Source organism: Pseudomonas sp. PI1, from assembly GCF_000812405.1.
Lineage (GTDB): Bacteria > Pseudomonadota > Gammaproteobacteria > Pseudomonadales > Pseudomonadaceae > Pseudomonas > Pseudomonas citronellolis.
The window spans coordinates 1-42,492 of record NZ_JWMC01000037.1 but is presented as its reverse complement, the minus strand read 5'-3'; the positions used below and the strand labels follow the sequence as shown (position 1 = coordinate 42,492).

At 68.1% G+C, this 42,492-nt stretch carries 35 protein-coding genes and 2 pseudogenes; 18 read left to right on the top strand and 19 right to left on the bottom strand.

What is annotated here, in order from left to right; genetic code table 11:
- The 4 genes from RN02_RS12920 to RN02_RS12905 all read right to left on the bottom strand — a co-directional run.
- The coding region (locus RN02_RS12920) for a PepSY-associated TM helix domain-containing protein (protein WP_043314864.1) at positions 1 to 1,307 on the bottom strand (1,307 nt) is incomplete at its 3' end.
- Between the two features lie 8 nt (positions 1,308 to 1,315).
- Positions 1,316 to 3,628 (bottom strand): TonB-dependent receptor, encoded by a 2,313-nt coding sequence (locus tag RN02_RS12915; protein WP_043314863.1) that lies wholly within the window; start codon positions 3,626 to 3,628, stop codon positions 1,316 to 1,318.
- A 97-nt stretch (positions 3,629 to 3,725) separates the two neighbouring features.
- Positions 3,726 to 4,130, bottom strand: coding sequence for a DUF2946 domain-containing protein (locus tag RN02_RS12910; protein WP_152623756.1), 405 nt, complete (start codon positions 4,128 to 4,130; stop codon positions 3,726 to 3,728).
- Positions 4,131 to 4,571: 441 nt separating this feature from the next.
- The gene (locus RN02_RS12905) at positions 4,572 to 5,039 is read right to left on the bottom strand and encodes a MarR family winged helix-turn-helix transcriptional regulator (protein WP_043314861.1); all 468 of its coding nucleotides are present in this window, start codon (positions 5,037 to 5,039) and stop codon (positions 4,572 to 4,574) included.
- Positions 5,040 to 5,224: 185 nt separating this feature from the next.
- On the opposite strand from RN02_RS12905, the gene RN02_RS12900 reads away from it, so the two are divergent.
- Positions 5,225 to 6,751 carry a DHA2 family efflux MFS transporter permease subunit gene (locus RN02_RS12900; RefSeq protein ID WP_043314860.1) on the top strand — a complete coding sequence of 509 codons (1,527 nt, stop codon included), beginning with the start codon at positions 5,225 to 5,227 and terminating at the stop codon, positions 6,749 to 6,751.
- On the opposite strand, the gene RN02_RS33955 is transcribed toward RN02_RS12900, so the two are convergent.
- Entirely contained in the window at positions 6,748 to 6,912 is a 165-nt protein-coding gene (locus RN02_RS33955; protein ID WP_160329412.1) for a hypothetical protein, read from the bottom strand. The genes RN02_RS12900 and RN02_RS33955 overlap by 4 nt on opposite strands.
- 331 nt (positions 6,913 to 7,243) lie before the next feature.
- Here RN02_RS33955 and otsB point away from each other — a divergent pair, with 331 nt between their 5' ends.
- Genes otsB through otsA form a run of 3 tightly spaced genes read left to right on the top strand, consistent with a single transcriptional unit; the run spans position 7,244 to position 11,252 of the window.
- The gene (gene otsB, locus RN02_RS12895) at positions 7,244 to 8,065 is read left to right on the top strand and encodes a trehalose-phosphatase (RefSeq protein ID WP_052267728.1); all 822 of its coding nucleotides are present in this window, start codon (positions 7,244 to 7,246) and stop codon (positions 8,063 to 8,065) included.
- On the top strand, positions 8,062 to 9,855 hold the full coding sequence (locus RN02_RS12890) for a glycoside hydrolase family 15 protein (RefSeq protein ID WP_043314859.1): 1,794 nt from the start codon (positions 8,062 to 8,064) through the stop codon (positions 9,853 to 9,855). Before otsB ends, RN02_RS12890 begins: the two co-directional genes overlap by 4 nt.
- Positions 9,840 to 11,252: an alpha,alpha-trehalose-phosphate synthase (UDP-forming) gene (gene otsA, locus RN02_RS12885; protein ID WP_009620325.1), complete on the top strand. Its 1,413-nt coding sequence runs from the start codon at positions 9,840 to 9,842 to the stop codon at positions 11,250 to 11,252. Before RN02_RS12890 ends, otsA begins: the two co-directional genes overlap by 16 nt.
- A 397-nt stretch (positions 11,253 to 11,649) precedes the next feature.
- Here the strand turns inward: otsA and iadA are convergent, their stop codons facing one another.
- From iadA to RN02_RS12855, 6 genes are all read right to left on the bottom strand, one after another.
- The gene (iadA, locus tag RN02_RS12880) at positions 11,650 to 12,855 is read right to left on the bottom strand and encodes a beta-aspartyl-peptidase (protein WP_043314858.1); all 1,206 of its coding nucleotides are present in this window, start codon (positions 12,853 to 12,855) and stop codon (positions 11,650 to 11,652) included.
- Positions 12,852 to 13,556, bottom strand: a complete 705-nt coding sequence (locus RN02_RS12875) for a creatininase family protein (protein WP_043314857.1) — start codon at positions 13,554 to 13,556, stop codon at positions 12,852 to 12,854. Before RN02_RS12875 ends, iadA begins: the two co-directional genes overlap by 4 nt.
- Positions 13,538 to 15,076, bottom strand: coding sequence for a sodium:solute symporter family protein (locus RN02_RS12870; protein WP_043314856.1), 1,539 nt, complete (start codon positions 15,074 to 15,076; stop codon positions 13,538 to 13,540). Before RN02_RS12870 ends, RN02_RS12875 begins: the two co-directional genes overlap by 19 nt.
- Positions 15,069 to 15,332, bottom strand: a complete 264-nt coding sequence (locus tag RN02_RS12865; protein ID WP_009620334.1) for a hypothetical protein — start codon at positions 15,330 to 15,332, stop codon at positions 15,069 to 15,071. Before RN02_RS12865 ends, RN02_RS12870 begins: the two co-directional genes overlap by 8 nt.
- 76 nt (positions 15,333 to 15,408) lie before the next feature.
- Positions 15,409 to 16,284, bottom strand: coding sequence for a MurR/RpiR family transcriptional regulator (locus RN02_RS12860; RefSeq protein ID WP_082033792.1), 876 nt, complete (start codon positions 16,282 to 16,284; stop codon positions 15,409 to 15,411).
- Positions 16,285 to 16,472: 188 nt separating this feature from the next.
- Positions 16,473 to 17,288 (bottom strand): helix-turn-helix domain-containing protein, encoded by an 816-nt coding sequence (locus RN02_RS12855; RefSeq protein ID WP_043314855.1) that lies wholly within the window; start codon positions 17,286 to 17,288, stop codon positions 16,473 to 16,475.
- Positions 17,289 to 17,469: 181 nt separating this feature from the next.
- Here RN02_RS12855 and RN02_RS12850 point away from each other — a divergent pair, with 181 nt between their 5' ends.
- Together RN02_RS12850 and RN02_RS12845 are read left to right on the top strand one after the other, a co-directional pair.
- Entirely contained in the window at positions 17,470 to 18,912 is a 1,443-nt protein-coding gene (locus tag RN02_RS12850; RefSeq protein WP_009620340.1) for an alanine/glycine:cation symporter family protein, read from the top strand.
- 60 nt (positions 18,913 to 18,972) lie between these two features.
- Positions 18,973 to 19,965, top strand: coding sequence for an asparaginase (locus tag RN02_RS12845; protein WP_043314854.1), 993 nt, complete (start codon positions 18,973 to 18,975; stop codon positions 19,963 to 19,965).
- Positions 19,966 to 20,501: 536 nt separating this feature from the next.
- Here the strand turns inward: RN02_RS12845 and RN02_RS12840 are convergent.
- The 3 genes and pseudogenes from RN02_RS12840 to RN02_RS12830 all read right to left on the bottom strand — a co-directional run.
- Positions 20,502 to 20,792, bottom strand: coding sequence for a LasR-specific antiactivator QslA (locus RN02_RS12840; protein WP_009620344.1), 291 nt, complete (start codon positions 20,790 to 20,792; stop codon positions 20,502 to 20,504).
- Between the two features lie 377 nt (positions 20,793 to 21,169).
- On the bottom strand, positions 21,170 to 21,637 hold the full coding sequence (locus RN02_RS12835; RefSeq protein ID WP_043314853.1) for a GNAT family N-acetyltransferase: 468 nt from the start codon (positions 21,635 to 21,637) through the stop codon (positions 21,170 to 21,172).
- A gap of 98 nt (positions 21,638 to 21,735) precedes the next feature.
- Positions 21,736 to 22,050: pseudogene (locus RN02_RS12830) on the bottom strand (O-methyltransferase); the annotation flags it as partial.
- A gap of 593 nt (positions 22,051 to 22,643) precedes the next feature.
- Between RN02_RS12830 and RN02_RS32315 the strand changes: the two are divergent.
- Positions 22,644 to 22,826, top strand: a pseudogene (locus RN02_RS32315) (colicin E3/pyocin S6 family cytotoxin); the annotation flags it as partial.
- Positions 22,823 to 23,053 (top strand): DUF7683 domain-containing protein, encoded by a 231-nt coding sequence (locus RN02_RS12820; protein ID WP_043314850.1) that lies wholly within the window; start codon positions 22,823 to 22,825, stop codon positions 23,051 to 23,053. The pseudogene RN02_RS32315 and the gene RN02_RS12820, both read left to right, overlap by 4 nt.
- 163 nt (positions 23,054 to 23,216) lie before the next feature.
- On the opposite strand, the gene RN02_RS12815 is transcribed toward RN02_RS12820, so the two are convergent.
- Positions 23,217 to 24,710 carry an aldehyde dehydrogenase family protein gene (locus RN02_RS12815; protein ID WP_043314849.1) on the bottom strand — a complete coding sequence of 498 codons (1,494 nt, stop codon included), beginning with the start codon at positions 24,708 to 24,710 and terminating at the stop codon, positions 23,217 to 23,219.
- Positions 24,711 to 24,919: 209 nt separating this feature from the next.
- Positions 24,920 to 26,596 (bottom strand): MFS transporter, encoded by a 1,677-nt coding sequence (locus RN02_RS12810; protein WP_043314848.1) that lies wholly within the window; start codon positions 26,594 to 26,596, stop codon positions 24,920 to 24,922.
- Positions 26,597 to 26,973: 377 nt separating this feature from the next.
- Here RN02_RS12810 and ccsA point away from each other — a divergent pair, with 377 nt between their 5' ends.
- From ccsA to peaD, 5 genes are all read left to right on the top strand, one after another.
- Positions 26,974 to 29,154 (top strand): cytochrome c biogenesis protein CcsA, encoded by a 2,181-nt coding sequence (gene ccsA / locus RN02_RS12805; RefSeq protein ID WP_082033790.1) that lies wholly within the window; start codon positions 26,974 to 26,976, stop codon positions 29,152 to 29,154.
- A 250-nt stretch (positions 29,155 to 29,404) separates the two neighbouring features.
- Complete coding sequence (gene peaA, locus RN02_RS12800; RefSeq protein ID WP_442965425.1) at positions 29,405 to 30,922, top strand: quinohemoprotein amine dehydrogenase subunit alpha; 1,518 nt, start codon at positions 29,405 to 29,407, stop codon at positions 30,920 to 30,922.
- 76 nt (positions 30,923 to 30,998) lie between these two features.
- Complete coding sequence (peaB, locus tag RN02_RS12795) at positions 30,999 to 32,429, top strand: quinohemoprotein amine dehydrogenase maturation protein (protein WP_043314846.1); 1,431 nt, start codon at positions 30,999 to 31,001, stop codon at positions 32,427 to 32,429.
- Position 32,430: 1 nt separating this feature from the next.
- Positions 32,431 to 32,754: a quinohemoprotein amine dehydrogenase subunit gamma gene (gene qhpC, locus RN02_RS12790; protein WP_009620363.1), complete on the top strand. Its 324-nt coding sequence runs from the start codon at positions 32,431 to 32,433 to the stop codon at positions 32,752 to 32,754.
- Between the two features lie 29 nt (positions 32,755 to 32,783).
- Entirely contained in the window at positions 32,784 to 33,905 is a 1,122-nt protein-coding gene (gene peaD / locus RN02_RS12785; protein WP_043272641.1) for a quinohemoprotein amine dehydrogenase subunit beta, read from the top strand.
- A 45-nt stretch (positions 33,906 to 33,950) separates the two neighbouring features.
- Here the strand turns inward: peaD and RN02_RS33950 are convergent, their stop codons facing one another.
- The gene (locus tag RN02_RS33950; protein WP_009620367.1) at positions 33,951 to 34,112 is read right to left on the bottom strand and encodes a PSPA7_2676 family Cys-rich small protein; all 162 of its coding nucleotides are present in this window, start codon (positions 34,110 to 34,112) and stop codon (positions 33,951 to 33,953) included.
- 304 nt (positions 34,113 to 34,416) lie between these two features.
- On the opposite strand from RN02_RS33950, the gene RN02_RS12780 reads away from it, so the two are divergent.
- Positions 34,417 to 35,211: an SDR family NAD(P)-dependent oxidoreductase gene (locus tag RN02_RS12780; protein WP_043314845.1), complete on the top strand. Its 795-nt coding sequence runs from the start codon at positions 34,417 to 34,419 to the stop codon at positions 35,209 to 35,211.
- 342 nt (positions 35,212 to 35,553) lie between these two features.
- Here RN02_RS12780 and RN02_RS12775 read toward each other — a convergent pair whose 3' ends face one another.
- Positions 35,554 to 36,120, bottom strand: coding sequence for a TetR/AcrR family transcriptional regulator (locus RN02_RS12775; RefSeq protein WP_043314844.1), 567 nt, complete (start codon positions 36,118 to 36,120; stop codon positions 35,554 to 35,556).
- Between the two features lie 73 nt (positions 36,121 to 36,193).
- A complete protein-coding gene (locus RN02_RS12770) occupies positions 36,194 to 37,111 on the bottom strand; it encodes a LysR family transcriptional regulator (protein ID WP_009620382.1) in 918 nt (305 codons plus the stop codon).
- Positions 37,112 to 37,404: 293 nt separating this feature from the next.
- Here RN02_RS12770 and RN02_RS12765 point away from each other — a divergent pair, with 293 nt between their 5' ends.
- The 4 genes from RN02_RS12765 (at position 37,405) to RN02_RS12750 (ending at position 42,202) form a co-directional block, all read left to right on the top strand.
- Positions 37,405 to 38,424, top strand: a complete 1,020-nt coding sequence (locus RN02_RS12765) for a zinc-dependent alcohol dehydrogenase family protein (protein ID WP_043314843.1) — start codon at positions 37,405 to 37,407, stop codon at positions 38,422 to 38,424.
- Between the two features lie 563 nt (positions 38,425 to 38,987).
- On the top strand, positions 38,988 to 39,446 hold the full coding sequence (locus RN02_RS12760; protein ID WP_043272645.1) for a (2Fe-2S)-binding protein: 459 nt from the start codon (positions 38,988 to 38,990) through the stop codon (positions 39,444 to 39,446).
- An 11-nt stretch (positions 39,447 to 39,457) separates the two neighbouring features.
- Positions 39,458 to 41,716, top strand: a complete 2,259-nt coding sequence (locus RN02_RS12755; RefSeq protein ID WP_043314842.1) for a xanthine dehydrogenase family protein molybdopterin-binding subunit — start codon at positions 39,458 to 39,460, stop codon at positions 41,714 to 41,716.
- A gap of 150 nt (positions 41,717 to 41,866) precedes the next feature.
- A complete protein-coding gene (locus tag RN02_RS12750; protein ID WP_009620390.1) occupies positions 41,867 to 42,202 on the top strand; it encodes a ribonuclease E inhibitor RraB in 336 nt (111 codons plus the stop codon).
- Positions 42,203 to 42,492 lie beyond the last annotated feature (290 nt).

Genomic DNA, 42,492 nt, shown 5'->3' with positions numbered 1-42,492 from the left:
TCCAGCAGCCAGACCAGCAGCAGCGAGGCGCCCAGCAGCGGCAGGTACAGCCCCAGCAGCACCAGCACGGCGAGGGCCAGCGCCGGGTAGCGCGCACCCGCCATGGCCGCCGGCGCGCCCAGCACGCCTTGCGGGCGGCGCCGCCACCACAGCACCAGGGCGCTGAGCGCCAGGCAGATCAAGCCCAGGGTGGTAAACAGCCCGAGCGCCTGGTTGGCCACGCCGAACAGCTGGCCCTCGTGAGCCGCCACGCCATAGCCGATCACGCGGTCGAGCAGCGGCCGCTGGGCGAAGTCCACGCGCTTGAGCACTGCGCCGGTCTGCCGGTCCAGCACCAGGTTGACGCGCTGCGGGCGGTTGGCCGCGTCCGAACGCGCGGTCCACTGCGGGGCCATGGCCGAGGGCGGCGCCAGCAGCACGGGGTAGGGCAGGTCCAGCGCCTGCACGGTCGGCAGCATTCGGTCCAGCGCGGTGTAGTCCGGCGTCGGCGGCGGCATGTCGGGCATGGCGTGGTGCATGCCCGGCATGTTCGCGTGCTCGTCCGCCGGGGCGGCGTTCTGCGCGCGGCGCTGGGCCATCTCCTCGGCGCGGCCGGTGGTCCAGTCCTGCTGCACCGTCTGCTTCGCCGCCCACTGGCGGACCTCCTTGAGCGCGCCGCCCCAGAAGGTCGCCCAGGGCAGGCCGCTCAGGATCAGCAGCAGGGCGAACAGCGACACCCAGAACCCGGTCACCCCATGCAGGTCGCGCCAGAACAGCCGGCCGCGCTGACCCAGGCGCGGGTAGAGCACCCCGCCCAGGCGCGTGCCGCGCGGCCACCAGAGGTACAGGCCGGTCACCAGCAACAGCACCGTCCAGCAGGCCGCCAGTTCCACCAGGTAGGAGCCGGTGCTACCCATCAACAGCTCGCCGTGCAGGTGGAACAGCTGGCGACTGAAGCGCTGGTCCTCGACGACCTGGTGCAGTACCTGGGCGCTGGTTGGGTCGACATAGACGCGGCGCAGGTCCTCGCCGTTGCCGACCAGGACCTGCGCGGCGTCGCGCGGGCCATCCGGCAACTGGTAGGCATTCAGCCGCGCGCCGGGCACCGCGGCCAGGGCTGCGCGCACCTGTTCGCTGACCGGCAGCCGCGCGGCGGCCGCGTCCACCTGGTTGTAGGGGCTGTCGAGAAGGGCGTCGATCTGCGGGCGGAACAGGTAGATGGAACCGGTGAGCGACAGGGCGAGGACGAACGGGATGCAGAACAGCCCGGCGTAGAAGTGCCAGCGCCAGATCAGGCGGTACAGAGCGGCGCGGTTGGCTGGTTTCATGGCGGGCCTCAGTAGTCGTAGCTAAGGCCGAGGAAGGCCGTGCGCTGCGGGTAGGGGTGGCTGACGTAGTACTTCTCGTTGCCCAGGTTGTCGATCCTGGCGGAGGCGGTCAGGTGCTCGTCGATGCGGTAGCTGGCCTTGACGTCGAACACGCTGTAGCGGCTGATGCCGCCGTAGGTGTCGTGGTTGTCGTCGGTGTTCAGCAGGATGCCGTAGGAGGCGCTGGCGTAGCGGTAGCCCAGGGCGTAGGTCAGCCGCGCATCCTGGTGATATACCGCGGACAGGCGCGCCCGCCAGCGCGGGATGCGCGGGTAGTCGTTGCCTTCGGCGGCCGGGGTCAGGGCGTCTTCGAGGATTCGCGCCTGGGTCCAGGTCAGGCTGGCGGACAGGTCCAGGCCCGGCAGGCCGACGTCCTTCGCATCCAGCGCGCTCTCGATGCCGCGCAGGCGGGCGCGGTCGATATTGTCGATGCGGGTGACGTTGGGGCTGACGCTGGTGTCGGTCTGCGAGAACAGCGCGTCGTGGCGTTCCTCCTGGAACAGCGAGACGCGCAGCAGGTAGCGGTCCCAGCCGTACTGGGTGGTCCAGTCGAAGGAGCGCACGTCCTCGGGCTTGAGGTCCGGGTTGTTCTGCACCAGCTGGGTGCCGCTGCTGATCTGCTGGAACAGCTCGCCCACGGTCGGGTAGCGCACCGCGCGGCCGTAGGAGAAGCGCGTCTGCAGGGCGTCGGTGATGTCGAAGGCCAGCGCCGCCTTGGGCGAGATGTCGTTGCGCTGCTGGTCGTCGTAGTGGACCTGCTGCGGGGTGGTGGTGACGTCGCGGTTGAAGCCGTCGAAGGCTTCCCAGTGTTCGGCGCGGGCGCCCAGGGTCAAGGTCCAGCGCGGGGCGAACTTCCAGGCGTCCTGCAGGTACAGCGCCTGGGTACGCGTCTCGCCGCCGGAGGCCGCGACCTTGGCGCCGTTGCCGGCGGATTTCCAGTCGTCCAGCTGGTAGGTGCGCTGCTTCAGCAGGTAGTCGTCGATGTGGTAGCCGAAGCTGACCTCGTGGCTGTCGGGGCGCCAGATGCCGCGCAGCTCGCCGGTCTGCCAGCCGGTGCCGTCCTGCACCTGGCGGGTGCCGGCCTGGCTCTGGCCGTAGTTGGAGGCGGTGCGGGTGGAGGAGTCGAGGTAGCGGTAGTCGCTGGCCGAGGCCTGCCAGTCGAAGAGGCCGCCGCTGTGGCTGGCGAACGACAGGCCGTTGAGCAGGTGCAGCTCGTCGGTGCGGCTGGGGTTGAGGCCGGAGACCTTATAGGAGTGGCCGTCGATATTGACTGTGCCGTTGTACAGGGTGCGCCCGCTGGCGTCCTTCAGGTAGCTGTCGACGCCGGTGTGGGAGTCGTTGGACCACAGGCCCAGGGTGTAGACCGCGGTGATGTCGTCGTTCAGGTCCCAGCCCAGCTTGAGCTTGCCCTGGTCCTGCAGGCTGTGGTCGATGGAGTAGCCGCCGAACACCAGGCGCTGTTTGCCGTTCTGGTCGCTGTCCGCGTGGGCGCCGCCGGCCGTGGGCGCGCCGGCCACCGGCGCCTTGCTCGACAGGCCGGCGGTGGCGTAGCTCATCGGCTGGCCCTGGCTGTGCAGGTGGTCGTAGGACACCCACACCGACAGCGGCCCGCGGCGGTCGCCGGCGGCCAGGCTGATATTGCCGGTGCCATAGTCGTCGTGGCTGCCGTAGAGGTCGAAGTCCTGCCGCGAGCCGGTGACCGAGGCGTGGAACTCCGGGCGCGTGGGCATGCGTGTTTCCAGTGTCACCACGCCGCCCAGGGAGTTGCCCGGGTAGAGCGCGCTGAACGGGCCGTAGAGCACGTCGACGCGGGCGATTTCGGCGGGCGTCACCAGGCCCCAGCGCGGCGGGAAGGCGTAGCTGTTGCCGAGCAGGTTGGAGAGCAGCAGGTCGTCGGCGTAGACCAGCGACTGCGCGCTGGAAATGGTGCCGGTGGTGCGGGTGGCGAGGATGCCGTTGCGGTCGCCGATGAAGCGCTCGCGCACCTCGATGCTGGGCAGGTACTTCAGGGCCTGGGCGGAAGTGACCAGGTTGGTGCTCTCGCGCAGCTGTTCGGCCGTGCGGCTCTCGACCACGGCGGGGGCGCTGGCCAGGGACGCGGGCAGCGGTTGCTGGCCTTCGGCGCTGACCACCACGTCGGCCAGGCGGGCAGGGGCGTCGCCGTCGGCGGCGGTTTCGGCGTGGACCGGCAGCAACAGGCTGCCGGCCAGGCCGCAGAGCAGGGTGCGGGCGGCCGGGGGCTTCAGTGCGTAGGCAACGCGCCGGCGCAGGGATGTGGACATCCGGATGATCCTTGTTCAGGACGACGGGAGCGCGGCCAGGCATGCGCGCAGGGGCACGCACGCCGGGGGCGCGGGTTCGGGGTGTCGTGGAACGGGATCAGGCCAGGGGCGGGCCGCGCGGACGAACGTCCAGCAGGTGCAGGAAGGGCGGGAGGGGCAGCGTCGGCGGCGGCGCCTGGGCATTGACCGGCCCCAGCGCCGGGGCCATGGCGATGGCCCAGAGCAGCGCCGGGCTGTCGAGCAACAGGGTGCAGTAGCCGCAGGCCGGGTCGAGGCTGTTGTGGACCATGCCGCCGTGGTCGCCGGCCGGGGCATGCTGCATGGCCCCGTGGTCCATGGGCATCTGCCCCATGTCATGGGCGGAACACCAGGCGCCCTGCGGCGGCGGGGAATGCTCGACGGCCTCGAGGGTGCGCGAGAAGGTCGGGGCGAACAGCAGCAGCCCGAGGGCCATGACGGCCAGCCAGGTGGCGAGGCGGTACTGTGCTGAGTGACGGCGCAAGATGGAACGTCCCGATCGGTGGGGCCGGGGTCTGGGGGCGCTATGCTGCCATGCCGGGGGTGGGGGCTTCAATGTGGGGGACTGAGAATGAGGGGGCCGTTCGGAGCGGGCGGCGAATCTGGCGTAATCGTCATGCCCGCGAACGCAGGAACGCAGGGCGGACGGAGTCCGCTCGGTTCCTGGGAAGCACGGGCGTAGGAGCAACTGTCTTGCCCACTGCGCCGGGGTGCTTTTCGTAGGATGGGTATCGCTTCGCTCAACCCATCCTACGGACGTTGTGTTTACCGGAGGATGTAGGAGCGGACTCCGTCTGCGATTGGACTCACTGGCCCCGCCGAACTATCCGGTGGCACGGCCAACGGCGGATAACCGCGAACGGTTATGCGCCCTACGTTCCTGTGTTCGTAGGAATGGCGAGGTGAAGTTACCAGGGCCCGCAGCCTAGGCATCCCCCGGCTTCTGCTGGGCGTAGGCGCGGGCCTTTTCCTCCATCAGCCGCAGCACCCGGGTGGCGGTCTCGACGTCTTCCCGGGGAATGCTGCCGAGCACTTCGGCGCGCAAGTCGTTGAGGGCCTTCTCCAGGCGCTCGGCCAATTCCCGTCCCGCATCCTGCAAATGGATGGCGCGCAACCGCCGGTTGCCCGGCACCATGCGCCGTTCCAGCAGGCCGGCGGCTTCTGCCTGGTCGAGCGTGCGCACCAGCGCCGCCGGGTGCACGCCGATGCAGTCGGCCAGCACGTTCTGCAGCACCCCGTCGCCCATGCGCGAGACCAGCAGCACCGGCGTGGCCACCGCCAGCGACAGGCCGCTCTCGGCCAGCACCAGGCTGGCGGCCTGCTGCCAGGCGCGGCGCGCCGGTTGCAGCGAGCCGGTGAGGGCGAACAGGTGATCCTGGGGCGGGCTGGGCATGGGGCGGTCCGTTGCGGGTGGATTTCGCGCCGATGATACGGGCCCGGGCGGCGAGTACCAAACCCGCCTCGGCTTATCTGTGCAAAGTCAATAATTGCATTGACAGCAATTTGTCGCCGGTTCCAGAATTCGCCCAGGCCGGCGGCAGCACCGGCACCTCACGACCCACCCCAGGTTCGCCTTCCATGAGCACCGAATTCCGCCCGCCGAGCCTCGCCCTCACTACCTTCGGCCTGGCCCTGGCCATCTTCATGCAGGTGCTGGACACCACCATCGCCAACGTGGCGCTGCCGACCATCGCCGGCAACCTGGGGGTGAGCGCCAACCAGGGCACCTGGGTGATCACCTCGTTCGCCGTCAGCCAGGCCATCTCCCTGCCGCTAACCGGCTTCCTCTCCCGGCGCTTCGGCGAGGTGCCGCTGTTCATCGGCTGCTCGCTGCTGTTCGTGGTCGCCTCCTTCCTCTGCGGCGTGTCCCAGGACATGGGCATGCTCATCCTGTTCCGCGCGCTGCAGGGCGCCGTGGCCGGGCCCATGTACCCGATCACCCAGAGCCTGATGATCAGCATCTACCCGCCGCACAAGCGCGGCACCGCCCTGGCGCTGCTGTCCATGGTGGCGGTGGTGGCGCCCATCACCGGGCCGATCCTCGGCGGCTGGATCACCGACAACTATTCCTGGCCGTGGATCTTCTTCATCAACCTGCCCATCGGCGCCTTCGCCGTGTTCGTGGTCAGCCGGCAGATGCGCGGCCGCCCGGAACGCCTGCAGCGCACCCGCATCGACTACGTCGGCCTGGCGACCCTGGTGGTCGGCGTCGGCGCGTTGCAGATCCTGCTGGACAAGGGCAACGACGAGGACTGGTTTTCCTCGCCCTTCATCATCGCCTGCGCGGTGGTGGCGGCCATCGCCCTGGCGGCCTTCCTCATCTGGGAGCTGACCGAGGACGAGCCGGTGGTGGACCTGCGGCTGTTCCGCCACCACAACTTCCGTTACGGCACCCTGGCGCTGGTGCTGTCGTTCTCGGCCTACTTCGCCATCAACCTGCTGCTGCCCCAGTGGCTGCAGCGCAACCTCGGCTACACCGCCACCTGGGCGGGCCTGGCGGCGGCGCCGCTGGGCATCGCTCCCTTGCTGCTGAGCCTGCTGGTGGGGCGCTACGCGGCCAACTTCGATCTGCGCCTGGTGGCCTCGGTGGCCTTCGTCGCCATGGGCGCCACCTGCTTCCTGCGCTCGGACTTCACCCTGGACATCGACTTCCGCCACGTCGCCCTGATGCAGGCGCTGATGGGCGTGGGTGTGGCGCTGTTCTTCATGCCCACCACGGTGATCCTGCTGTCGGACCTGGAGGCCCACGAGATAGCCGCCGGCTCCGGGCTGTCGACCTTCCTGCGGACCCTCGCCGGCAGCTTCTCGGCCTCGCTCACCACCTTCCTCTGGGACCGCCGCGCGGTGCTGCACCACGCCCAGCTCAGCGAGAGCATCACCACGTTCGACAGCGGCACGCGCAACAGCCTGGAACTGCTGGGCCAGGGCGATCCGCAGCTGGGCGCCAGCCTGCTGAACCAGATGATCACCCAGCAGGCCTACCAGATCAGCTTCAACGAGCTGTTCCACGCCCTGGGCTGGATCTTCCTGATACTGATGAGCGTGATCTGGCTGACGCGCCCGCCGTTCAGCGGCAAGGCGCGGGTGGCGGTGGCGGACCACTAGGGCCGCCGTGCCCGCGCGGGGCACGGCGGGCCGTTCAGTCTCCGGACTTGGGCGGCGTTCAACCGGTCGCCGTGGGCCTCCAGGGTGGCCAGCGCCGCTTCCAGGCGCGCCACCGGCCAGCCCAGTTCGGCGCGGGCGGCGGCGTTGATCAGGGCATCCATCGGTCGGCTCCCGCAGTCTAGCCAGCGCACCGCTTGTGGGCATTCACACTGCGGCCGGCGAGTGGCGGCTTGCCCATGAGCGGTACACGACGAACGGCGCCAGCCCCGGCAGAGCGGGCGTCGTGGCGGCGCGGGCGGCAGCCGGGCAGGGCGCCAAGGCATGGACCTTGCTGAACTTGCCGGGCCCCTGGAAGGTCCGTCCCAGGGCGGGAGGATGCAGCCGGCGCAGTGGCCGCCCGGTGGATTTTCCCGTGTTAGTCTTTTGGATTCTCATTCGCTTCGTCGTCCGCAGCGGCTCTTCGCGGGCGGCCCGAAACGTGGAGATCGGCCCATGTCCCACCCGATCGATTCAGGTCTGGCCGACGCGGCCATTGCTGCTTACGGTGATGCCTCGGCCAGGGCCCTGCTCGATGACTGGTTGAGCGAGCGCGACGCACCCTGCGCGCTCTTTCTCGATGTCGACGGTACCCTCCTGGATATCGTCGAGACCCCCGATGCGGTGCGCGTTCCCGACGACCTGCGCGCCGCCCTGCAAAGCCTGCACCGCCAACTGGACGGTGCCCTGGCGCTGGTCAGCGGACGCCCGCTGGCGCAGCTAGATGACCTGTTCGCCCCCCTGCGCCTGCCGGCCAGCGGTGGCCACGGCGCGCAGTGGCGCCTGGCTGGCGGGCAGCCCCTGCAACAGTTGCCGGCGGCCCATCTTGGCGCGCCGCAGCGCGACCAGCTGCTGGCCCTGGCCCGGCGCCACCCCGGTGTGCTGGCCGAGGACAAGGGCAGCAGCCTGGCCCTGCATTACCGTGCCGTGCCCGAGGCCGGCCCGGCCCTGGCGGCGGCCCTGGAGCGCCTGCTGCGCGGCCCCGAGGGCGCCGGGCTGCGGCTGCTGCCGGGGAAGATGGTGTTCGAGGTGCTGGCCCATGCCAGCGACAAGGCCCAGGCCATCCGCCGCTTCCTCGGCGAGCCGCCCTTCGCCGGGCGCCGGCCGCTGTTCATCGGCGACGACCACACCGACGAGCCGGCCCTGGCGCTGATGCCGCTTTTGCACGGCCTGGGCCTTTCGGTCGGGCGCCTGGCGCCCGGCGCGCGGGCCGCCTTCGACCACCCGCGCGCGGTGCGCGAGACACTCATTCAGGCCACGAGGAGAACACAGGCATGAGCAAGCACAACGGCGCGCTGGACCTGGGGCTGATCGGCAACTGCCGCGTCGCCGCCCTGGTGAACCGGCAGGCGCGCCTGGTGTGGTGGTGCTACCCGAACTTCGACGGCGACCCGGCCTTCTCCCGGCTGCTGGCCGGCGACGAGGAGAAGGGCTTCTGCGACGTGCTGCTCGACGGCATGGTCAGCAGCCACTCGGAATACCAGCCCAACACCGCGATCATCCGTACCACCCTCACCGACGCCGCGGGCAACGCCGTGCGCATCACCGACTTCGCCCCGCGCTTCCTGCAGTACGGCCGCTACTTCCGCCCGGCGCAGCTGTGCCGCCTGGTGGAGCCGGTGCAGGGGCTGCCGCGGGTGACCCTGCGCATGCGCCCGACGCACCACTACGGCAAGCCGTGCGAGGCGGTGGCCGGCTCCAGCCACATCCGCTACCTGGGCGGCGACCAGGCGCTGCGCCTGACCACCGATGCGCCGCTGTCCTACGTCATGCAGGAAACGCCCTTCGCCCTCAAGCACCCGGTGAGCCTGGTGATGGGCGTCGACGAACCGCTGGACGAATCCCCCGAGCAGGTGGTGCGCAGCTTCCTCGAACGCACCCGCGCCGGCTGGTACGAGTGGGTGCGCTCGCTGGCCATCCCCTTCGAATGGCAGGACGTGGTGATCCGCGCGGCCATCACCCTGAAGCTGTGCAGCTTCGAGGAGACCGGGGCGATCATCGCCGCGGTGACCACCTCGGTGCCCGAGGCGCCGGGCACCCAGCGCAACTGGGACTACCGCTACTGCTGGCTGCGCGACGCCTACTTCGTGGTGCTGGCGCTGAACCGCCTGGGCGCCACCAAGACCATGGAGCGCTACGTCGACTTCATCACCACGGTGGCGGTGGAGGGCGCCGAGCTGCGCCCGCTGTACGGCGTGGTCCCGGCCATGGACCTGACCGAGCGCATCGAGCCGGACCTGGCCGGCTTCCTCGGCCACGCCCCGGTGCGCGTCGGCAACCAGGCGGTGGAGCAGGTGCAGCACGACGTATTCGGCTCGGTGGTGCTGGCGGTGCTGCAGAGCTTCGTCGACCAGCGCCTGCCGCACCCCGGCGACGAAGGCATGCTGCGCCTGCTGGAAAGCCTGGCCGAGCGCGCCGCGCGCAACGCCTTCGTGCCCGACGCGGGCATCTGGGAATACCGCGGCCGGCAGCGCGTGCACACCCATTCGGCGATACTCTGCTGGGCCGCCTGCGACCGCGTGGCGCGCATCGCCGCGCGCCTGGGCCACGGCGAGTCGGCGGCGCGCTGGCGCAAGGAGGCCACGCGCATCCGCGAGGGCATCCTGCGCGAGGCCTGGAGCGAGCGGCGGCAGTCCTTCACCGGCAGCTTCGGCGTCGACGACCTCGACGCCAGCGTGCTGCTGATGCACGAGCTGGGGCTGATCGAGGCCGACGACCCGCGCTTCGTCGCCACCGTCGACTGCATCGGCCGCGAACTGAACGTCAACGGCCACCTGCTGCGCTACGCCGCCGCCGACGACTTCGGGGTGCCGGAGACCGCCTTCCTGGTGGTCAAGTTCTGGTACCTGGACGCCCTGGCCGCCATCGGCCGGCGCGACCAGGCCCGCGAGCTGTACGCCGAGCTGCTGGCCGCGCGCAACAGCTTCGGCCTGCTGTCCGAGGACCTGCATCCGCACACCGGCGAGATGTGGGGCAACATTCCGCAGACCTACTCCATGGCCGGCTTGATCAACACCGCCATGCGTCTGTCCATGAGCTGGGAGGAGGGCCTATGTCGCGGCTTGTAGTGATTTCCAACCGGGTGGGCATGCCCGATGCCGAGGGCCGGCCCGCGCCGGGCGGCCTGGCCGTGGCGGTGGCGGCCACCCTGCGCGAGCGCGAGGGGCTGTGGTTCGGCTGGAGCGGCCAGGTGGCGGAGGTGCCGGCCGAGCCGACCACCCTGCAGAACGACAACATCACCTACATGGTCACCGACCTGCCGCCGCAGGACTTCCAGGAGTACTACAACGGTTTCGCCAACCGCGTGCTCTGGCCGATCCTGCACTACCGGGTGGACCTGGCCGAGTTCACCGAGGCCGACTTCGGCGGCTACCTGCGCGTCAACGAGTTCTTCGCCGAGCGCCTGAGCCCGCTGCTGCAGCCGGACGACGTACTGTGGGTCCACGATTACCACCTGATCCCCCTGGCCGTGGCGCTGCGCGAGCGCGGCCACCGCAACCGCATCGGCTTCTTCCTGCACATCCCCATGCCGCCGCCGGACCTGCTCACCGCGCTGCCGCACCACGAGGAGCTGGTGCGTGCGCTCACCGAATACAACCTGATCGGCTTCCAGACCGAGAACGACGCCGACAACTTCGCCCGCTACCTGACCCGCGTGGTGGGCGCGGCCACCCCCGATTCGCGGCGCTTCAGCCTGGGCCACCAGCACTTCCGCGTCGGCGTGTTCCCGGTGGGGGTGGACGTCGAGGGCTTCCGCCGCCTGGCCGAGGAGGCCGAACACGGCCCGCTGGCTGCCAAGCTGGAGGAGAGCCTGGTGGGTCGGGCGCTGATGGTCGGGGTGGACCGCCTGGACTACTCCAAAGGCATCACCAACCGCCTGGACGCCTACGAGCGCTTCCTGGAGAAATACCCCGAGCGGCAAGGCAAGGTGACCTGCCTGCAGATCGCCCCCGGCAGCCGCCAGGAAATCCCCGAGTACGCCGAGATCGACGCCGCGGTGAGCGCCCGCGTGGGGCACATCAACGGCCGTTTCGCCGCGGTGTCCTGGGTGCCGCTGCGCTTCGTCAGCCGCAACCTGGGCCGCGAGGACATCGCCCTGGTCATGCGCCGCGCGCGCATCGGCCTGGTCACGCCGCTGCGCGACGGCATGAACCTGGTGGCCAAGGAATTCGTCGCAGCGCAAGACCCGGCCGACCCCGGCGTGCTGATCCTCTCGCAGTTCGCCGGCGCCGCCGCCGAGCTGGGCGCCGCGCTCATCGTCAACCCCCACGACCGCGATGCCCTGGCCGATGCCATCGAGCGCGCCCTGGAGATGCCGCTGGAAGAACGCCAGGCGCGCCACCAGGAGATGTATTCGGTGCTGGAGGCCAACCACATCCGCTACTGGGGCCACGGCTTCATCGAGGCCCTGACGCGCCCGGGCGTGCCGCTGAACTGGCTGTCCAGCCGCGGGGCCAACCGCTGAGGGGGATGGTGCAGGTTGCACCGATATGCTCTTCGTAGGAGCAACTGTCTTGCGCCGAGGTGCTCTTCGTAGGATGGGTTGAGCTTGCGAAACCCATGCGGTTGCGGTGATGGGTATCGCTTCGCTCAACACCATCCTACGAAAAGCCGTGCTGTGGTGGCATAGGGTTCAAGAGCGCCCTCTCCCCAGCCCTCGGCTGCGCGCCCCGCCCTGAAGGGAGAGGGGGCTAGTCCGTGCCGAGAAAGGATTTGGTGTCAGCCGGCTACTCGGTGCAAGCCGGCTAACGCGGAAATATCAGCGCACGCCGGACAGTCCCCTCTCCCTTCAGGGAGAGGGTTAGGGAGAGGGGACGAAGCCGAGTCCAGCACCATTACCTCCCATCTGGCCCCCAAAAAACTCACTCCCCCTCAAACGTCCCCCACAGACAAGCCCTGCCACCAAGCACCACCTGCCGCCCCCGCGCAAAGGCCTGCACCAACTCCAACCGCTCATCCAGCAACAGGATGTCCGCCTCCAACCCCACAGCCAGGCGCCCCTTGCGCCCCTGGAGGCGCAGCAGGTCGGCCACGTTGCTGGTGAACGGCCGCAGTGCCTGCTCCAGCGGTAGTCGCTCGCGCAGGACCAGATCACGCAACTCGTTCATCAGGCTCTTGCAGCCTGCCAGGGCCAGGCCGGTCAGGCGGCCATCGCTATCGAACACCGGCTGGCTGCCGTTGGCGTCCGAGCTGATGGTCAGCCGCTGCAGCGCGACGCCCGCGCTCAGCGCCTGGATCACCGCGCGGCTGGACTTCAGCGCCTGCTTGGCGCCCAGTTCGGGGTTGATGCCGCTGGTGAGGTCGATGTTGCCGCCGTCCAGGGCGAAGCGGATGGCCGCCTCGTAGAGCGCGGCCGTGCGGTTGACGTGGGTCGGCAGCAGTTGGCCGATGGGGACGTCGCTGTGTTCGAGGATGCCGTACAGCGGCTCCAGCGCCCGGCGGCCGTTGCCCAGGTGGAACACGCTGATGCCCGCCTTGCCGCCCAGCAGGCCGCCGAGCCGGGCTTCGGCGGCGATGCGCGCCAGTTCGCCGATGCCCGGCGCGGACGAGCGATGGTCGGAGATGGCCGTCTTCACCCCGATGATGGGATCGATGAAGGCGATGTCGCGCTGGATGCTGCCGGTGATGGTGGGCGTCGGGACGCCGTAGGCGCCCGTCAGCATGAAGGCTGTGATGCCCTCGATGGTCAGCGCGCGGGCCTTGGCCAGCAGCGATTCGGGGTGGCGGGTGATGGCGTCGGTGCCGAGCAGGCCGACCACGGTGGTGATGCCGCCCTCCAGCAGGCTGGACAGGCGCACCTCCGGCGTGCGGCTGTGGGGCCCGGCTTCGCCGCCGCCGCCGATCAGGTGCAGGTGCTGGTCGATGAGGCCGGGGCAGAGCGTCAGGCCCCGCGCATCGACCTCCTGGCAGCCCGGCAGGTTGGGCGCTTCCAGGTGCTCGGCGATCGCCAGGATGCGTTCGCCGCCGATCAGCAGGTCGCGCCGGCCGAGCTTCTCGGGGGCGTAGAGTTCGCCGCCGCGCAGCAGCAGGAACGCCGGCGGCGCGGGGGCCGCGTTGGTCATCGTCATTCGGCCCAGCCGCCTTGCAGTTGTTCGCGGGTTTCCTCGACGCCGACCTGCCACAGCGCTTGCATCAGCGCGTCATCCTTGTGGTAGGCGCCGCCGTAGTTGCCGTCGCCGATGTAGGCGCGCACGGCCTGGGCGCCCAGTTGGCGCAGGCGGGCCAGGTCGACCATCGGCTTGCGTTCCTCGGGCGGGGTCTGGCCGGGGATGCGCGTCCAGGGGAAGTTCTCCATCCACGAGGCATGGGAGGCCAGCGCGTCTATCTCGCGGACCTTCGCCAGGGTGCGCGGCGTGCTCCACCAGTTGTGCAGCTTGACCCGCGCCTGCGGGTGCCGGCACAGCCACTGCTGGATTTCCGCCTGCACCGGGCAGTTGCCGCCATGGCCGTTGACCAGCAGGATGCGGCGGAAACCCTGCTGGTGCAGGCTGTCCAGCACGTCGACCAGCAGCGCGAAGTAGGTCGCCGGGCGCAGCGAGACGGTGCCGGGGAAGTCGCCGAAGTAGGGCGTCATGCCGTAGGGCAGGGCCGGGAACACCGGCAGCCCCAGGGGCTCGGCGGCCTCGATGGCTACCCGCTGGGCGAGGATCACGTCGGTCATCAGGCTGAGGTAGGCGTGCTGCTCGGTGCTGCCCAGCGGCAGCAGGACGCGGTCGTCCAACTGCACTTGGCGCTCCACCTGCATCCAGTTCATGTCGCCGATGAACATGGCTTGCTCCTGTCGTTGCGGGCGGTGGTGAAGTGCCGTTCCAGCACCTCGCGTTCGACGGCCGGGGTGGCCAGGCTGACGACCACGGCGACGGCCATGCCGAGCAGCCAGGCCGGCAGCAGCGGGTCGGTCCGCAAGCTCAGCCAGCCGTCCAGCCAGCCGTCCAGCCAGCCGGCCTTCAGCACGACGAAGCACAGCTCGCCGAGCAGCACGCCGGCCAGCGCGCCGGCGGCGGTGGCGCGCTTCCAGTACATGCCGAGGATCACGGCGATGACCCAGATGCCCAGGCCGCCGAAGGCGAAGCGCACGATCTCGAAGATGCTGGCGGGCTTGAGCACGCCGATGGCGATGCCGGCCAGGCCGATCAGCAGGGTGACCCAGTGCGACAGCCGGAGCACCCTGGCGTCGCTGGCCGCGGGGTTGATCAGCTTCTGGTAGAGGTCGCGGCTGATGCCGCCGGTGGCCACCACCATCAGCGCCGACACCGTCGACATGCCCGCCGAGACGATGCCGGCGATCATGACCGAGGCCAGGATCGGGTCCAGCGAGCGCTGCAGCAGCATCGGCACCACGAAGTCGGCGTCGCGGCCGACGAGGCCCGGCAGCGAGACGAAGGCGTTGACCCCGGCCCACTCGATCAGGGTGGCCGAGACCAGCATGCCCAGGGTGCCCAGCAGCACGCTCTTGAACAGCACGGCGTGGCTCTTCATGGCGTAGAACTTGGTGAACAGCGTCGGCTGGCCGATGGTGAAGAAGCTCCACATCAGGATCATGGTGACGTAGACGCTCCAGCCGTACTCGCCCTTGCTGCCGGGGTGGGCGAGGTGGCCGGGGCTGTCCGCCGCCAGCTGCGCGTTGATGGCCTCCAGGCCGCCGCCGGCGCGGACGGAGATGACGAAGGTGACCACCGCGGTGAGCACCATCAGGCTGCCCTGCAGCACGTCGGTGAGCATGGCGCCGCGCATGCCGCCGTACATGCAGTAGAGGATCACGATGCCGCCGGTCACCACCACGCCGACCCACTCCGGGTAGCCGGTGAAGGTCTTGACGATGATGCCGGCGCCCACCAGTTGCGCGCCGGTCATGGCGACCAGGAACACCACCATGGCGATGGCGTGGATGGCGCGCATCGGCGAGGACTGGTAGCGGTCGGCCAGGTAGTCGCTCATGGTCAGGTAGTGGTTGCGCCGGCCCAGCTCCATCAGCCGGCGGCCGACCAGCAGCGCGGGGATCAGCATGGAGAAGGCCACCCCGGGGATGGTGATGCTCATCCCGGCGAAACCGTTGCCGTAGGCGATGGCCGGCACGCCCATGAAGGTGCTCATGCTGTACTGGGTGGCGAAATAGGCGATGCCCGAGACGATGGCGCCGGCCTTGCCGCCCATCACCAGGAATTCCTTCATGTTGCGCGTCTGGCGCGCGGCGACGTAGCCGATGGCGGCGATGACCAGGAAATAGACGCCCATGGTCAGCAGGAAGGGGCCGGGCGTGGGCGTCAGCAGATGATCGATGTCAGACATGCGCGTCGGCTCCTTCCGGTTCCGCCTGGAAGCCGCGGTATTCCGGGCGCTTCAGGCATTGCACGGCGAACAGCGCGGTGAGTGCGATGACCACGCCGCCGTGGACGATCCAGCCGAAGAGAAACAGCGGCACGCCCCAGGGGCCGGCCACGTAGGTTTCGCTGTAGTACCAGGGCAGCGGCAGCATGATCAGCCCGTACATGAACATGAAGACGAGGAACCAGCCCCGCTCGAATCGGTTTTCCCAGACGCCCATCGTTACTGCTCCTGAATGCGAAGTGTGGTGAGGGGCCCGGCGAACGCGGGGCCCCGCATGTGCGTGCAAGGGCGGGCTACGGAGGCTCGTCCAGGTAGAGGTAGGGCAGCAGCCGTTCGGTCTGGGCGCTGATGGCTTCGAGCGAATCCCCGGTGTGCTGGGCCAATGCCGCGCCCAGGGCCTCGATGAGCGCGACCATGCCGGCGTTGGAGGCGTACAGCAGCGGGTGTTCCGCAACGGCGTAGAGCGCGGTGTCGGCCAGCGCGGCGATGGGCGAGGCCGGGCCGTCGGTGAGGGCCAGCACCTTGCAGCCGCGTTGGCGAGCCAGGCCGAGCAGCTCGACGATGCCGCGGGAATAGCGGGGCAGGGCGATGCCGATCACCAGGTCGCCTTCACGCAGTACGTTGATCCGCCGCAGGGCCGACTCGACGCCGCCCATGGCGGCGAGGTCCTTGACCCCGGCGCGGAACGGCTCCAGGCAGTTGGCGGCGAAGGCCGCGTGGATGGCGCTGACGCCGAGGCCGGCGACGTACACCTGGCTAGCGTTGGCGAGCAGCTCGACGGCGCGGCGCACCTGCTCGTTCTGCAGCAGCTCGTGGCTGCGGCGGATGTTGCCGGCGGCGCTGTCGAGGGATTCGCGCACGACGCCGGCGGCGCCGATGTCCCGCGCAAGGCCCAGGCGCAGCTTCTCCACCGGGGCGTAGGCGCTTTCGTAGAGCTTGCGCAGCGTGGCGCGGAAGGGCGGATAGCCGTCGCAGCCGCAACGGTGGGCGAAGCGGTTGATGGTGGCGACCGAGACGCCGGCGGCCCTGGCCAGCTCGTCGATGTTCATGGTGGAGACCGCCAGCGCGTTGTTCAGCACGAAGTCGGCCAGCTTGCGGAAGGCCGGGGAATAACCCGGGCGGGCGCGGGCGATGGCGCCGAGCAGCAAATGGGAGGGTTCATCGGACATGGCGGCGGGCCCCGCTGCGCTTGTGCCTGGAAAGCGCTGCTGTCTGGAAATCGACTTTTACTTTTCGTGTTGCCTGAAAATTAATTTACAGGCAGGCACTTATCGGCCTCGCTGAATAGTTGGGAGGGAATATTCCGAAGAACTTGTGCGACTGGATCAGGCCCGCGCCCGGAGCCTGATCGCGGCGGTCATTCGATTTCGAACAGGCCGTTGCGGATCGGCCCCACGCTCAGGCGCTCGCGCACGTCGTCGTCGATGCGCGGGTCGTCCGGGCGGTACAGCTTCACCTGGCGGTAGGCGTTGATCCGGTTGATCTCCGCGCCCAGGTATTCCCAGACCACCCGGGTGCACGCCGGGGTGCGCCGGTCGCCGCTGGAGACGCCGGTCTTCAGGCCGTTGAGGCGGGTAATGCGGCTCTTGAAGCTGGGGATGAGGATGGTCTGGCTCATCTCGTTGACGGTGAGCGATTCGTAGTCGATCAGGAACAGCCGGTCCTGCAGCTGGAAGGCCGCGCCCAGGTAGCGGCAGCGCACCCAGTCCTCGGCCTGCACGTCGGTGCTGCTGGAGCGTTCCTGGCGCTCCTGGCGCTCGAACAGGAAGTTGCCGTCCTCCTCCCACAGGTGCACCAGCGACAGCAGGATGGAGCCGGGCACCGACATGCAGTTGGAGTATTCGAAGTAGTAGCCGCAGTAGCGCGACAGGTTGCCGGCCTGTTCGCGCAGCGGTTCGAGCAGGCGCAGCAGCGGGTCGTTCGCCTGCGTGCCGGCCTGGCTTGCGCGGGCGCCGATCAGGCGGGCGAACTGCTCCGGCGGCAGGCCCAGCTCGTAGTCCTCGACGCCGAAGAAATCGCCGATGCGCTTGAGGTTGAACGGGGTGGGGCGGCTCTGCCCGCTAAGGTACTTGTTGAACTGCGCGCGGTTGATCTGCAACTGGCGGCAGACCTCGGAGATGGAGCGGTAATGGCTGCAGGCGAGCTTGAGGTTTTCGCCCAGGTGATCGGACATCGACGGTATTCCGGTGTGATGCGAGTGGCGCAAGCCTAGCATCAACTCGCGCCAGAGCGTAACAAGATGCGAAATTGTCACGTCCCCTCGTCTTGGCCAACCTTGCCCGCCAGCGCCAGGCCCAACCCGCGCGCCTGGCGCCTCTCTTCCAACCGAAGAACAAGAATCGAGGTCACACCCCATGCTCGAAGCGCTCAACGACTTCCTTTCCGGGAAGGTTCTCATCGTGCTCATCGTCGGACTCGGCAGCTACTTCACCCTGCGCTCCCGGTTCGTCCAGTTCCGCCATTTCGGCCACATGTTCGGCGTGTTCAAGGAGTCCATCCGCGGCCAGGCCGGCCAGCTGAGCTCGTTCCAGGCGCTGATGCTGAGCCTCGCCGGGCGCGTGGGCGCGGGCAACATCGCCGGCGTCGGCATCGCCGTGACCCTCGGCGGCCCGGGCGCGGTGTTCTGGATGTGGGTGACCGCGCTGGTGGGCATGTCCAGCAGCTTCTTCGAGTGCACCCTGGCCCAGGTCTACAAGCGCGCCGACGGCGACGGCCTGTACCGCGGCGGCCCGGCGTACTACATCCAGCACGGCCTGAAGCTCAAGGGCATGGCCGTGGTGTTCTCGGTGCTGCTGCTGGTGACCTACGGCTTCGCCTTCAACGGCCTGCAGTCCTACACCGTGACCCATTCGCTGCAGAACGCCTTCGGCTTCGCCCCGCAGCACACCGGCATCGCCCTGGCCGTGCTGCTGGCCATCGTCTTCATCGGCGGCATCAAGCGCATCGCCGCGGTGTCCGACCTGCTGGTGCCGGTCAAGACCCTGGCCTACATCGGCGTGACCCTGTACGTGATCGGCAGCCAGATCGAGCACGTGCCGGCCATGCTGGAAACCATCTTCAAGAGCGCCTTCGGCCTCGACCCGGCCTTCGGCGGCCTGCTCGGCAGCGCCATCGTCATGGGCGTGAAGCGCGGCGTGTTCGCCAACGAGGCCGGCCTGGGCAGCGCGCCCAACGTCGCCGCCGTGGCCGCCGTGCGCCACCCGGCGTCCCAGGGCGTGGTGCAGGCCTTCAGCGTGTTCCTCGACACCTTCGTCATCTGCACCTGCACCGCGCTGCTGATCCTGCTCTCGGGCTTCTACACCCCGGGCTTCGAAGGCGACGGCATCGTCCTCACGCAGAACTCCCTGGCCGCGGTGGTCGGCGACTGGGGCCGGCTGTTCGTCAGCGTCGCGCTGTCGCTGTTCGTCTTCACCTGCATCCTCTACAACTACTACCTGGGCGAGAACAGCCTGCAGTTCCTCAGCCGCAACCGCCTGGTGCTGATCGGCTACCGCGCCCTGGTGCTGGCGCTGATCGTCTGGGGCTCGGTACAGAACCTGTCCACCGTGTTCGCCTTCGCCGACATCACCATGACCTGCCTGGCCTTCGTCAACCTGCTGGCCCTGGCGCTGCTGTTCAAGGTTGGCCTGCGGGTGATGGGCGATTACGATGCACAGCGTCGCGCCGGCGTTCAGCAGCCGGTGTTCGACTCCGCCCAGTTCGCCGACCTCGACCTGGACCGCGAAGCCTGGCCGGCCAGCCAGCGCGCCGAGGCCGCCCGCGAAATCCCCGCCGGCCTGCCGCAGGCGCAGGGCTGACGGCCGCGCGGGCCGTCCCGGCAGTCGGCCCGCGCCACTACAAGAACGCAGGATCAGCCCATGCGCGCAGTCAAGAACCTCTTCGTCCTCTACACCGGCGGCACCATCGGCATGCTGCAGACCTCCGAAGGCCTGGCCCCGGCCAGCGGCTTCGAGGCGCGCATGCGCGAGTGGCTGGCCGGTAGTGGCCGGCAGCCGACCTTCGCCTGGGCCTTCCGGGAAATGCAGCCGCTGCTGGACAGCGCCAACATGCAGCAGGCGAACTGGCTGGCCATGCGCGACGCCATAGTCGACGCGGTGGAGCAGGGCGGCCATGACGGCGTGCTGGTGCTGCATGGCACCGATACCCTGGCCTATACCGCGGCGGCGCTGTCGTTTCTGCTGCTGGGGCTGGATGTGCCGGTGTTGCTGACCGGCTCCATGTTGCCCGCCGGTGCGCCGGGCAGCGATGCCTGGGCCAACCTTGGCGGCGCCCTGGACGTGCTGGAAGGTGGCCAGGCCAGTGGTGTGCAGCTCTACTTCGGCGGCGCGCTGCTGCACGGCGCGCGTGCCACCAAGCTGCATAGCGAAGCCTTCGACGCCTTTACCACGCTGCCGCGTCAGCGTGATGGCCAGCGTGCAGGGCAGGTGCCGCCAGTCCTGGATTATCGCCAGCCGCGTCAGCCGGTGAGGCTGGCTGTGCAGCCGTTGTTCCCCGGTCTGCAGGCCGAACAGTTGGAGGCTGTGCTGAATAGCGGCGTGCGGGGGCTGCTGCTGGAGTGCTATGGCAGTGGTACCGGGCCTTCTGACAATGAAGCCTTGCTTGCTGCGCTGGGCGCGGCCCGTAAGCGTGGGGTGCTGCTGGCTGCCATCAGTCAGTGTCCGGCGGGTAGTGTGGTGTTCGATATCTATGCGGCCGGCAGTCGCTTGCGCGACACCGGTTTGGTGTCTGGTGGTGGCATGACCCGCGAAGCGGCGCTGGGCAAGTTGTTTGCCCTGCTGGGGGCGGGGCTGGATGTGGAAGAGGCAGAGCGTTGGTTTGGCCTGGATCTGTGTGGGGAGTTGGCCAGTTAGTATGGGCCTGATGCCGTTTTTCTCCATGGGAGAAACGGCATTTTTCATAACGAACTCCCAGCCACGAGGTCCGAACTAGGCGTCCCCCACGAGCGCACATCCCTGTAGCCCGCGGGGCTCTCGCGACATCCATGTCGCATGACCTCCTGAGCGCGGGTTTCGCTCGGCCTTCTGAAGGGGCGTTTCGGTGCGCTCGGGTATTTCTCTGGAAGTCCCAAAGCCAGAGCAAGAGCAAGAGCGAGCTTGCTCGCGAACTGGCCGGTGATATCTGCGCACCGGTTCAACGCCGCCCCTCTCCCTAACCCTCGGCTGCGCGCCCCGCCCTGAAGGGAGAGGGAATCGTTGGGCAGACGTTGGTGCTCTGGAGTCAGCCGGCTAGCACAGAGATTGTCGGCTAAAGCCAGGCCTCTTCTCTGCACGGACGGCCCCCTCTCCCGCTTGCGGGAGAGGGTTGGGGAGAGGGCGCTCTTGAGGCCAGCACCAAAAGTCCCCGGCAACTCCTGTTCGCGAGCAAGCTCGCTCCTACGAAAAGCGCCTTACTCCGGCATTCGCCCCAGCCGCTGCTGCAGACGCGTCAGGAAGCCGATCTCGAAGGCCATTCGCCGCCAGTTGTCCATGTGCTCTATGCGCCCATGGACGAGGCGCGTCCACAGGTAGCCGTCGGCTTCGCCGGCCAGCCAGCTTTCGGCCAGGAGAATGCCTTGGTCGGCGGCTGGCTGCGTGGGAATCGGCCAGGTCAGCGTCAGGCCGGGCTGGCCGTCGGCGGCGGGGATTTCGACGGGATGGGTGTTGCTGGGGAGGACGATCAGGTTGTTGGAATTGGTCATGCTTGGCACTCCGGTGTGATGAGGAGAGCTGCCTCCAATGCTGTCAACCAATGGAGGCAGACCGCGCGGGGTTGACAGACCGGACACCGGAGCCGGCAGACCCGAGGGTCTCCCCGCGCGATCTGCCATGACGCTTGCGGAATTCTCCGCAGACACAGAGGGGCCTGCAAAAGCGTTCGCTGCTTTCGCATGCACCTCAAGGCGCAATCGCGCCGGTGTTCAGGCTGTCAAACCCGGTCGCGGATGAGCCGCGACCGGCGCAGCTTAGGAACCGGCCGGTAGCGCAACAAGGGCAGAAACACGCTGCAGGAGAGTATCGGATATTTCCCGCAACGGGCACCGATGCGGAAGAAGGGAGACGGCGTAGGAAGAAAGAACTACAGCCCCTGGCCCGCAATGGCCTTGCGCATGAACACCCGGGCAAACCCGTTCTCCGTGGCCCGGTGCGTTTCGCGGTAGCCCAGCTTCGTGTAAAGGGCGATGTTCTCGGTCATCAGCTGGTTGGTGTACAGCTCGATGGCCTGGAAGCCCTGGGCCCGCGCACGTTCCTCGCAGAACGCCAGCAACGCCTTGCCGATGCCCTGGCCCTTGAACGCCGGCGCCACCGCGATGTTCTCCAGCAGCAATGCCGGCCCCTGGGGGCGCAGCACCAGCACGCCGGCGACTTCGCCATTGCGGGTGCACACGAACGCATCGGCTTCGGCGATCACCTGCCGGTAGTCGTCGAGCATGGGCGCGGGCTTGCGGCCCATGCGCGGGATATAGGGGCTGTAGGCCTCGTCCACCAGCCGGGCGATGGCGGGTGCGTCGTCGGGAAGGGCCTTGCGGATTTCTGCTGCGTCCATTGTCTGTGCCTGGTCATGGCTGGCGGATAGGGCACTCTAGCGGATTCGCCGTTCCCCGGCTTCCCGCCGGCCATGGGCCAGCGGGGCGCAGCGGTCGCTCAGCCAAGCCGCAGGCTCAGCTCGACGTCTTCGGCGAAGGGCACCGACAGGTAGCCGTTGCCGATATCGCGTACCCGCGCCAGGTACGCCGGGCTGTGGTCGGCGTTGTCGGCGACGATCAGCGCGCCGGGCCGCAGGCGGCTTTCCACCAGGGCGAGGATTTCCGGGTAGAGCGCCTTGGCGCCGTCGAGCAGCAGCAGGTCGATGCGCTGCGGCAGGTCGCGCGCCAGTGTCTGCAGGGCGTCGCCCTCGCGGATCTCCACCAGGTCGGCCAGACCGGCGGCGTTCAGGTTGGCCTGGGCGCGCAGCGCTTCACCTCTGAAGGCTATTGGCTGAGGGTGCTCAGACCCGCTGGTCGTTGTGCTTGGCCCGCAGCAGGAGCGGAAGCAGCCCGACTAGCTGGACATCGAACCGGCAGGCGCCTAGGACGTGGATTCATGCCTGTTCTGACAGATAACAGCTCAAAAAACATGTATAGGGTGTCGGTAGTTTCCGAAGCAGTTCCTGTCTTCTAAAACGGCGCTCTCGCCGCTCTCATACTCCGGCCGCACTGATGCTTCCGGTCTGGAGAGCCCATGCGCCTCATCCCCAATACCGCCCCCGACGCGCAGTGTGCGGAGGACCCGTATTTTGCCCAGGGGTTGGTCAGCAATGCGTTGACCCAGGGGCGGCATATGTTGAAGGGGCTGGAAGCGCTCCAACGTACGTCCCATATCGTGCGCGACGCCGACATCGTCGAAGCGGTACGCCGTGGCGAATGGCTGCTGGTGGCGGATGAGGTGGCTTCGTCCAGCGCCAGCGGCCTGTTGCCGGGGAGTGAGTCCTCGCCGCCGCGAGCCTATATCTTCGAAGACCGCTGGCCGCTACCCAAGGTGCGCGAGGACCTGGTATTCGCCAAGTCCTGCCGCTTTCAGGTGGCGGCGGCAAGAGAAAGCGCTGGAAGGATGACGAGGGCTATATCTATGAGTGGGATTCTGCTCATGGCGCGGTTGAAAAATATGACAGGAGGGGAAGGCATCTGGGAGAGTTCAACCCTGTTACCGGCGAAAAGAACAAAGATGCTGATCCAGTGCGGAGAGTAGAGCCATGAGGTACTTCCTGGAGGCTTTCGATAATGAAACCGAGTTTCTGCTGTTCAAGATTGAAGTCTCGGAGTCTTATGCAGGCGACCTGGCGAAGATAATGGGTTGGACAGAGGTTCAACACGGAGTCGAAGGGTACGATCTCACTGAGCAGCAGTTGCTCGCCATTGAAGGGATTGTAGGAAGAACCCTGCGCGATCCTGGGTATACCTTTCAGTTGACTTGCAATGGGTGAGGCTGCTCGGAGTTCATGAGGACGCGGTGTATCGGCGTATAACCGCGAATGGTTATACGCCCTACGCGCCGCGGGCAAAAAAATCCCCCGACCACTCGCGCAGCCGGGGGATGAAAACGCCGGCGCAGGGGGTAACGCGCCGGACGCGGTAGGACCTTTTGCCTTACAGCCTGATCAGTACCGATTTCACCTCGGTGTAGTGCTCGATGGCGGCGGCGCCCATTTCGCGGCCCAGGCCGGACATCTTGTAGCCGCCGAAGGGCAGGGCCGGGTCCAGGGCGCTGTGGCAGTTGACCCAGACCGAGCCGGATTTGATCTTCGGGATCATCCGGTGCACCGCGCCCAGGTCGTTGGACCAGATGCTGGCGCCCAGGCCGTAGGGGCTATCGTTGGCCAGGCGGATGGCTTCGTCGAGGTCGTCGAAGGGCATGGCCACCAGCACCGGGCCGAAGATTTCTTCCTGCACCAGCGGGTTCTTCTGGTCCACGTCGACGATCACCGTCGGTTTCACGAAGTAGCCGGGGCCGAACTGTTCGCCGCCGCAGGCGATGGTGGCGCCTTTCTCGCGGCCCAGTTCGATGTAGTTGTGCACGCGCTGCTGCTGGCGGGCGGAGATCAGCGGGCCCATGTCCACGCTCGGGTCCAGGCCGTTGCCCAGCTTCATGCCGTTGGCGATGCCGGCGATGTCGGCCACCACGTTGTCGAAGTGCTTGCGCTGCACGTACAGCCGCGAGCCGGCGCAGCACACCTGGCCCTGGTTGAAGAAGATGGCCTGGGCGGCGCCGGCGGCGGCGCTGTTCAGGTCGGCGTCGGCGAGGACGATGGTCGGCGACTTGCCGCCCAGTTCCAGGGTCACGCGGGTCATGTTGTCCATGGCCGCCTTGCCGATTTCCTTGCCCACGGCGGTGGAGCCGGTGAAGGTCAGCTTGTCCACCTGCGGGTGGTGGGTGAGGGCGGCGCCGGCGTTGACGCCGGTGCCGGTGACCACGTTGAACACGCCCACCGGGTAGCCGGCCTCCAGGGCCAGCTCGGCCAGCTTCAGGGCGCTGAGCGGGGTTTCGTCGGCCGGCTTGAGCACCACGCTGCAGCCGGTGGCCAGCGCCGGGCCGAGCTTCCAGCAGGCCAGCAGCAGGGGGAAGTTCCAGGCGACGATGGCGCCGACCACGCCGACGGCCTCGCGGCGGATGAAGCCGTGGAAGTCGTCGTTGGGCATCAGCGGCATGGACACCTCGACGCTGGAGCCTTCGATCTTGGTGGCCCAGCCGGCCATGTAGCGCAGGAAGTCGATGCCCAGCTGCACGTCCATCACGCGCGCCACGGCGGCGCTCTTGCCGTTGTTCAGGCATTCCAGCTCGGCCAGCAGGTCGGCGTCGCGTTCCATCAGGTCGGCGAGCTTCCACAGCAGGTTCTGCCGCTCGCGCGGACGCATGCGGCTCCAGGGCGAATCGTCGAAGGCCTGGCGGGCGGCGCGCACGGCGCGGTCGACGTCGGCGGCGCTGGCGGAGGGCACCTGGCAGAGCACTTCGCCGGTGGCCGGATTGCGCAGGTCCATGAGGGCGCCATCGGCGGCACCGGTCCAATCGGCACCGATGAGCATCTTCGGCGCGCGCTGCAGGAAGGCGCGGGATTCGGGCTTGATGGGCAGGGAAGCGAGCATTGCGGTTGCCTCTTGTTGAGTTGTCCAGGCGGCTATCGCAACCGCTATGCCAAGCCGGTCAATTTAATTCAACCTATTGAATCAAAACGATTTAATCGAAAAAGAGCCGAGCAATTCCGCGCCCCGCTGTCGCAGCTTGCGACAGCCCTGAGACAGCCTCCAACGAAACAGCCCGCGCAGGGCGGGCTGTTTCGCGAGGCGGGCGCGGCTCAGGCGTGGTGGATTTCGCGGTCCTTGGTTTCCGGGAGGAAGAAGGTGCCGAGGATGGCCGTCATCACCGCGATGACGATGGGGTACCAGAGGCCGTAGTAGATGTCGCCAGTGGCCGCCACCATGGCGAAGGCCACGGTGGGCAGGAAGCCGCCGAACCAGCCGTTGCCGATGTGGTAGGGCAGCGACATGGAGGTGTAGCGGATGCGCGCTGGGAACAGCTCCACCAGCCAGGCGGCGATGGGGCCGTAGACCATGGTCACGTAGATCACCAGCACGGTCAGCAGCAACAGCACCGCCAGGTGGTTGGTCTTGGCCGGGTCGGCCTTCTCGGGGTAGCCGGCGTCCTTGAGCGCGGCGCTCATCTGCGCGGTGAAGGCTTCGGACTGCGCCTTGAAGTCCGTCGCGGGCAGGCTGCCGCCCTCGAAGCTGGCGATGACCTTGTCGCCGATGTGCACCTGGGCCACGGCGCCGGTTTCGGCCTTGACGTTCTCGTAGGGGATGGCCTTCTTCGCCAGCAGGCTCTTGGCCTGGTCGCAGGAGCTGGTGAATCTGGCCTTGCCCACCGGGTCGAACTGGAAGGCGCAGGCGGACGGGTCGGCGACCACGGTGACCGGGTTCTTCTCCTGGGCGGCGAACACCTCGGGGTTACCGAACTCGGTCAGGCCCTTGAAGATCGGGAAGTAGGTCAGGGCCGCGAGGATGCAGCCGGCCATGACGATCTTCTTGCGCCCGATGCGGTCGGACAGGCTGCCGAAGAACACGAAGAAGGGCGTGCCCAGCAGCAGGGAACCGGCGATCAGCAGGTTGGCGGTCTGCGCGTCTATCTTCAGCGTCTGCAGCAGGAAGAACAGCGCATAGAACTGCCCGGTGTACCAGACCACGGCCTGGCCGGCGGTGCCGCCGAGCAGCGCCATGATCACCACCTTGAGGTTGTCCCAGCGGGCGAAGGATTCGGTCAGCGGCGCCTTGGAGGCCTTGCCTTCTTCCTTCATGCGCTTGAACACCGGCGACTCGGAGAGTTGCAGGCGGATGTACACCGAGATGGCCAGCAGCAGGATGGAGAGCAGGAAGGGGATCCGCCAGCCCCAGTCCTCGAAGGCCTCGTTACCCAGGCCGGTGCGGCAGGCCATGATCACCAGCAGCGAGAGGAACAGGCCGAGGGTGGCGGTGGTCTGGATCCACGAGGTGAAGAAGCCGCGCTTGCCCTTGGGCGCGTGCTCGGCCACGTAGGTCGCCGCGCCGCCGTACTCGCCGCCCAGCGCCAGGCCCTGCAGCAGGCGCAGGCTGATGAGGATGATCGGCGCCGCCACGCCTATGCTGGCGTAGCTGGGCAGCATGCCCACCACGGCGGTGGAGATGCCCATGATGACGATGGTGATGAGGAAGGTGTACTTGCGCCCGACCAAATCGCCCAGGCGACCGAACACGATGGCGCCGAAGGGGCGCACCGCGAAGCCGGCGGCGAAGGCGAGCAGGGCGAAGATGAAGGCGGTGGTCTCGTTGACCCCGGCGAAGAAGTGCTTGGCGATGATCGCCGCGAGCGAGCCGTAGAGGTAGAAGTCGTACCACTCGAAGACGGTGCCGAGGGAGGAGGCGAAGATGACCTTGCGCTCCTCCCGGGTGATGCCGTTGTGGGGTGTGTTGCCCGCGGTCGGGCTGTAGGTCTGCGCCATGTTCTTCTCCGTCTTGTTCTTGTGATGGGCCGGAGTCCTTAACCACCGTTGCCGCACTCGGGCCATGGGGTTGATGCAGCGGAACACGGATAGTCGAAGCGAGACTGCAGACAGGCTTCAGGCTGGCCCGGCAAGGCGTGCGGGCCATCTAGAAGCATAAACGCCATCTTCCAGATATCCAGCCGCGGCGGATCGGCTAGAACTAAGGGAGCTGTCTCAGGCTGCAATGCCTGTCGCGAATTGCAACGCCGCGCCGCCCCCGGCTTTGCGCCAAGCAACTGTCGCGCAAGGTGTTTTCGGCGCTGGCACACAATATGTAGAGGCCCGGATGCGCAATCCCGCGGACACAAGCGGGAGACATTCCAAGGAGGCCCGATTTGAAGAGGACGTTCACTCCGTTGCCCGTGTTGCCCGGGTTTGGCGCCCTGGTCGCCACCTGCCTGCTGCTCTGGTTCCTGCCGTTGCTGGGCAATGCCTGGCTGTGGATCGCCGCCGTGCTCATCGTCCTCGGCGTCGCGCGGCCGCAGTGGCGTTCTATGGCCTGGCCGCTGGCCCTGGGGGCGCTGTGCGGCGCCTGCCTGGCGCTGGCCCTGCACCTGCTGGCCGACCATTTCCAGCTGCGCTACGCCTGGCTCTACAGCAGCGCCGGGCTGCCCGGCTACCTGAAGATGGCCAACCTCTGGGGCGGCGACGAGGGCACCGTGCTGCTGCTGGCGACCTTCTGCACGGGCATCGCTGCCGGCCAGGCGCGCCAGGCCGGCTGGGCCGGGCGCGGCATGGCGCTGGTGGCCGGCTGGTACGTGGCCACCGCGGCCTGGCTCGGGCCCTTTTCCGCGACGCCGGCGGACTGGCTGGCGGCGCAGCCCAGCCAGGGCATGAACGCCCACCTGCAGACCTTCTGGATGGCCTTCCACGCGCCCCTGGTGCTGGCCGCCTACGCCTGGGCCCTGGCGCCGGCCGGGGCGGCGCTGGATGCCCTGGGTGGCGGCGGCGAGGCCTACGCCGCCGTGGCCCTGCGCTACGGCCGGCGCGCCTGGCTGGTGCTCAGCGCCGGCATCGGCGCGGGCATGGCCTGGGCCATGGAGGACTTCACCTTCGGCCAGCTGTGGCACTGGGACCCGGTGCAGACCTCGGCCTTCGTGGTCTGGGCGCTGCTCGGCGCGGTGCTGCACGGCGCGCGGCGCTGGCGCCCGGACGGGGGAAACCGGCGCCTGCTGCCGCTGCTCAGCCTGCTGGCGGCGGCCATGGCCTGCGGCGCCCTGGCGGTGACGCGCAGCACGGTGCTGGCCAGCTCGCACCGCTACATAGGCACCACCTCCTGGCTGGCCCACCTGGGCCTGGCCGCGGCCCTGCTGGTGCTGGCCGGCTGGGCGACGCTACGGGCGCGGCGCACGGCGGGGCGCAAGACGCGCTCGGACTGGACCATGGACCTGGCCATCTACCTGTTCGCCGGCAGCGCGCTATTGGCCCTGGGCGCGCTGTTGCAGGCGCACCTCTATGAATGGCTGGGGCTGGAGCGGCCGAGCGACCTCAAGCCGTTCTTCGAGACGCTCACCGCCTGGGCCACCACCGACGAGATGAACGGCCTGCGCCGCGCCTTCGACCAGTGGGACGTGGACGGCTACGGCCTGGTGCGCTGGCTGCTGCCGCTCTTGGGGCTGCTCGGCCTGGTCGGCGGCTACAGCTTCCTGCGCCGTAGCGGCTGGCCGAAGCTGGCGCTGCTGGCGAGCCTGGCGATGGCCGTGGCCATGCTGCTGGTGGGTTGGCACGGCGGCTGGCTGAGCGCCGGCTACAGCGGCCAGGGCATGCTTTCGCAGAACATCGTGGTGGTGCTGCCCTGGCTGGATGCGGCGCTGCTGGGCGGGGCCTTCCTGCTGGCGTCCTGCGCCTTCTGGTGCGCGCTCGCCCTGTGGCGCAGCCGGCGCCTGGGCAACCTGCGCTACAGCGGCGGGGTGGCGCTGATCCACGGCGGCGCGGTGGTCGCCCTGGTCGGCGGGCTGGCGGCCACGGCGCTGAACACCTACCTGCAAGTGACCATTCCGCCCGGAGCCTCTTTCGAGCAGTGGCAGGCGCTGGCCAACGGCATGCAGTTGCGGGTGCTGCCCGACAGCACCCGGGCGGACCGCGCCGGCTACCACTCGGTGGCGCGGGTGGAGCTGCGCGAGGGCGGCCGCCAGCTGGAGGGCCATGCGCTGTTCCAGGACAGCCGCGGCAACCCGCCGGCCTACCAGGGCCCGGTGCGCCAGCTGTGCGAGATCCTCGACTACCACTACGCGCGCTTCGCCTCGGACCGCGGCTACGTGCTGCACCCCTTCATCATCCGCGGCTGGCTGGGCGACCTGCAGGTGTGGGTGCCGGCCTCGCCGCGGCTGATGGGGCAGAAGGGCGAGGCCATCGAGAGCCTGGTGGTGATCCGCAGCTACCCGCTGCTGTCCTTTGTCTGGCTGGGGCTGGCCTGCATGCTGCTCGGCGCCTTGCTGCTGCCCGGCGCGGGCGTATCGCGCAAGCGCGTCCATACTGCATCCCAGGCGCGCCTCGATGGCCTGTCTCAGAGTTAGACAGCAATCGCGAAATTAGACGCGCCAACTTGTCGCAGGGTGAGCCGGAATACCGTCGAAAGCCTGATTCGACGGGGCTTCCAGGGTAGTGGCACACAACCTGCTAAACAGCTGGAGAGCTAGACGGAACCAGCTGTTCGCCCAGCGGTGGGCACAGAACAATTTCAACAAGAAACACCGAGGAGGCCTGATCTTGAAGATGACACGACTTCGGCACTACCTGGGCGCCGGAGCCCTGGCCACGCTGGCCATGGCGCTACAGCAACCGGCCCATGCCGCCGATGGCCAGACCATCATCAACGCCAAGTGCATGGCGTGCCACACCCCTGAGGGCAACAATTCCCTGAGCCGCATCAGCCACCAGCGCAAGACGCCGGAGGGCTGGCTGATGAGCATCGCGCGGATGCAGGTGATGTACGGCCTGAAGATCAGCGATGAGGATCGCCGCGCGGTGGTCAAGTTTCTCGCCGACAAGCAGGGCCTGGCGCCCAGCGAGACCGACGGCGTGCGCTACGCCCTGGAGCGCCGGTTGAACACCGTCGAGCACTTCGATAGCAACTTCGAGCAGATGTGCGCCCGCTGCCACTCGGCCGCGCGCATCGCCCTGCAGCGCCGCCCGGCGGCGGAGTGGGAGAAGCTGGTGAACTTCCATCTGGGCCGCTGGCCGTCGCTGGAGTACCAGGCGCTGTCCCGCGACCGCGACTGGTTCGACCTGGCGAAGAAGGAGATGGTCCCCGAGCTGGCCAAGCGCTACCCGCTGGACAGCAAGGCCTGGAGCGACTGGCAGAAGAACCGGCCCAAGGCCGAGTCCCTGGCCGGCGAGTGGAGCTTCGCCGGGCACATGCCGGGCAAGGGCGACGTGGCCGGCACCATGAGCGTTTCCGGCGGCGCGGACGACCAGTTCAAGGTCAGCGTCAAGGGCCGGTACGCCGACGGAACGCCGTTCGACGGCGAGGGCAGCGCGGTGCTGTACAACGGCTACGAGTGGCGCGGCAACGTGAAGGTCGGCGACGTGACCCTGCGCCAGGTGTTCGCTGCGCTCAAGGGCCAGATGCAGGGCCGCATGTTCGACAAGGCCCATGACGAGCGCGGCCTGGACTTCGTCGCCGCGCAGAAGGGCACCAGCCACGTGCTGGGCGTGCAGCCGGCGTTCCTCAAGGCCGGCAGCGAGGCCGAGGTGAGCGTCATCGGCAGCGGCCTGAAGGGCAAGCCGTCGTTCGGCAAGGGCGTGGAGGTGGTCTCCGTGGTGTCGGAAACCCCCGAGCGTGTGACCGTGAAGGTCAAGGCCGCCGCCTCGGCCGCCGCCGGCGAGCGTGAAGTCAGTGTCGGCAGCGCCAAGGGCGGCAGCCTGGCGGTCTACCAGGACATAGCCGAAGTCAAGGTGGTGCCGGAGTTCTCGGTCTCGCGCATCGGCGGCAACGGCGGTTCCACGCCCAAGGTGCAGGGCAGCTTCGACGCCGAGGCCTGGGGCAAGGGCGCCGACGGCAAGCCGTTCCGCATCGGCGTGTTCCCGGCCAAGTGGTCGGTGGAGCCCTTCGACGACCGCGCCAAGGAAGACCAGGACGTCAAGTTCGCAGGTGTGATGGACGCCGATACCGGCATCTTCACCCCGGGCGACGCCGGCCCCAACCCCGAGCGCAAGATGATGACCAACAACGCCGGCAACCTGAAGGTGATCGCCGCCGTGGACGACGCCGGCAAGACGCACCAGGGCGAAGGCCACATGATCGTCACCGTGCAGCGCTGGAACAACCCGCCCATTCCGTGATCCGGGGTGGGATGAACTGAACGCATGAACCCCCGCCCGCGGGCGGGGCGTACCAAGCAAGTTCCGGGAGGTCGCCATGGGCGCCATCTTGAATCTGGTCGAACGCAACCTGCACGAAGTGCGGGTGGACGCCGACCGCCTGTTGTTCCACATCCCCAGCTCCTCGCTGTTCGCCAGCGACGAGCTGACCGGCGGGATCATCGATGCCCTGCGCGGGCACGCCTGCTCGCCGGACGAGCTGACGCAGCGCCTGGCCGGGCGCTTCGAGGCCAACGAGATCGACGAGACCCTGCGCGAGCTGATCGCGCTGGAGCTGGTCAGCGACGGCTCGCCGCTGACGCCGGAAATCGGCATCAAGAAAGTCGACCGCACCGCGCTCAACACCGTGGTGCTGAACGTCAACACCGGCTGCAACCTCAGCTGCACCTACTGCTACAAGGAAGACCTGGACAAGCCCTCGGCCGGCAAGAAGATGGGCGCGGAAACCGCCGAAGCCTCGGTGGAGATGCTGCTCAAGGAATCGCCCGACGAGAAGCGCTACACCGTGGTGTTCTTCGGCGGCGAGCCGCTGTCCAACCGGCCGCTGATCGAGCACATGGTGGCCTACTGCGAGCGCCGCTTCGGCGAGCTGGGCAAGCAGGTGGAGTTCGTCATGACCACCAACGCCACGCTGCTCACCGAGGAGATCGTCGACTGGCTCAACGCCCACCGCTTCGGGCTTTCCGTCAGCATCGACGGGCCCAAGACGGTGCACGACCGCAACCGCATCACCGTGGGCGGGCAGGGCACCTACGACGTAGTGCGGCGCAAGGCCGACATGCTGCTGTCGCGCTACACCAGCCGCCCGGTGGGCGCGCGGGTGACCCTGACCACCGGCGTCACCGACGTCGAGACCATCTGGAACCACCTGTTCAACGAGATGGGCTTCGCCGAAGTCGGCTTCGCCCCGGTGACCTCCGGCGACATCAGCAGCTACAACCTCACCACCGACGAGCTGCAGCAGGTGTTCGCCAACATGAAGGCCCTGGGCCGCCGCTACCTGGCGGAGGCGCTGGAGGGGCGCAACATCGGCTTCTCCAACCTGCACCAGCTGATCACCGACATCCACGAGGGGCAGAAGAAGGCCCTGCCGTGCGGCGCCGGGCTGAAGATGCTGGCGGTGGACCACAAGGGCGAGCTGAACCTGTGCCACCGCTTCACCGGCTCGTCGCTGCCGACCTTCGGCAACGTGCATAACGGGGTGAAGCAGGCCGAGCTGAACGAGTTCCTCTCCCAGCGCCTGGACCGCACCGACACCGGCTGCGCCAGCTGCCGCATCCGCAACCTGTGTTCCGGCGGCTGCTACCACGAGAGCTACGCGCGCTACGGCGACCCGGCGCACCCCACCTACCACTACTGCGAACTGATGAGGGACTGGGTGGACTTCGGCATCGAGGTCTACAGCCGGATCATGGCTTCGAACCCCAGCTTCATCGACCGCCACATCACTCCGCGGAAGGCGCACTGACATGAAACATCTCAAAGCGATCAACAACAAGGCGCAGCAGCTGGAGCAGGCCGCCGCCGAGGACCGCATCGAGGACGTGGTGGCGATGAACTCGGTCGCCGGCTGCGCCTCCACCACCGACCCGGGCTGGGAGATCGACGTGTTCGGCGGGGTTTCCTCGCTGTGCCAGCCGATGGAGGCCGACCTCTACGGCTGCTCCGACCCCTGCTGGTGGCCGGCCCAGGTGCCGGACATGATGAGCACCTACCCCGACTGGAACAAGGACGCGCAGGCCTCCGCGGAGAACTGGCGCAACCTCGGCACCGTATTCCCGGACGACAAATGAGCGGACAGAAGAACAAGAGGAAGCACTGCATGTCCAGAAAAGCATTCGCCGCCGTCCTCGGTGGCCTCTCGCTGGCCTGCGCGCTGCACGCCGCAGCCGCCGCCAACGAGGACAAGGCCCTGGAAAGTGGCCACGAGTACCTGGTGTCCACCAACTACCCGAACAACCTGCACGTCATCGACATGCAGACCGACAAGCTCTACAAGACCTGCACCATTCCCGGCGCCTATGGCCCGGGCATGATCCAGCTGTCGCCCGACCGCAAGATCGCCTACGTGCTGAGCAATCACTACGCGGACATCTACGGCCTGCAACTGGACGACTGCAAGCCGGTGTTCCACGCCACCATCGCGCAGAAGCCGGGTGAGAACGCGCGCTCGATGTTCTCCATGACCGTCAGCCACGACGGCAAGGAGGTCTATGCCATCGCCAACCCGACGCTGATCCTCGCCGAGCACTACGAGGTGCAGCAGCCGCGCCTGCAGGTCTACGCCGCCGACGGCGGCATGGACGCCAAGCCGATCCGCACCTTCCCGGCGCCGCGCCAGTTGACCATCATGCAGACCGGCGACGACGGCACCCTGTACGTGGCCGGCCCGGACATCTACAAGGTGGACGTGAAGACCGGCAAGTTCGACGTGCTGATCCCCAGCCGCAACTGGAAGCGCCCGAACTACTCGCCGCCGGACGTGCTCTACGTGTGGAACCAGCAGACCTACCCGCGCGATTTCTCGCTGCTGTACACCACCGCTAAGTTCAAGGACGCCAAGCAGGACCCGGCCACCGCCGACTACCTGTACGGCTTCTTCAACATCGACCTGGCCACCGGCAAGACCGAGACCGTGGACTTCGGCCCGGTCACCGAGGTGTACTTCAGCGGCATCCGCTCGCCGAAGGACCGCAACGTGATCTACGGCGTGCTCAACCGCCTGGTCAAGTACGACATCAAGGCGCAGAAGGTGGAGAAGGCGGCCAACCTCGACCACTCCTACTACTGCCTGAGCGCCAACAAGGCCGGCACCAAGCTGTACCTGACCGGCACCCTGAACGACGTGGCGATCTTCGACGCCGACAGCCTGGAGCGCATCGGCGACCTGAAGCTGCCCGGCGGCGACATGGCGATCACCACCAGCCAGGCCTTCATCCGCTGAAAACGCCGGGCGCCGCCTGCTGGCGGCGCCCGGTCGGGCTTTTTTTCAGGCGCCGGGGTCGACGACTTCCGGCTCCGCTTCCTCCGCGCTCAGGTAGCGTTGTGCGCCGCAATGGCTGCAGCGCTGATGAAGCATCAGCACCTCGCCCACGCGGGTGGGCACGCCCTCGCTCCAGCGGCAGCCCAGGAAAAAGCAACGTAATCGCATGAGACCTCCCGTCGGGAATGGCTCCCGAGCGCAGAACAGGCAGCGTGGGTTCGGATCGTCCCGGCTTGTTCTTGTCTGGCGACGGTCGCGGCCAGCATCCGCCCGGTGCTCTAGAATGGGCAATCTAATCGCCGCAGGGCCCGCGGGACGGGGCTGCGCGGCCTTGTCGCTCCAACTGGCGTCACCTTTTCGGTCGATTGACCCGCCGGGGCATATCCCTAGCATCCGGGGTGGCGGCGGTTCCGCACCCGGTGCGGACGCCAGGTTTCGAACGATGGGGGCCACGAGGGCCCGGGGTGAAGCAATGAGCAAGAACAAGAACGGCCGCGCGCTGGTGACCGGCGCCTCCGCCGGCATAGGCGCGGCCTACGCCCAGCGCTTGGCGTCGCGGGGCCACGACCTGCTGCTGGTGGCCCGCGACCGCGAGCGCCTGATGGCCCTGGCCGCCTGCCTGCAGGCCGAGTACGGGGTGGACGTCGACATCCTGCCGGCGGACCTGACCGAGCCGAAGGAGCGTGCCCGGGTGGAAGCCCGCCTGGCCTCGGACGCCGACATCGACATGCTGGTGAACAATGCCGGGATGGCGGTCAAGGGCAGCATGGTGGAGGCGGGGCTGGACCAGTTGGAACAGATGATCACCCTCAACGTGCTGGCCTCGGCGCGCCTGGCCGGCTGCGCGGCCAAGGCCTTCGCCGCGAAGGGGCGGGGCACCATCGTCAACCTCACCTCGATCCTGGCCCTGGCGCCGGAGCAGTTCAACGGCGTGTACAGCGGCACCAAGGCCTTCCTGCTCAACCTGAGCATCTCCATGCAGCAGGAACTGGCGCCCCTGGGCGTGCGCGTGCAGGCGGTGCTGCCGGGCGCGACCCGCACGGAAATCTGGGACCGCTCGGGCACCGACGTGCCGGAAGACATCCTCATGGAAGTCGGCCACATGGTCGACGCCGCCCTGGCCGGCCTGGCCCAGGGCGAGGTCATCACCATCCCGGCCTTGCCCGACATGCAGGACTTCGAAGCCTACACCCGCGCCCGGCAGAACCTGGCGCCGCTGCTCTCCGGGCGCCTGCCGGCGGAGCGGTATGGGGTGCAGGTGGATTGAGCCGGGGCATTCCGGAGCGCGCGGCTTTTCGTAGGAGCGAGCTTGCTCGCGAACGGTGTTTTGCCTGGCGTTGCGGGTGCCGGAGCTGAGAGCGCCCTCTCCCTAACCCTCTCCCTGAAGGGAGAGGGGACCGTTGGGCAGAGCCGGATGTTCTGGAGTTAGCCGGCAACACAGAAGGTTTCCAGCTGAAACCATTCCTTCTCTCGGCACGGCCTAGCTCCCTCTCCCTTCAGGGAGAGGGTTGGGGAGAGGGAGCGGAGTCAAACCGAGGCGCCGACGCTGCCAGCGAATTCCCCTGTAGGAGCGCGCCCTGCGCGCGAAAATCGCGGGCGGGGCCCGCTCCTACAGTTCACCCGCAACATCGCGCTTGAGATAGCGCTTGGTGCTTTCCAGAATGCGCCCGGACAACGCTGGATCGGCCACGCTGCGCGACAGCAGCAGTGCACCGACCAGCGTCGCCAGGGTCGCCACCGCCTGGTCCGGATCATGGCCCTCGGGCAGAACCTTCTCCAGGCGCTCCAGGCGCTGGACAAGGGCCTGGTCGGTAGTCGGGCTGGGCTTGCCGCGGGCGCCCAGCTCGGCGCTCAGGGTGGGGAAGGGGCAGCCGCGCTCGGGGTGGTCGCGGTGCTGCTCGGAGAGGTAGTCGTCGATGAAGTTCGCCAGCGCGTCCGGCCCGCCGAAGGTCCTGCCGGCCACTTCGGCGAGCTGCTCGGAGGCCGCCTGCAGGGCGATTTCCACCAGCTCTTCCTTGGACTTGAAGTGCGCGTAGAAGCCGCCATGGGTCAGTCCCAGGGCCTTCATCAGCGTCTGCAGGCCGGTGGCTTCCACGCCCTCGCTGCGGAAACGCCGCGAGGCCTCGTCGATGATGCGCTGGCGCGTATGGGCCTTGTGGTCTTCGGAGTAGCGCATGGGCGTGTTCCCGGGCTGAATGACATGTCGGTCGTCATTCTAACCCCCAGGACCGATCCTGCGTCGTAGGACTTCAGACCAGGCTGTCGGGATCGCCGACGAACATGCTGATGCGCGAGCGCAGCCAGCGTTCGGCCGGGTCGTTGTCCTGGGCGCCGCGCCAGACCAGCGACAGCTCCGCCGGGCGCGGGGTGAAGGGCGGGTCCTCGGCGCGCAGGCCGCCGGCGGCGGTCAGCGCCAGGGCCGCGTAGTCCGGCACGGTGGCGATCAGGTCGGTGCCGGCGAGCAGCGCCCCCAGGCCGTTGAACTGCGGCACCGCCAGCACCACCTGGCGCTTGCGCTCGAGGGTCGCCAGCTGTTCGTCGACGAAGCCTTCCAGGTCGCCGGCGTAGGACACCATGGCGTGGGGCCGGGTGCAGTAGTCGTCCAGGCTCAGCGGGCCGGGCACCGAGTCGGCGCGCAGCACCTTCCATTTGCTGCGGCGCAGGGTCTTGCGCTTGGCATTGGCCGGCAGCTCGTCGGTGTAGCTGACGCCCGCGGAAATCTCGCCGGAGGCCAGCAGCTGCGGCATCAGCAGGTAGTTGGCGCGGCGCACCACCAGGACGATGCCCGGCGCCTCGGAGCGCAGGCGGCGCAGCAGCGCCGGCAGCAGGCCGAACTCGACGTCGTCGGAAAGGCCGATGCGGAACACCGACTTGCTGGTGGCCGGGTCGAAGTCGGCGGCGCGGCTCAGGGCGGTGGAGATGGAGTCCAGCGCCGGCGACAGGTGGCCGAAGATCTCCTGGGCCCGCGCGGTGGGCTCCATGCTGCGGCCGGTGCGGACGAACAGCGGGTCGTCGAACAGGTTGCGCAGGCGCGCCAGGGCCGCGCTGATCGCCGGCTGGCCGAGGAACAGCTTCTCGGCGGCGCGGGTCACGCTGCGCTCGTGCATCAGCGTTTCGAAGACGATCAACAGGTTGAGGTCAACCTTGCGGAGGTCGTTGCGGTTCATGGGGGCTCCCTGACGATGGGGGAAAAGTGAAGCGCGGCGCGTCTGGCGTCAAGGTCTGACGGATAAGTCCTTGATCATTTTCCGCATTCTTCCTTAGCAAGACGCTTCATTGCCGTTATCCTTCCCTACTGCGCAGCCGCATTTTTCGGGCGTTGCCTGGCGCCCCGGCCTGCGCGATCGATATGCCTGCGGAATCATCGGCATTTATGTCGACTATCGATAGCGGTGGGTAGCAAGCACAAGAAAGCCCGGATAGAGTCCGTGGCTATAAAGCATCAAAGGCGAGGTATGTGATGTCCCGCATGATCCGATTCCACCAGTTCGGTGATGCCTCGGTACTCAAACTCGAGGAAGTCCCGACCCCACGGCCGGGGCCGGATGAAGTCCTGATCCGCACCCAGGCGCTGGGCGTGAGCTGGCGCGACGTGCTCTGGCGGCAGAACCTGGCGCCCGACCAGGCCCAGCTGCCCGCCGGGATCGGCTACGAACTGGCCGGCGTGGTCGAGGCGGTGGGCGCGAACGTCACCGATCTTGCGCCCGGCATGGTCGTGGCCAGCTTCCCGGCCGACTCGCCGAACCAGTACCCGGCCTGGGGCGATTACGTGGTGATGCCGCGCACCTCGCTGACGCGCTACCCGGACAACCTGAGCCCCGTCGAGGCCGCGGTGCACTACACCGGCCTGCTGTACGCCTACTTCGCCCTGGTCGAGCTGGCCGGGCTGCAGCCGGGCCAGCACGTGCTGATCACCGAGGCCGGGCACTGCCTGGCGCCGCAGTCGATCCAGCTGGCCAAGGCCCTGGGCGCCAAGGTCATCGCCACCACCAGCCACGAGAACACCCGCGACTTCATCCGCAGCCTGGGCGCCGACAAGGTGATCTACACCGAGGAGCAGGACCTGGTGCTGGAAGTCGAGCGCTTCACCGACGGCAAGGGCGTGGAAGTGGTCCTGGACCAGTGCGCCGGCCCGCAGATGAAGCTGCTGGGCGACGTCGCCGCGCCGCGCGGCAAGCTGATCCTCTACGGCATCAACGGCGGCAACGACGCCACCTTCCCGGCCTGCGCAGCCTTCAAGAAGCACCTGCAGTTCTACCGCCACTGCGTGCTGGACTTTACCGGCCAGCCGGAAATCGGCCTGACGCGCAACGACGAGGCGGTGCAGCGGGCGTTGCAGGCGATCAACCAGATGACCGCCGACCAGTTGCTCAAGCCGAGCATCGACAAGGTCTTCGACTTCGCCAAGTTCCGCGAGGCCAGCAACTACATGGAAAGCTGCCCCGGCGGCGGCCGGGTGGTGATGAAGGTCGCCGACTGACCTGCCTGCCCGCGCGATGCCAGAAGCCACTCCCCGGAGTGGCTTCGGTGTTTCTGCGTCCCCGTTTTTCGTAGGAAGGAATACCGTGCCTTCCGGAAACCTGTAGGAGCAACTGTCTTGCGCCGAGGTGCTCTTCGTAGGATGGGTTGAGCTTGCGAAACCCATGCGGTTGCGGTGGGTGATGGGTATCGCTTCGCTCAACGCCATCCTACGAAAAACCGTGCTTCCTGGAACCGTAGCGGGCCCTGCCCGCGATTTCGCGCGCAGGGCGCGCTCCTACAAGGGGCACGGCGCGAGGCAACCCGTAAGCGGATCTCATCCGCGAATCGCGCCGGGATGTCCGGCTATCGCGGACAAGGTCCGCTCCTGCAAGGAATGGCGTGGGTGGGCCGCATCCACCGCAGGATCGGGCAAGCCTGCGCAGGACCGGGCAAGCCACTGGGCGGGGTTTTCCCGTATCGTCGCGGCATTCGGCCAGGGAAGCGCCTAGGCTGAATCCATTCCCCACGGAGCGGCCTTGGCTCCGGACTTCCACATCACCCGAACAAAGAGGTGAGCGCCTGATGATCAAGCTGAAACTCAACGGCAAGGACCACGAATTCGACGCGCCCGGGGAAATGCCCCTGCTCTGGGCGCTGCGCGACGTCGCCTTGCTCACCGGCACCAAGTATGGCTGCGGCATGGCCCTGTGCGGGGCCTGCACCGTGCACGTCGACGGCCAGCCCACGCGCTCCTGCGTGACACCCCTGGCGGCGGTGGCCGGCAAGCAGGTCACCACCATCGAGGCGGTGGCCGAGCAGGCCGCCGGCAAGGCGGTGCAGGAGGCCTGGCGCAAGCTGGACGTGGTGCAGTGCGGCTACTGCCAGTCCGGCCAGATCATGTCCGCCACGGCGCTGCTGGCCGGCAACAAGAGCCCCAGCGACGCCGACATAGATGCGGCCATGAGCGGCAACATCTGCCGCTGCGCCACCTACGTACGCATCCGCGCGGCCATCCACGAAGCCGCGCAGAACCTGGCCTGAGGAGGCGCGACATGGCAGACCTGCAGCAACGGGCCGGCGTCGAGCCGGAAGACGCCGGCGACGGCATCCTCAACGTCAGCCGCCGGCATTTCCTGCGCGGCGCCGGCGGCCTGGCTCTGGGCATCTACTTCGCGCCGCTGCTGGGCCGCTTCGGCGACCCGCAGGCCGCCGCGGCCAAGGCCTTCGAGCCCAACGCCTTCGTGCGCATCGCCCCCGACGGCACGGTGACGGTGATCGCCAAGCACGTGGAAATGGGGCAGGGCAGCTACACCGGCCTGGCCACCCTGCTGGCCGAGGAACTGGACGCCGACTGGAGCAAGGTCCGCGTCGAAGGCGCCCCGGCCGATGCCAAGCGCTATGCCAACCTGGCCTTCGGCACCCTGCAGGGCACCGGCGGCAGCAGCGCCATGGCCAACTCCTTCGAGCAGATGCGCAAGGCCGGGGCCACGGCCCGGGCCATGCTGGTGGCCGCGGCGGCGCAGCAGTGGAAGGTGCCGGCCGAGCAGATCGAGGTGCACGACGGCGTGGTCGAGCACAAGGCTTCCGGGCACAAGGCCGGGTTCGGCCAACTGGCCGAGGCGGCGGCCAAACAGCCGGTGCCGGCGGAGGTGAAGCTCAAGGCGCCGGAGGACTTCAAGCTGATCGGCCAGGTGAAGCTGCCGCGCAAGGACAGCCAGGACAAGACCGACGGCCAGGCGCGCTTCACCCAGGACGTGCACCTGCCGGACATGCTGGTGGCCGTGGTGGCGCACCCGCCGCGCTTCGGCGGGGTGCCGGCGAAAGTGGACGACAGCAAGGCCAAGGCCGTGCCCGGCGTGGTGGCGGTGGTGCAGTTCCCGGGCAGCGACTCGCGCTTCGCCGGCGTCGCCGTGCTGGCGAAGAACACCTGGGCCGCGCGCCAGGGGCGTGACGCCCTGCAGGTGGAATGGGACGAGAGCAACGCCTTCCGCATGGGCAGCGCCGAAATCTTCGCCAGGTACCAGGAACTGGCGGCCAAGCCCGGCGTGGTGGCGCGCAACGAGGGCGACATCGCCAAGGCGCTGGACAAGCCGGCCAAGCTGATCGAGGCGCAGTACCAGTTCCCATTCCTGGCCCATGCCTCCATGGAGCCGCTGAACTGCGTGGTCAGGCTCTCCGACGGCGCTTGCGAGATCTGGAACGGCGAGCAGTGGCAGACCGGCGACCAGATGGCGGTCGGGCAGTTGCTGGGCATCGCCCCGGAGAAGGTTTCGATCACCCAGTTGTACGCCGGCGGCAGCTTCGGCCGCCGCGCCAACCCGCATTCGGACTATGTGCTGGAGGCCGTCTCGATCGCCAAGGCGGCCCGCGAGCACGGCCACAAGGGGCCGGTGAAGATGGTCTGGACCCGCGAGGACGACACCCGCGGCGGCTACTACCGCCCGGCCTTCCTGCACAGCGCGCGCCTGGCGCTGGACGGCCAGGGCAATCTGGTGGGCTGGGAGCAGCATCTGGTGGGACAGTCGTTCATCGTCGGCACGCCCTTCGAGAAGGTGATGGTCAAGGACGGCATCGACCAGGTGGCGGTGGAGGGCGCGGCGGACCTGCCCTATGCGGTGCCCAACCTGCGCGTGGAGCAGACCCTGGTGCCGGAGATCAAGGTGCCGACGCAGTGGTGGCGCTCGGTGGGCCACACCCACACGGCCTATTCCACCGAAACGCTGATCGACGAAGCCGCGGTGGCCGCCGGCAAGGACCCCTACGAATTCCGCCGCGCCCTGCTGGAAAAACACCCGCGGCACCTGGGCGTGCTCGACCTGGTGGCCGACAAGGCCGGCTGGAAGCAGCCGCTGAAGGCCGGCGGGGAAGGCGAGAAGCGCGGCCGCGGGATCGCCGTGCACGAGTCCTTCGGCAGCTTCGTGGCGCAGGTGGTGGAAGTCACGGTGAAGGCCGACAAGAGCTTCCGCATCGACCGCGTGGTCTGCGCCGTGGACTGCGGCCTGGCGATCAACCCGGACGTGATCCGCGCGCAGATGGAAGGCGGCATCGGCTACGGCCTGGCCATGGCCCTGCACAGCGCCATCACCCTCAAGGAGGGCGTGGTCGAGCAGTCCAACTTCCACGACTTCCAGGTGTTGCGGATCAACGAGATGCCTGCGGTGGAGGTGCACATAGTGCCGTCCAGCGAGGCGCCCACCGGCGTCGGCGAGCCCGGCGTGCCGCCGGCGGCGCCGGCCCTGGCCAACGCCCTGGCGGCGGCCACCGGCAAGCGCATCCGCAACCTGCCGATCGGCAACCAGCTGCAGGCCTGAGGCCGGTGGTGAGGGCGGCCCGTTGCCTCGTGCAGCGGGCCGTTGCCTTTTCCGCGGCCAGCACCCGATATTTCCGGCGCGGCCGCGCCAAGGCAGGTATCCTTGTCGGCAGGCGTCCGCCCGGATGCCCCTTTCTACTGGAGCTGTGACATGACCCGCGACAAGCAACTCTTCCCCGACGACGAGATCGGTGACGCCCTGTGGGCCCTGCAGGAAGATGGCGAGGACCTTTCGTTCGAGCGTGAGGTGGAATTCGCCGTGATCTTCCCGGAAGAGCAGGCGGCGCTGGATTTCGCCATCCTCCTGCTGCAGAACGGCCAGAAGGTGGCCTATTCCGAATACGACGGCGACCCGGCCAACCCCTGGCAGGTCCTGGCCTACCCGGTGATGGAGCCGACCCACGAGAGCATCAGCGGCTACGAGGAACTGCTGGCCGAGCATTCCGAACCGCTGGGCGGCAAGACCGACGGCTGGTCGGCGCTCTGAGGCGGGATGTGGTGGAAAAAGCCGGGGCAGGTCCCCGGCTTTTTTGTGGGCGCGGGTTCATATCCGCGATTGGGCATCACCTGTAGGAGCGGGCCCTGCCCGCGATTCGCGCGCAGGGCGCGCTCCTACAATGGGAATGGCACGGGTGGGGCGGCGTAGGAGCGGATCTCATCCGTGAATCGCGCCGGGACGTCCGGCTATCGCGGACAAGGTCCGCTTGTATGGCGTTAGGGTAGGAACCTGTCGGGGGTGGAGGGACAAGACCCGCTTCTGCAAGCCAGACGGTAGGA

Coding starts and splice junctions, on each gene's coding strand:
- RN02_RS12865 (WP_009620334.1), bottom strand. CDS start 15,332: ATGGGCGTCTGGGAAAACCGATTCGAGCGGGGCTGGTTCCTCGTCTTC.
- RN02_RS12840 (WP_009620344.1), bottom strand. CDS start 20,792: ATGACCAATTCCAACAACCTGATCGTCCTCCCCAGCAACACCCATCCC.
- RN02_RS12835 (WP_043314853.1), bottom strand. CDS start 21,637: ATGGACGCAGCAGAAATCCGCAAGGCCCTTCCCGACGACGCACCCGCC.
- RN02_RS12820 (WP_043314850.1), top strand. CDS start 22,823: ATGAGGTACTTCCTGGAGGCTTTCGATAATGAAACCGAGTTTCTGCTG.
- RN02_RS12755 (WP_043314842.1), top strand. CDS start 39,458: ATGGCAGACCTGCAGCAACGGGCCGGCGTCGAGCCGGAAGACGCCGGC.
- otsB (WP_052267728.1), top strand. CDS start 7,244: ATGTCCCACCCGATCGATTCAGGTCTGGCCGACGCGGCCATTGCTGCT.
- RN02_RS12780 (WP_043314845.1), top strand. CDS start 34,417: ATGAGCAAGAACAAGAACGGCCGCGCGCTGGTGACCGGCGCCTCCGCC.
- RN02_RS33955 (WP_160329412.1), bottom strand. CDS start 6,912: ATGGATGCCCTGATCAACGCCGCCGCCCGCGCCGAACTGGGCTGGCCG.
- iadA (WP_043314858.1), bottom strand. CDS start 12,855: ATGACGATGACCAACGCGGCCCCCGCGCCGCCGGCGTTCCTGCTGCTG.
- RN02_RS12775 (WP_043314844.1), bottom strand. CDS start 36,120: ATGCGCTACTCCGAAGACCACAAGGCCCATACGCGCCAGCGCATCATC.
- RN02_RS12760 (WP_043272645.1), top strand. CDS start 38,988: ATGATCAAGCTGAAACTCAACGGCAAGGACCACGAATTCGACGCGCCC.
- qhpC (WP_009620363.1), top strand. CDS start 32,431: ATGAAACATCTCAAAGCGATCAACAACAAGGCGCAGCAGCTGGAGCAG.
- peaB (WP_043314846.1), top strand. CDS start 30,999: ATGGGCGCCATCTTGAATCTGGTCGAACGCAACCTGCACGAAGTGCGG.
- RN02_RS12810 (WP_043314848.1), bottom strand. CDS start 26,596: ATGGCGCAGACCTACAGCCCGACCGCGGGCAACACACCCCACAACGGC.
- RN02_RS12850 (WP_009620340.1), top strand. CDS start 17,470: ATGCTCGAAGCGCTCAACGACTTCCTTTCCGGGAAGGTTCTCATCGTG.
- otsA (WP_009620325.1), top strand. CDS start 9,840: ATGTCGCGGCTTGTAGTGATTTCCAACCGGGTGGGCATGCCCGATGCC.
- RN02_RS12855 (WP_043314855.1), bottom strand. CDS start 17,288: ATGTCCGATCACCTGGGCGAAAACCTCAAGCTCGCCTGCAGCCATTAC.
- RN02_RS12845 (WP_043314854.1), top strand. CDS start 18,973: ATGCGCGCAGTCAAGAACCTCTTCGTCCTCTACACCGGCGGCACCATC.
- RN02_RS12770 (WP_009620382.1), bottom strand. CDS start 37,111: ATGAACCGCAACGACCTCCGCAAGGTTGACCTCAACCTGTTGATCGTC.
- RN02_RS12860 (WP_082033792.1), bottom strand. CDS start 16,284: ATGTCCGATGAACCCTCCCATTTGCTGCTCGGCGCCATCGCCCGCGCC.
- RN02_RS12875 (WP_043314857.1), bottom strand. CDS start 13,556: ATGTTCATCGGCGACATGAACTGGATGCAGGTGGAGCGCCAAGTGCAG.
- RN02_RS33950 (WP_009620367.1), bottom strand. CDS start 34,112: ATGCGATTACGTTGCTTTTTCCTGGGCTGCCGCTGGAGCGAGGGCGTG.
- RN02_RS12890 (WP_043314859.1), top strand. CDS start 8,062: ATGAGCAAGCACAACGGCGCGCTGGACCTGGGGCTGATCGGCAACTGC.
- peaA (WP_442965425.1), top strand. CDS start 29,405: ATGGCGCTACAGCAACCGGCCCATGCCGCCGATGGCCAGACCATCATC.
- RN02_RS12815 (WP_043314849.1), bottom strand. CDS start 24,710: ATGCTCGCTTCCCTGCCCATCAAGCCCGAATCCCGCGCCTTCCTGCAG.
- RN02_RS12900 (WP_043314860.1), top strand. CDS start 5,225: ATGAGCACCGAATTCCGCCCGCCGAGCCTCGCCCTCACTACCTTCGGC.
- peaD (WP_043272641.1), top strand. CDS start 32,784: ATGTCCAGAAAAGCATTCGCCGCCGTCCTCGGTGGCCTCTCGCTGGCC.
- RN02_RS12915 (WP_043314863.1), bottom strand. CDS start 3,628: ATGTCCACATCCCTGCGCCGGCGCGTTGCCTACGCACTGAAGCCCCCG.
- RN02_RS12870 (WP_043314856.1), bottom strand. CDS start 15,076: ATGTCTGACATCGATCATCTGCTGACGCCCACGCCCGGCCCCTTCCTG.
- RN02_RS12765 (WP_043314843.1), top strand. CDS start 37,405: ATGTCCCGCATGATCCGATTCCACCAGTTCGGTGATGCCTCGGTACTC.
- RN02_RS12750 (WP_009620390.1), top strand. CDS start 41,867: ATGACCCGCGACAAGCAACTCTTCCCCGACGACGAGATCGGTGACGCC.
- RN02_RS12905 (WP_043314861.1), bottom strand. CDS start 5,039: ATGCCCAGCCCGCCCCAGGATCACCTGTTCGCCCTCACCGGCTCGCTG.